Consider the following 54099-nt stretch of genomic DNA (forward strand, 5'->3'; position numbering starts at 1 on the left):
CGCTCCTACAGGGGCTGGCAGTGTAGAAGCCGCTAGGTTTCTGCTTCATTGCTTGTCCCTCGGCTTGATCAGACGATAAAGGAACCAGTCCTTTACAGTAGACAGGCCGAAGATTGCGAAGAACGAGACGATGTAGAGGATGAAGTAAGCGAATTCTGCCCAGCTACCTCGCTGGGCGTGTAGCCAGCCGTCAAGCCAATACACCAGCACTGCGAATGCGCCAAAAACCAAAAAAGCAAGTGTCCAGGCGTGCTTTTCATGTGCCGCATAAATCTTGCGTTCTGTTTCGTTCAATATCAGCCCTCCTTGCAACTTCCTTTCAGTTGTACTCGTCGCCAACCGGATAGCGGCTGGCGTTGAGGCTTTCCTTGATCTTGCGCAGGTGCGGCTGGAAGTCCACGCCGCGGCGCAGGGTCATGCCGGTGGCGAGGACGTCGAGCACGGTGAGCTGGATGATCCGCGAGGTCATCGGCATGTAGATGTCGGTGTCTTCCGGCAGCGGGATGTTCAGGCTCAGGGTGCTGGCCTTGGCCAATGGCGAACCGGCGGCGGTCAGGCCGAGTACCGAGGCGCCGTTTTCCCGGGCGATGCGCGCCACTTCCACCAGCTCGCGGGTGCGCCCGGTGTAGGAGATGATCACGAACAGCTCGCCGGTGTGCGCCACCGAGGCGATCATCCGCTGCATCAGCACATCGGCGTGGGCGGTCACCGCCAGGTTGAAGCGGAAGAACTTGTGCTGGGCATCGAGGGCTACCGGGGCCGAGGCGCCGAGGCCGAAGAAGTGGATCTGCCGGGCCTGGATCAACAGGTCGACGGCGCGGCTGATCAGGTTCGGGTCCAGGGCCTGGCAGGCGCTGTCCAGCGAGGCGATGGCGCTGCCGAAGATTTTCTGGGTGTAGGCTTCGGGGTTGTCGTCGGCTTCCACTGCGCGGCTGACGTAGGCCGCGCCGCTGGCCAGGCTCTGGGCCAGTTGCAGCTTGAGTTCGGGGTAGCCGCTGACACCGAACGAGCGGCAGAAACGGTTGACCGTCGGCTCGCTGACCGAAGCGGCCTGGGCGAGGGCGGCAATACTGAAGCGGGTCGCCTGCTGTGGGTTGAGCAGGATGACTTCGGCGACTTTACGTTCCGCCTTGTTCAATTCTTCAAGGCGATTCTGGATCTGTTCCAGAAGATTTCGCACGCGGTCCATTAGGGTTTTCCTGGTTCGGCAATGCAAAGGAAGCCGGTCTTAACCGGTCTTTGGCGGTGGCCTATCCTACTGATGGCTCCGACGGACCACCACTTCGAATCTGTATTTTGCTAAAATGTTGTGGTTATTACTACATTTTCCCTTGAGTGATGCCTTGAAAAAAGGTATTTGTAGCTTAACTTGATAAAAGAACAAACATCATGCCTTCGATAACGGTTGAACCGTGCACCTTCGCCTTGTTCGGCGCGCTGGGCGATCTGGCGCTTCGCAAATTGTTTCCTGCCCTGTACCAGCTCGATGGCGCCGGCCTGCTGCATGACGACACGCGCATTCTGGCCCTGGCCCGCGAGCCGGGCAGCGATCAGCAGCACCTGTCTTTCATTGAAGCGCAATTGCGCAAGTATGTAGGTGCCAAGGAGATCGACGCGGCAGTGCTGGAGCGCTTCCTGGCGCGCCTGACCTACCTGCACGTCGACTTCCTCAAGGCCGAGGATTACCTGGCCCTGGCCGAGCTGGCCGGGCGCGAGCAACGCCTGATCGCCTATTTCGCCACGCCGGCGGCGGTGTACGGGGCGATCTGCGAGAACCTGTCGAAGGCCGGACTGGCCGAAAACACCCGCGTGGTGCTGGAAAAGCCCATCGGTTCGGACCTGGAATCGTCGCGCAAGGTCAACGACGCGGTGGCGCAGTTCTTCCCGGAGAACCGCATCTATCGCATCGACCACTACCTGGGCAAGGAGACGGTGCAGAACCTGATCGCCCTGCGTTTCGCCAACAGCCTGTTCGAGACCCAGTGGAACCAGAACTACATCTCCCATGTGGAAATCACCGTGGCCGAGAAGGTCGGGATCGAAGGCCGCTGGGGCTACTTCGACAAGGCCGGCCAGCTGCGGGACATGATCCAGAACCACCTGCTGCAACTGCTCTGCCTGATTGCCATGGACCCGCCCGCCGACCTCTCGGCCGACAGCATCCGTGACGAGAAGGTCAAGGTGCTCAAGGCCCTGGCGCCGATCAGCCCGGAAGGCCTGACCACCCAGGTGGTGCGTGGCCAGTACATCGCCGGGCACAGCGAAGGCAAGGCCGTGCCGGGGTACCTGGAGGAAGAGAATTCCAACACCCAGAGCGACACCGAAACCTTCGTTGCCCTGCGGGCCGACATCCGCAACTGGCGTTGGGCCGGGGTGCCGTTCTACCTGCGTACCGGCAAGCGCATGCCGCAGAAGCTGTCGCAGATCGTCATCCACTTCAAGGAGCCGTCGCACTACATCTTCGCCCCCGAGCAGCGCCTGCAGATCAGCAACAAGCTGATCATCCGCCTGCAGCCGGACGAAGGTATCTCCCTGCGGGTGATGACCAAGGAACAAGGCCTGGACAAGGGCATGCAACTGCGCAGCGGCCCGTTGCAGCTGAATTTTTCCGATACCTATCGCAGCGCGCGGATTCCCGATGCCTACGAGCGGTTGTTGCTGGAAGTGATGCGTGGCAATCAGAACCTGTTTGTCCGCAAAGATGAAATCGAAGCCGCGTGGAAATGGTGTGACCAGCTGATCGCCGGGTGGAAGAAATCCGGCGATGCGCCCAAGCCGTATGCGGCCGGGTCGTGGGGGCCGATGAGCTCCATCGCACTGATCACGCGGGACGGGAGGTCGTGGTATGGCGATATCTAAATTGAAACTGCCCGCGGGCGTACACGCCCACGAGTTCCATAGCCCGGCGCTGTTGGCCGAAGGCCTGGCGCTGAAGGTGGCCGGGCAACTGAGCCAGGCGATCCAGGTTCGCGGCGAAGCCACCCTGGTGGTGTCCGGCGGGCGCAGCCCAGTGGCGTTTTTCCAGCACCTGGCCAAGCAGCACCTGGACTGGTCCAAGGTCCTGGTTACCCTGGCGGACGAGCGCTGGGTACCGGTGGAGCATGCCGACAGCAACGCCGGCCTGCTCAAGCGCTACCTGCTGCAAGGGGCGGCGGCCAAGGCGAAGTTCCTCAGCCTGTACAACGCCGCGGCGAACCTTGAGCAGGCCGCGGAGCAAGCCGATCGTCTGCTGGCCGAGTTGTCGGCCATCGATGTGCTGATCCTGGGCATGGGCGACGACGGTCATACCGCCTCGCTGTTCCCCAACAGCCCGAACCTGGGCGAAGCCCTGCAGGCCGACGGTCAGCGGCGCTGCTGGCCGATGCTGGCGCCGAGCGTGCCGCATCAGCGCCTGAGCATGAGCCGCGCCTTGCTGGCTTCGGCCACCTACAGCGTGCTGTCGATTTCCGGTCAATCCAAATTGACCACCCTGAGTGCCGCACTGGCCGGTGACGATGTCGCCGCGATGCCGATTCGTGCCTTCCTGCAACCTCCGTTAGAGATTTACTGGTGCCCATGAGCCAAGGATCAGCCGCTATGACAAACCCACAACCGACCGTTTCCATGGCGGACAAAGTTGCCCTGATCGACAGCCTCTGCGCCAAGGCGCGGATTCTGCCGGTGATCACCATCGCCCGCGAACAGGACGTGCTGCCCCTGGCCGACGCCCTGGCCGCCGGTGGCCTGACCGCGCTGGAAGTGACCCTGCGTTCGCAGTTCGGCCTCAAGGCCATCCAGATCCTGCGCGAGCAGCGTCCGGAGTTGGTGACCGGCGCCGGCACCGTGCTCGATCGGCAGATGCTGGCCGCCGCCGAAGCCGCCGGTTCGCAGTTCATCGTCACCCCGGGCATTACCCGTGACCTGCTGGAAGCCAGCGTCGCCAGCCCGATCCCGCTGTTGCCGGGGATCAGCAATGCCTCCGGGATCATGGAGGGTTACAGCCTGGGCTATCGCCGCTTCAAGCTGTTCCCGGCGGAAGTCAGTGGCGGCGTGGCCGCGATCAAGGCCCTGGGCGGCCCGTTCGGCGAGGTGAAGTTCTGCCCGACCGGCGGTGTCGGCCCGGCCAATATCAAGAGCTACATGGCGTTGAAGAACGTGATGTGCGTCGGCGGTAGCTGGATGCTCGATCCCGAGTGGATCAAGAACGGCGACTGGGCGCGGATCCAGGAGTGCACGGCCGAGGCCCTGGCGCTGCTGGACTGACAGGTTTCCTGCTTTTTTCAAAGATTCGTTGGTGTGTTCTACGGCTTTACGGTGCGCTTGGTCGGTGCACCGTTTTTTTTTGCCTGGAGAAAAGTTGCCTGGCTATTGCCGGGTCTTCTGTAGGAGCGCAGCTTGCGCGCGATGACGCCGGGGCGGACAACGCGATCTGAATGGTCGCCACTGTCTGTAGCCGCTGCCGCAGGCTGCGATCGGCCGAAAGGCCGTAGCGTTCTCAGGATCGCAGAAGGTCCTTCGGACCTGTCGCAGCCTGCGGCAGCGGCTACAGGTTACTGGGCCGCCAGTTCAGTCAATGCCTCGACCAGCAGCTGGATATCCGAGGCTGGCGTGGTAAAGCCCGGAGTCACGCGGATACAGGGCCCGCAACGCGAACCGCTGCGCGCCACGGTGAACAGGTTGTATTCCTGAAGCAGCCGTTCGGCCATCGCCTGCTGGTCCGGCTGGCGGGTGAAGCGAAACGAGGTGATGCCGCAATACAGCCGTGGATCGTCCGGGGTCATGACTTCAATCCCGGGCAGCTCGCGCACCTGGCTCACCCACAGGTCGCGCAGGTAATTCAGGCGCGCGCCCTTGAGGGCCGAGCCGCCCATGCTGCGGTGTTCCTCGAACACCCGGGGCAAGGTCAGCCAGGCCGGGATGTTCGGCGTGCCATAAGGCGCCCGTGAGCGGATATCGTCCAGGGCATAACGTTGCTCGCCCATGTCCGGGTCGATATCGGCCAGGCGTTGCGGGTCGATGTAGACAAACCCCAGGCTCAGCGGTGCGCCAATCCATTTCTGCAGGTTGTAGCCGGCGAACGCCACGCCGAGTTCGCTGAGCTGGAAATCGACCTGGGCCAGGGCGTGGGCGCCGTCGAGGATGACGTCGATTCCCCGTTCGCGGGCCTCCAGGGCAATGGCCTGGACTGGCAGCACCAGCCCGGTGCGGTGGGTGACGTGGGTCAGGGCCATCAGCTTCAGCCTTGGGTAGCGCTCGAAGGCCTCGCGGTAGCTGGCCAGCAGGCTGTCGAAACTCGCCGGGTGGGCATGCTCGATTTCGATGACCTCGACCCCGCGATGGCGCGCCAGCCAGCGCATGGCGCCCTTGACGCTGTCGTATTCCAGGTCGCTGAACAGCACCTGGTCGCCCGGCTGCAGGCGGTTGTAGTTGCGGATCAGCGACTGCAATGCCTCTGAAGCACTGCGGGTGAGGGCGATGGCCAGGCGGTCGACGCCGAGCAGTTCGGCCAATTGCTGTCGAATCTGCAAATTGCCGATCTGTTCGAAATGCTGGCGCACATGCACCGAGTTGCTGCGGTTCACGAAGTCGATCTGGCGCTGGTATTCCTCGACCACGGCGCGGCTCATGCGCCCGAAATAGCCGTTTTCCAGGTTGATCGGCCCGGGTTCGACGTCATAGCGCTGGGCAATGGTCAGCCAGTAATCTTCGTCGCGGGCGAGTTGGGCATTGCTGGGCATGGCGGGCTTCTTAATGACGGGGTTTGGGTTTGCCGTGTTTGGCGCGCAGCGGGTCCAGTAGATCGGAAAGACCGTTGTGATCGATTTCTTGCATCAATGCCAACAGGCCGCCCAGCTCGCCGTGGGGAAAACCTTCGCGGGCGAACCAGTTCAGGTAGGGGCCGGGCAGGTCGGCGAGGATGCGGCCCTTGTACTTGCCGTAGGGCATTTCGCGGGTGACCAGAAGTTCAAGTTTTTCGGGATTCATGGCGGCTGTCTGTAGAGGTGACGAACACCTTGGAAAATACAGGCATTCTGCATGCAGGCCAAATGACAGATCATGCAAATAACGCGGATACAGAAAGCGGTAAAAAACTTAACTTTTTGAAAAGTAATGGAAAAATTTTCATTCCAGGGCTGGCACGCAGGGTGCAACACCTATCACAACTCCCTCAACCTGGAAGGAATGGAAAATGACTGGCATCAACAAAGAAGCGATTTCGATCCTCAACGACCTGATCGAAACCAGTAAGGACGGTCAGGAGGGGTTCAAGACCTGCGCAGAAGACATCAAGCATCCTGAGTTGAAAGCGCTGTTCGTCAAGCGCTCCGCCGATTGCGCCACCGCCGCGGCCGAATTGCAGGCCAGCGTACGTTCGTTGGGCGGCGATCCGGAAACCTCCACCAGCATCAGTGGCGACCTGCACCGCCGTTGGGTCGACCTCAAGTCCCTGGTGACCGGCAAGGATGAAGAAGCGGTGCTCAACGAGGCCGAGCGCGGTGAAGACCATGCGCTGAAAGCCTACAAAAACGCGCTGGAGAAAATCAGCAAACACAACCTGGTCGGCATCCGCGACCTGGTGGAGCGTCAGTACCATGGCGTACAGCGCAACCACGATCAGGTCAAAGCCCTGCGCAACCAGGCCCGTGCCCGTTCATAACGGGTCAAACCTGTCAAAAACGCCAGCCTGTCTGGCGTTTTTTTATGCCTGAAAATTAATACTGGACGACTGATAGTTAGCTAGCTAATAATTTGCGGGTGTCATTTCTCGCTTCAGTACATCTATCGTTGTTTTGTCCTTCCCAGGGTTCTTTCCGTGCGTATCACTTTGCAGGCGCTGTTCGCCCCCAATCTCCCGGCCGTGCAGTTCGCGATCAAGACCGTGCTCGGCGCCGGCCTGGCGCTGTGGCTGGCCATGCGCTGGGGGCTGCAGCAGCCGTCCTGGGCGCTGATGACGGCGATCATCGTCGCCCAGCCGCTGTCCGGGATGGTCCTGCAAAAGGGCATGGCACGGCTGGTGGGGACGTTGGTGGGCACCTGCATGTCGGTGCTGTTCATGGGGCTGTTCGCCCAGACGCCCTGGCTGTTCCTGCTGGCCCTGGCGCTGTGGCTGGGGCTGTGCACCGCCAGTTCGACCCTGTTGCGCAGCGCCTGGTCCTATTCGTTCGTGCTGGCCGGCTACACCGTGGCGATCATCGCCTTGCCGGCGATCTCCCACCCGTTGTCGATATTCGACCAGGCCGTGGCGCGTTGTACGGAAATTTCCCTGGGCATTATCTGCGCCACCGCCAGCAGTGCCTTGCTCTGGCCGATGCGGGTCGAGCGGCAGTTGACCGCCCAGGCGCGCAGCGCCTGGCAAAGCGGCATGCAAGCGGCGCGGGCGACCCTGGCCGGTGATGCCCAGGCGCGCAAGGGGCTGCTGGAAATCCTCGGGCGCATTGTCGCCGTGGACTCGCAGCGCGAACATGCCTGGTTCGAAGGCCCGCTGGGCCGGCAACGGGCGCGGGCGATCAGCGCCTTGAGCCAGAAGCTGCTGATGCTGCTGCGGATCTCCCGTTCGGTGCGCCGGCAATGGAAACAATTGGACCAGGCCGAGGCGGACCAGCTGGCACCCTGGATGGAACAGGTGCAGCAGGCCCTGGCGGCCATGGACAAGCCGACCTTGCAGGCGTTGCGGCCGCAGTTGCTGGACGCTTCCCACGACGCGGCCATCAGCTCGGCGCAAAGCTATTGCCTGGCCCGCTTCACCCTGTTGCTGGATACCGCCCTGGCCGCCGGCGCGGCGCTGCAGGCGGTGGAGGAGGGCACGGCGCCGGTCGAGCAGCCGGCGACCCTGAGCCCCCATCGCGATCTGTCGCTGGCGCTGTTGTTTGGCGCGCGCAGTGCCCTGGCCTTCCTCACTGTGGCCTGCTTCTGGCTGGCCACCGCCTGGCCGGCGGCCTCGGGGGCGATGCTGCTGACCTGTGTGGTGTGCGGCCTGTTCGCCAGTCGGGAAAACGGTGCGCAGATCGGCATGAGTTTCATGCGCGGCATCTTCCTGGCGATCCCGGTGGCCTTCGTGGTCGGGCAGATCCTGCTGCCGCAGTGGAGCAGTTTTGCCTTGCTGGCGATGGCCATGGGCGTGCCGCTGTTTTTCGGCGCGCTGGGCATGGCCAAACCCCAGATCGGCGCCACGGCCACCTCGTTCTGCCTGCACTTCGTGGTGCTGATTTCGCCGCAGAACCAGATGACGTTCGACGTCGCGAACTTCTTCAACAGCGCCCAGGCGATGGTGCTCGGCGTGGGCGCCGCGGTGCTGGCGTTTCAGCTGCTGATCCTGCGCGACCCGGCCTGGCATGGGCGGCGCCTGTTGGCGGCGACCCTGCAGGATCTGGTGCGCCTGACCCGGCGCAACCTGCGCGGCGCGGAAAGCTGGTTCGGCGGGCGCATGGCCGATCGCCTGCTGCAACTGGCGCGGCATTACCCGGAATTGCCGGAGCAGGCGCGCAGCCGCTGGGACGATGGCCTGCTGGGCCTGGATATCGGCGACGAACTGATGCACCTGCGCTTGAGCCTGGCGGTGGCCCAGGTGCCCGCGGATGCTTCGCAGCGACGTTATTTCGAGTATCTGGAGCAAGTGCTGGAGCGCGGGCCGGGCGCCGGTCGTGGCGACGCGCTGGCCGACGCCAGCACCGCCTTGCTCGAGGCCCTGGACAGCCAACCGCCCAGCGATGCATTGAAGCTGGCCCAGGGCGCGGTGGTGCAGTTGCAGAAGAGCTGGCGCACCTGGTGCCGGCAGCAGGAGGAAAACCATGGGGCTGCGTGAGTGGTCGCTGGGCGGAGTATTGCTCAGCCCGTTTCTGATTTATGTGGTGCTGGCACTGGTGTTGACCGGGGCGTTGCGCATGCTGTTGCGCGCAACGCCGCTGGGACGCTGGATCTGGCACGAAGCACTGTTCGATGTGGCCTTGTACGTCTGTGTCCTGACGTTGGTCACTGTCGTACTCGGACCTTTATAAGGAGTTGTTCATGCGTGCTTCCGTACGTATCGCTTTTACCCTGTGCCTGGTGGCGGCGGCGCTGTTTGCCGGCTTTCACCTGTGGCAGTACTACATGCTCACGCCCTGGACCCGGGATGCGCGGATTCGCGCCGACGTGGTGATAGTCGCCCCCGACGTCTCGGGCTGGGTGCGTGAGCTCAAGGCTCATGACAACCAGGCGGTGAAGGCCGGCGACCTGTTGCTGAGCATCGACCGCGATCGCTTCGAGGCGGCGCTGGAAAAGGCCCAGGCAGTGGTGCAGACCCGCCAGCAGCAACTCAACCTGAAAGAGCGCGAAGCCAGCCGCCGGGCCAGCCTCGGCCCGCAGGCGATCAGCGCCGAACTGCGGGAAAACGCGCAGATCAATGCCGGGGTGGCCCGTGGCGAGCTGCGCCAGGCCCAGGCCGACGCCAAGGTCGCCGAACTCAACCTGGCGCGCAGCCAGGTCCGCGCGCCGCGCAGCGGGCACATCACCAACCTGCGCCTGGCCGAAGGCAACTATGTGAATGCCGGGCAATCGGTGATGGCGCTGATCGACGATTCGACCTTCTACGTGCAGGCCTATTTCGAGGAAACCAAACTGCCGCGGATCAAGGTCGGCGACCCGGTCAAGGTGTGGCTGATGAGCGCAGGGGAAGCCTTGCAGGGGCATGTGGAAAGCATCAGCCGCGGCATCACCGACCGCAACGCCACGCCGGACGGGCAATTGCTGGCCGAGGTGGAGCCGACGTTCAACTGGGTGCGCCTGGCGCAGCGGATTCCGGTGCGCATCAGGCTCGACAAGGTGCCCGAAGGCGTCAACCTGAGCGCCGGGATGACGGCGAGCGTGCAGGTGGAGGAGGGGAGTCGCTAATCCCGCCTGTAGCCGCTGCCGAGCCTGCGAGGCTGCGATCGGTTTGGGCGGCACTCCGACGTAGCAATCGCAAGCCTCGAGTCCCGGATCTGCCCGGGAAACGCAGTGGCTGATTTTGCGATTGCTACGCAATCGATCGCAGGCTGCGCCAGCGGCTACAGGGCGGCTTAGCCGATATTGATGGCCGGCAAGGTCGGCAGGGTAACGGTCTGTTGTTTGCGCGGGGCGAGGATTTCGGCTTCGCCGTCCACCACCAGCTCATCGCGCTGGTTGAACACACGGGTGGCGATACGCACACGGAACTTCGGCAGTTTTTCGAGGATCTCCAGGCGCACGGTCAGGGTGTCGCCGATCTTCACCGGCTTCTGGAAGCTCATCTTCTGGCCGATATAGATGGTGCCCGGCCCAGGCAGCTCGCAGGCCACCGCGGCGCTGATCAGCGCACCGCTGAACATGCCGTGGGCGATACGCTCCTTGAACATGCTGGCGGCAGCGAATTCGGCGTCCAGGTGCACCGGGTTGTGGTCGCCGGACATGGCGGCGAACAGTTGGATGTCACGCTCTTCCACGTGCTTGCTGTAGCTGGCGGTCTGGCCGACTTCGAGGGCTTCGTACGGGGTGTTGGTAACTTGGGTCATCTCTCTCAAGTCCTGTGCTGAGCGTTGATTGGCGTATTGATTGGAAACAGGGTCATTCAGTCTTCGGCGGTCGGCGATGCTGCAGGGCCTGGTCGAGCCAGGCCAGTACATCGGCCGTCACTTCGTCGCGGTTGCTTTCATTGAATAGTTCGTGCCGCGCCTGCGGGTAGATATTGAGCTGCAGGCACTGGCTGCCGGCCTCGCGCAAAGCACCGGCCAGATCCTTCAGACGTATGCCATTGCTCACCGGATCACATTCTCCGCCCAGTATCAGCAATGGCAGGCCCGGATCGATCTGGGCCAGGTTGGAGGCCTTGCTGATTTGCTGCAGGCCGCCCAGCAGGTCGATCCACAGCTGATTGCTGCAGCGAAAGCCGCAGAGCGGGTCCTGGGCGTATTTGTCGACTTCGTCGGGGTCGCGGCTGAGCCAGTCGAAGGCCGTGCGGTTGGGCTTGAAGGCTTTGTTGAACGAGCCGAAGGACAGCCATTCGATCAACGCGCTGCGGCCCAGGGCGCCCTGGCGCCAGCGTTCGAAGCGGGCGATCTGGCGGGCGGCGCGGTACAGCGCCACCGGCTGGAAATTCGAGCCGCTGAGGATGGCCCCGTACAGGCTGGCGCTGTGGTGCAGCAGGTAGGCCTGGGCGATGTAGCTGCCCATGCTGTGGCCCAGCAGCACGATCGGGGTTCCCGGGTGCTGCTGGCCGATGTGCTGGTTGAGGCTGGCCAGGTCGCCGACCACCTTGCACCAGCCGTCATCGTCGGCGAAGTGCCCGAGTACCCCGTGCTCGGCGGTCTTGCCATGGCCGCGCAGGTCCAGCGCATAGACGCCGTAGCCTTCATTGCACAGCGCCTCAGCCAGCCTGGCGTAGCGCCCGCTGTGTTCGGCCATGCCGTGGGCCAGCAGGATCACGGCCTTGAGCGGGGCCGCCGGGAGCCACTGGTTCACGTAGAGCTGGCTGTGGTCGCTCGCGGTCAGCCAGAAAGAGTGGTGGATCATGGCGATTCCTTTGCACGGGGTCGTTGCATTGTATAGCTCATCGTCGCGGCCCCGTCCGATCTGCGCGCGCCATGGCGGCAAGATTCACGTTGTCAATGACGCCGCCGCCCGTATTTGCCCTATTCGCCATAGCTGCTAACGTCCGCAGAGCCCCGCCTTTCGTAGCGTCAGAGAAGCGGTCCGGACAGCTCAGGTAAAGAGGACAAGAACAATGCAGCCTGATTTCTGGAATGACAAACGCCCGGCCGGAGTGCCCGTCGATATCGACCTGGGTGCCTATAAGTCGGTGATCGAGGTGTTCGAGCGTTCCTGCAAGAAATTCGCCGACCGCCCGGCCTTCAGCAACATGGGCGTGACCCTGACCTACGCCGAGCTGGAGCGCTACAGCGCGGCCTTTGCCGGTTATCTGCAGAGCAGCACCGACCTGGTGCCGGGCGATCGCATCGCGGTGCAGATGCCCAACGTCCTGCATTACCCGATCGCCGTGTTCGGCGCCCTGCGCGCCGGGCTGATCGTGGTCAACACCAACCCGCTGTACACCACCCGGGAAATGCGCCACCAGTTCAAGGATTCCGGGGCGCGGGCCCTGGTGTACATGAACCTGTTCGGGCAGAAGGTCGAGGAGGTGCTGCCCGAGACCGACATCCAGTTCCTGATCGAGGCGAAGATGGGCGACCTGATGCCGTCCGCCAAGGGCTGGCTGGTCAATACCCTGGTCGACAAGGTCAAGAAGATGGTGCCGGCCTATCGCTTGCCCCAGGCCGTTTCCTTCAAGAGCGCGTTGCGCCTGGGCCGTGGCCAGCCGATCAAGCCTTTGAACGCCCGCCTGGACGACGTCGCCGTGCTGCAATACACCGGCGGCACCACGGGGCTGGCCAAGGGCGCGATGCTGACCCACGGCAACCTGGTGGCCAACATGCAGCAGGCCCGTGCCTGCCTCGGGCAACTGGGGCCGGACGGCCACCCGCTGCTGCGCGAGGGCCAGGAGGTGATGATCGCGCCGCTGCCGCTGTACCACATCTATGCCTTCACCGCGAACTGCATGTGCATGATGGTCACCGGCAACCACAACGTGCTGATCACCAACCCGCGGGACATCGGCGGTTTCATCAAGGAGCTGAAAAAGTGGCGCTTCTCGGCGCTGCTGGGGCTGAACACGCTGTTCATGGCGCTGATGGATCATCCCGAGTTCAAGACCCTCGACTTCTCCAATCTCAAGCTCACCAACTCCGGGGGCACGGCGCTGGTCAAGGCCACCGCCGAGCGCTGGGCACAGTTGACCGGCTGCCGCATCACCGAAGGCTACGGCCTGACCGAAACCTCGCCCGTGGCCTGCACCAACCCTTACGGCGACCAGTCGCGCCTGGGCACGGTGGGACTGCCGGTGCCGGGCACGACCCTCAAGGTCATTGATGACCAGGGCGTCGAGCAGCCGCTGGGTGAGCGCGGCGAGCTGTGCATCAAGGGGCCGCAGATCATGAAGGGCTACTGGCAGAAGCCGGAAGCCACCGAGGAGGTGCTGGATGCCGAGGGCTGGTTCAAGTCCGGCGATATCGCAGTGATCGATCCGGATGGCTTCGTGCGCATCGTCGATCGCAAGAAGGACATGATCATCGTCTCGGGTTTCAACGTGTACCCCAACGAAATCGAGGACGTGGTGATGGCCCATCCGAAAGTCGCCAACTGTGCGGTGATCGGTGTGCCGGACGAGCGTTCGGGGGAGGCGGTGAAGCTGTTCGTGGTGGCCCGCGAGTCGGGGGTCAGCCTCGAAGAGCTGAAGGCCTACTGCAAGGAAAACTTCACTGGCTACAAGGTGCCGAAGCACATCGTGTTGCGTGAGTCGTTGCCGATGACGCCGGTAGGCAAGATCCTGCGTCGGGAGCTGCGCGACATCGCCTGATGTTTCACCGGATGTAACAGTCCCGCGCCAGGGCGCGACCGTCGCGAGCAAGCCTCGCTTTTACCGGAACCCAGGGTTTCTGTAGGAGCGAAGCTTGCTCGCGATGCTTTTTGGGGGGCGCAAAAGCCCGTTCCAGAGCCCTGCATGGTTGTATAGAATTTTTACTCTAAAAATGACTATTTAATATTCTTGAGTCACTAAAGTGACTGTTTAGGCCGATTTTGGCTCTAGGCGGCCTTTGGCAAAGCTGCTACTCTCGGCGCGCTTTGTGACTTCTCGGCCTATGTAGACAGCCAGACTCACCAACAATAGACATCAATAAAAAACACACACAAATAATAATCGCATCAAGTGCGCTGACGAATTCGCGTTGCTGAGGAGTGGGCTTCCATGATCCAAGACTTTTGGAAGGATAAGTACCCAGCTGGGATTGCTGCCGATATCAATCCAGACGAGTATCCGAATATTCAGGCGGTGTTGAAGCAGTCCTGCCAACGTTTTGCCGACAAACCGGCCTTTAGCAACCTCGGCAAGACACTCACCTACGGTGAGCTGTACGAACTGTCCGGTGCTTTTGCCGCGTACCTGCAACAGCATACCGATTTGCAACCCGGCGATCGAATCGCCGTGCAACTGCCCAACGTGCTGCAGTACCCGGTCGCAGTATTCGGCGCCATCCGCGCCGGCCTGATCGTGGTCAACACCAACCCGCTGTACACCGCGCGGGAAATGGAACACCAGTTCAACGACTCCGGCGCCAAGGCCCTGGTGTGCCTGGCCAACATGGCGCACCTGGCCGAAGCCGTGGTGCCCAAGACCAGCGTCAAGCATGTGATCGTCACCGAAGTGGCGGACCTGCTGCCACCGCTCAAGCGCCTGCTGATCAACAGCGTCATCAAGTACGTGAAGAAGATGGTGCCGGCCTATCACCTGCCCAAGGCCGTCAAGTTCAACGACGTGCTGAGCCAGGGCCATGGCCAGCCGGTCAAGGACGCCAACCCGGCCAGCAGCGATGTGGCCGTGCTGCAATACACCGGCGGCACCACCGGCGTGGCCAAGGGCGCGATGCTGACCCACCGCAACCTGGTGGCGAACATGCTGCAATGCCGGGCGCTGATGGCCTCCAACCTCAATGAGGGTTGCGAGATCCTGATCACCCCGCTGCCGCTGTACCACATCTATGCCTTCACCTTTCATTGCATGGCGATGATGCTGAGCGGCAACCACAACATCCTGATCAGCAACCCGCGCGACCTGCCGGCGATGGTCAAGGAACTGTCGAAGTGGAAGTTCAGCGGCTTCGTCGGCCTCAACACCCTGTTCGTCGCCCTGTGCAACAACGAAGCCTTCCGCAAGCTGGATTTCTCGGCGCTGAAAGTCACCCTGTCCGGCGGCATGGCGCTGCAACTGGCGGCGGCCGAGCGGTGGAAGGAGGTGACCGGTTGCCCGATCTGCGAAGGTTACGGCATGACCGAGACAAGTCCGGTGGCCACCGTCAACCCGGGCCAGAATATCCAGATCGGCACCATCGGCATCCCGGTGCCGTCGACCCTGTGCCGGATCGTCGACGATGCCGGCAACGAGCTGCCCCTGGGCGAAGTCGGCGAGCTGTGCGTCAAGGGCCCGCAGGTGATGAAGGGCTACTGGCAGCGCCAGGACGCTACCGATGAAGTGATGAGCGACGGCTGGCTGAAGACCGGCGATATCGCGTTGATCCAGCCCGATGGCTATATCCGCATTGTCGATCGCAAGAAAGACATGATCCTGGTCTCCGGCTTCAACGTGTATCCGAACGAACTGGAAGACGTGCTGACGGCCCTGCCGGGCGTGTTGCAGTGCGCGGCGATCGGCGTGCCGGACGAGAAGTCGGGCGAGTCGATCAAGATCTTCATCGTCGCCAAGCCGGGCGTGACCCTGACCAAGGAACAGGTGATGGAGCACATGCGCGCCAACGTCACCGGCTACAAGGTGCCCAAGGCCGTCGAGTTCCGCGATGCGCTGCCGACCACCAACGTCGGCAAGATCCTGCGTCGCGAACTGCGCGACGAAGAGCTGAAGAAGCTGGGCGTGAAGAAGTAAAACGCCAGGCAAACAAAAAGCCCCGCATTCGCGGGGCTTTTTGTTGGGCGCTTGTGTAGCCGCTGCCGAAGGCTGCGATCGACCTCGCAGAGGGCGTCGTTTTTGCCGGCGCGGGAGGTCCTGCGGACCTTGCGCAGCCCGCGGCAGCGGCTACAGGTGGATCACTGCTGGAACTGCGCGAAGTTCACGCCGGTGCCGGCGGGGCGTACGTCCTTGAGGAAGGAGTCCTTGTCGGCGCTCAGCTCCAGGCTCAGGGCCGCCTTGCGCTTGCCGGCGTTGCGGACCACCAGGCCTTCGAGCTTTTCCCGCAGGAACACCGTCGGCACCTTCAGGTGCAGCAACTGGTCGGTGTTCGGGGTGTACAGCAGCAGGTGGACCCATTCGTACTGCCCGATGGCCAGGCGGCTGACCGGCAGATCGAACCACCAGATATTCCGGCTGCGGCTCAGTTCCGCGAAGTGGCAGTTGTTGACGCCCAGCACCGCACCGCCCAGTTCCTGGTTCCGGCGGGCGATGGCCAGCTTTTTATCGAGTTTCATAACATTCCTACGGGATTGGATCTTCAGCGCAGCGCCTGAATACGTTGCGCATTCTCGTGGGTTGGTCGCCAAACATAAAGCGCAACCTGCGTGCAGCGGGCAAATAAGGCGATGAAATACCCCGCTGAAAATAATTGAAACTCCGCGCGACGGCCTCGGGTCAACCTCAGGGCAGGACCCCAAACCCTCGATTGTTCTACGGAGAAATACCATGGGCAGCACAGCGGACAAGGCAAAAGGCCTGGCCAACGAGGCCGTTGGCAATATCAAGCAAGGTGTCGGCAAAGCGACCGATAACGATCGGTTGGAAACCGAAGGCAAGATTCAGGAAAAGAAAGGTGAAGCGCAGCAAGCCCTCGGCAAGGCCAAGGATGCGCTGAAAAAGACCATCGACAAGGCCTGATTCACCGGCTCGCACTGCACCATGACGGCCATCCGCGGATGGCCGTTTTTACATCGGCCATGGCACCAAATGAGACGAAACGGTTCAAAATCGCCAAACTAGGCTAGTTTGTTGTACAAAACGGCCCCTGAGTCGCCACCGACCCTGAATGCTTGCGGCGAAAGGAGACGCTATGTTCTTGCCGAATTTGAAAGGCCTGCCCCTGCATCGTGTGCTGGTGCGCACGGTCACTGAGTTCATCGACGATGAAATGTCGACCTATGCTTCGGCACTGGCCTATCAGATGCTGTTTTCGTTGTTCCCCTTCATTCTGTTCCTGATCGCCTTGATCGGTTTCCTGCACCTGCCGGACTTCTTCTCCTGGTTGCGCCTGCAATCGGAACTGGTGTTGCCGCCCCAGGCGCTGGAGCAGGTCAACCCGGTGATCGACCAGTTGCAGCAGTCCAAGGGCGGCCTGCTGTCGGTGGGTATCGTGATTGCCCTGTATACCGCCTCGGCCGGCGTGCGGCTGATGATGAGCGCGATGAACGCCGCTTATGACGTGGTCGAGAAGCGCCCGTTGTGGAAACGTTTTCCGCTGTCGATTTTCTACACCATCGGCATCGCCGGCATGCTCCTGGCGGCCGCGGCCCTGATGGTGCTCGGGCCGCAGGTGATGGGCTGGATCGCCGCGCAGGTCGGCCTGGAAGATTTCATCGTCACCGTCTGGACCATCCTGCGCTGGCCGGTGATCGTGATCCTGATGATGGTCGCCGTGGCGCTGATCTACTACGTGATGCCCGACGTGAAGCAGGAGTTCCGCTTCATCACTCCAGGCTCGGTGCTGGCGGTGGTGGTGTGGATCATCGCCTCGTTGGGCTTCGCGTTCTACGTGAAGACCTTTGCCAACTACAACGCCATGTATGGCAGTATCGGGGCGATCATCGTCCTGCTGCTGTACTTCTATATTTCCTCGGCGGTGCTGTTGCTGGGGGCCGAGATGAATGCGGCGATCGAGCACATGTCGTCCGACGGCAAGAACCCTGGAGAAAGGGTTCCCGGCGAGCACGACGAACCCAAACAACACGTATCGGGACTGGGCCGGGACCACTCGCTCAAGCCGACCACTGACGAAGTCTGATCATGATCCGTGAAATCCTCAAAATGGGCGACGAGCGCCTGCTGCGCATCGCGCCACCGGTGCCGCCCGAGATGTTCGACAGCCCCGAGTTGTGGCAACTGATCGATGACATGTTCCAGACCATGGAAAGCGTCGGCGGGGTCGGCCTGGCCGCGCCGCAGATCGGCGTCGACCTGCAACTGGTGATCTTCGGTTTCGAGCACAGCGAGCGTTACCCGCAAGCCGAGGCCGTGCCGCAGACCATCCTGATCAACCCGCTGATCACGCCCTTGAGCCCGGTGCTGGAAGAGGGCTGGGAAGGCTGCCTGTCGGTGCCGGGGCTGCGGGGCGCGGTCGAGCGCTATCAGCACATTCGCTACGAAGGCGTCGACCCCAAGGGCGAGCCGATCGTGCGGATCGCCTCGGGTTTCCATGCGCGGGTGGTGCAGCATGAATGCGATCACCTGATCGGCCGCCTGTACCCGTCGCGGATCAGCGACTTCAGCAAGTTCGGTTTTACCGAGGTGATGTTCCCCGACCTCGATCCCCACGCCGACGATTGAAGGATAAGGATCGCAGCCTGCCCGCAGTCTGCGATCCGCGCGGTTATTTCGCCGGCTTGACGAAGCGCAGCGTCATCCGGTCCGACTCGCCGATCGCCAGGTACTTGGCCTTGTCCTCGTCCCCCAGCTTGAGCGCTGGCGGCAGGGTCCAGACGCCTTGGGCGTAGTCCTTGGTGTCTTGCGGGTTGGCGTTGATCTCGCTTTGCCCCTCCAGCGCAAACCCGGCGTCGGTCGCCAGTTTCACCACGTAGGCGGTGGTCAGGTAGCCGCTGTGCTTGATGTCTTCCAGGGAGGCGCCGTCCTTGGCGCGATGGTCCACCACGCCCAGCACGCCCCCCGGTTTCAGCACCTTGAAGTACGCCTGGAACATCGCCGGCGCGGTGTCGGCCAGCACCCAGTTATGTACGTTGCGAAAGGTCAGCACGGCGTCAGCCGAACCGGCCGGGCCGAGCACCGGCGCCTTGGGGTCGAACTCGACGAACCGGGCCTTGGCATAGCGGGCCGGGTCGGCGCTGAATTTCTGCTTCAGGCTGTCCGCAGATTTCTGGAAATACTCGCCGCTGGACGGGGCCTGGAGGGCGGCGATGTACTGCCCGTGGTCCTTGAGCAGTGGCGCGAGGAGCTCGCTGTACCAGCCGCCACCGGGAGTGATCTCGATCAGCTTCTGGTCGGCCTTGAGGCCGAAGAACTGCAGGGTCTGCTGCGGATGGCGATAACGGTCGCGGGCACTGTTCTGCGGCGCTCGCCAGTCGCCGGCCAGGACCTTGGCGTATTGCTGGGGCGAGACCGCGGCGTCGGCGGCATGGGTCAATACGGGTAGCAGCAGGGCACTGAGGGAGACAGCCAGAAGCGTCGGTTTCATGGATCATCCTGATGGAGGCCGGTTTGCCGCCGAGGCTAGCACGCGCTCCCGGGCCCGCGATCACACATTATCGCTGGTCGACCTAACCAAAGGATCTATGCCCATGGCGATCAGGCTCTTGCTCCTGCGATAACGCTCCAGGCGATCCGCCAGGGCCTGAGGCAGGGCGGGGGCCGTGGCAAAGCCCATACGTTCGTACAGGGCTTGCAGGTCCGGGTGACAGAACAGCCACAGCGGCCCCGGCAGCTGCGCGCGTGCCCGTTCGACCAGCATTGCGGCAATGCCCTGGCCGCGATGGGCCGGGTCGACGAACAGCCCGGTCAGCCAGTGGCCCTGAGCTATGGGCGTGAGGCTCAGCCCGGCAATGATCGCTCCGCGTTTCGCCACCCAGGATTGCCCTTCGCCGGCGGCGCGCATCGGCGAATTGTGGGCGCGATAGAACTTGTTCAGCAGCGGTCGCAGGGTGTCGGCAAGCAGCAGGTATTCGGTGTCGGGCATGGGATTTCGCAGGTGGGCCGGGGCGGTGGATTATAAAAGTACGGAGCGCTCGGGATAGGTGTATACCTGATGAACGATCCCCTGCGAGTGGAGTGTGCATCATGTCCAAAGGTATGAATGCCAAAAAGACGGCGAAGAAAAAACCCAGCCGGACCGCCGATGAAAAGCGTGCGGACAAGAAAGCCAAGAAGACCGAACACAATATTTTCGGTCATTGACCCTCCCAGGAAGCCCGCCCCGCGGGCTTCCTGTTTTTTGCTTCTAAGTAAATAACCCATCGATCTGCAAGTTTCCCCTTCTCGTTGCACAGAACAGCAAGACGCCGAAGGTTCGCCCTTCGGCCAGCCCCTGTCCTGAGTAGCGCCATGGCCCATTACTTCGATCCGCTGCATCGCGAACAAATCGACACCCTGCGCCAGACCTTCACCGCCCGCACCGAATGGCCCACCTGGCTGTTGCCTCTCAACCTGCACCGGGAGCATCAAGATTTGCCAGGACCATCCTGTTTTTACTCGTCGCGATCCTATCGGGATTGCTGCGAGCGGGATAAGGCAGAGGTTGCTGCGGCATCTCTGCTTCGATCCTTACGCCGCTTCGGCCGCCAGCGCCGCTTGCACCGCTTCGCGCTGGGCGATGCGTGCCTGGAAGCGGGCCAGCGCCGGCCACTGTTCCAGGTCGATGGCAAAGCCGGCGGTCCAGCGCAGCACGGTGAACAGGTAGGCGTCGGCGATGCCGAAGGCTTCGCCCAGCAGGTAGCTGTGCTGCTGCAGCGTGCGGTCCAGCAACGCCAGGCGCTTGAACAGTTTTTGCCGGATCAGCGCCTGGGTCGCTTCGGGAAACTCGGGGTTGAACAGCCAGCCGAGGCTGCCATGGATCTCGCTGGAGACGAAGTTGAGCATCTCCTGCAGCCGTACCCGTTGCCAGCTGCCGTTGGCCGGCGCCAGGCCTGCTTGCGGCTTGAGGTCGGCCAGGTATTGCAGGATCGCCGGTCCTTCGGTCAGCACCTGGCCGTCCTCCAGTTCCAGCGCCGCCACATACCCCTTGGGATTGATCGCCAGGAAGTCGGCGCCGTCGGCCGTGGTCTTGTTGCGGTTGTCGACCCGCACCAGGTTGAACGGCAGGGCCAGTTCGCGCAGCACGATATGCGGGGCCAGCGAGCAGGCGTTGGGCGAGAAATACAGGTTCATCGAGGGCTCTCCAAAGGGGGGAGATCAGTGTCATAGTCCGCGCTGTTCTCAGTAAAATTAATCTTTCAGAAAAATCCCATAAGGACAGCTACTGCCATGATGAACCTGATGCACTGGCGGATGCTGGTGGCCGTGGCGGATACCGGCAACATCACCCGTGCCGCCGAGCGGGTCGGCATGACCCAGTCCGGCGCCAGCCAGGCCCTGGCGCTGCTCGAAGACAACCTGGGCGTGCAGCTGTTCACCCGGGAGAACCGCCAGACCCTGCCCACCGCCGTCGGTGAGCAGGTGGTCGAACAGGCGCGGCTGATGCTCGCGGCGTTGCAGAACATCCGCGACACCGCGGACGCCTGCCGGGACATCCAGCGCGGCACCATTCGCCTGGCGAGTTTCCCCATGGTGCTGGCGACTTTCCTGCCGCCGCTGCTGCGGCGCTTCAAGCAGTTGTATCCGGGTATCCAGGTGGTGGCGCTGGAGGTCAGCGACGACGAGGTCGAGGCCTTGCTCGAAGCGCGATTGATCGATGTCGGGGTGCTGCTCAATCCTGCGCCCGAGCGCAGCGTCGGCCTGCTGGGGCGCGATGCCTGGGTGGCGGTGCTGCCGGCTGGGCATGCCCTGGCGCGCCGCGCTCAGGAGCAGGGGGTGACCTTGCAGGAACTGGTGGGCCAACCCTTCGTACTGGCCACCGGCGGCTGTTCGGTGAATGCCCGCAGCCTGGCGGCGGATGCCGGCCTGGAGCTGGCGGATGTGCGGGTCGAGGTGCGGGAGTGGAGCAGCGCCTTTACCCTGGTTCGCGAGCAGGTGGGGGTGACGCTGGTGCCGCAGATGACCTTGCCGGAGCAACGCCACGGGTTGTGCGTACTGCCGTTGGACGTGCCGATCCCGCGCACCTTTGCCCTGGTGCTGGCCGAGGGCAGCGAGCCGTCGCCGGCGCTGCGGGCCTTGCTCGACATGCTGGCCCAGGGCTGAGCGCAGCCGCTCAAGCCGACCCATGAAAAAGGGTTCCCATGGGGAACCCTGTTTCGACTGACTGCTTTTAAAGCGCCGCGAGGAACTTGTCGGTGACTTGCTTATCGACGCCGCTGGCGTCCTTCTCGACTTGCGCCAGCTTCAGCTTGTCCTGGACCCGCTGGGCAATTTCCTGAGCCACCGCCTGCTGTTTCTCCGGCGGCATGTTTTTCAGGTCTTCCTCGGTAATGCCCATCTCCTCGAGGATGCGGTCGCGCATACGCTGCTCAGGGGACTTGCTCATGTAGTCCTTGAACTCGTCCAGGGCCGAGCTCTGGGTCGCGCTATTGGCCTGCGCGGTGCTGGCGGTCGGCGGGGTGGCCTGGAGCAGCACGCGGGTCTTGGCGAAGGCCGCCGCGACATTGTCGTTGACCGTGTTGCTGGCCTGCTGCACGGCCTGGGATGTCTGGAAGCTTGCCGCGTTCTGCACGTTCTGCATCAAACCGCTGTACAGCGCGCTGGCGGCCGCGGTGCTCGGGTCCATGTCGGACCGCTGGGTGGGCTGGATCGCCGAGGTTTTCTGGGCACTGACCAACATGATTGGGTACCTGTGTGTAAGGGCTATCGCAGGCTGAGCAGCAAGTTGCATGCCGCCGTGCTGGAGCGCTCTGCAGGGCCCTGGAACAGGGCTCTGCATTGGGGCTCTGCGCCGGTTGCCCGGCAAGGCTGGCGGCACGCGGCGGACAAGCCTTGCCGCTTGCGGCCAGCGGCGACCGGTCAACGGTGGGCGATATTCTCCAGGGCCAGGTTGCGGGTACGCGGGCCGAAACGGCCGATGGTGAACATCACGATCAGCATGCTGCTGACGATGAACGTCAGGACCCCGGGCGTGCCGAAGCGGTCTAGGAAAAAGCCGATCAACAGGCTGCTGAACACCGTCGACAGGCGGCTGAACGAATAGCAGAAACCTACCGCCCGGGCGCGGATATTGGTGGGGAACAACTCGCTTTGATAGGAGTGGTAACTGAAGCTCAGCCAGGCGTTGCAGAAGGTGATCATCACCCCGCAGACGATCAGCCCCAGGGCCGTGCTCTGCCAGGCGAACAGGGTGCCGAAGGTCATGGCGCCAAGGGCCGAGCCGACGATCTGCCACTTGTTCTCGAAGCGGTTGGCGAACTTGACGAACAGCAGCGGCCCCAGTGGATAGGCGAGGGTGATGATGAAGGCGTACATCAGGCTGTGGGTGACGCTTACGCCCTGGCCCGAGAGCAGCGCCGGCAGCCAGTTGCCGAAACCGAAGAAGCCGATGGCCTGGAACACATGGAACACGATCAGCATCAGCGCCCGGCGCCGATAGGGCGGTTGCCAGATATCGGCGAAGCGCCCCGAACCCTGGACGCCGAGGGCCTCGGGCTGCGGGGTGTCCAGCGGCTTGCCATGGTCCTTGGCGCAGCGTGCCTCGATGCCGTCCATGATCCGCTCGGCCTCGGCGAAGCGCCCATGCTGGGCCAGCCAGCGCGGCGACTCCGGCAGGCGTGAACGCAACCACCAGATAAACAGCGCGAACACCGCGCTGGCCAGCACCACCCAGCGCCAGCCGGCGATGCCGAACGGGTCTTGCGGCACCAGCCACCAGGACATCAGCGCCACCGCCGGCACCGAAAGAAACTGCACGAAAAAGGCAAAGGCGAAGGCCGAACTGCGCATGTGCTTGGGCACCAGTTCAGAGAGGTAGGCGTCGATGGTCACCAGCTCGATACCCAGGCCGATGCCCACCAGAAAGCGCATGCCGATGACCCCCAGGGCCGAGGTCTGCACGCCCATCAGCACCGTGGCCACGGTGTACCAGATCAGGGCGAAGGTGAAGATCGCCCGGCGCCCGAAGCGGTCGGCGATCGGGCTCAGCAGGCTGGCGCCGAGGAACAGGCCGAGAAAGGTCGCCGAGGCGAAGGCCGCCTGGTCGGAGAAACCGAACACGCCCTGGCTGCCGGTGGCGAAGATCCCGTCGCGGATCAGGCCGGGGCTGATATAGGCAGTCTGGAACAGGTCATACAGCTCGAAGAAACCGCCAATGGACAGCAGCGCCACCAGGCGCCAGACCGTGGCGACGGCGGGCAGGCGATCGATGCGGGCGGAGATATCGGCGGCGCGGAGCGGGTCGAGGCCGTCGGTAGCGACAGTGGGGATGAGGGACGACATGGGCGGGATTCCAGGTTTCGATGAAGAGGAATCTTAGCTGGCTAACGGAAATCAATGATTGTGAATGCCGGCCCGGAAGATGGGCCATGCGCTGATTTATTGTCGTATTTCGTTACATTTTGCTGGTTTATGCCGCTGCATCAACCGAAGCGGCATCCAGCGTCTGTAGGAGCGAGGCTTGCCCGCGAAAGCGCCCGTAATCGCAACACCGGTTCAGGGATCGAGTTGGGTGGTGTCTGGGACGGCCTTATCGCGGGCAAGCCTCGCTCCTACAGAAGAAAAAGACGATTCAGGGAATGCCATTGCGTCCATGCAGCAGGAAGGCCGGACGCTCGCTGAGGCGTTGGTAGTAGGCGGCGACGGCGGGGAAGTCGGGGCGCTCCATGGGCGTCATCATCCAGCGATGCACCGACAGCCCGAGGACGATATCGGCCAGGCTGAACTGCTCGCCGAGCACATAGGCCCCGGTGCTCGCCAGTTGCTGTTCGAGCATGGCCATCTTGGCGTTCCAGCCGCGAAGGCCGGCGGCGATCCGCTGCGGGTCCTGAAAGTCCGGGTTCTGCCGGACCAGGGCGACGAAGGCGTAACTCCACGCGGGGTTGAGTTCCGTGGCCTGCCAGTCCATCCATTGCTCCACCAGCGCCCGGGCCCGGGGCTCGCCGGGTAGCAGTCGTTGCCCGGCGACCTTGCTGGTCAGGTAACGGCAGATGCTGTTGGATTCCCAGAGCGCGCCGGCGTCATCGATCAGCACCGGCACCTGGGCGTTGGGGTTGAGCTTGAGAAACTCCGGCGTGTGGGTCGACTGGAAGCCGCTGCCCCAATCCTCGCGTTCGTAGGGCAGACCCAATTCCTCGCAGGTCCACAGCACTTTTCTGACGTTGATCGACGAGGCTTTACCGAGAATTCTCAGGGTTCCCATGGGAGCTTTCCTTGGCGGGTGGAGGGCCCTGGAAATCTAACAGCGTCGCCGACTCTCGGCGATGCCGATTTGCGCCGGGATGCTCAGGCCGGGTCCGGCAGCGCCGACGCCGGCAGGCCGAAGACCCGGTCGAACAGCCAGTTGAAGACGAAGGTGTAGCAAGGAATGAACAGGATCAGCGCCAGGTCCAGCAGGAAGGCCTGCACCAGGCTGATGTGCATCCACCAGGCGATCAACGGAATCAGGAACAGGATCAACGTCAGCTGGAAACCCACGGCGTGGGCGATCCGCCGCTTGACCGTGCGGGTCCGCGAGACCTGGCGGCTTTCCCAGCGCTCGAACAGGCTGGTGTAGATGAAGTTCCAGGTCACCGCGATGCTGGTGATCACCACCGCCAGCGGACCGGTGCTGCTCGGCGAGGTGCCGGACAGCAAGGCCAGGCCCAGGGCCGAGAAAGTCATGCCGAACACCTCGAACAGTGACACGTAAACCAGTTTGCGCTTGATGCCTTGCATGCTTTTTCCTCCGCGTTCGTTGGCCCGGGCCGCTCCTTTTACAGGAATGGCTGGCGAATGCGGCGCAAGATAGCTTCAATATGCCTGACAGAAAAAGTCAGAAGCTTTCAGGTTTTCTGATAGATCGGCATCCTAGACAGGCGTCCCCATGAATTTCTCCAGCGACAGCATCCAGTTGTTTCTCGCCGTGCTCGAGCGCGGTTCGTTTTCCGCGGCGGCGCGGGCCCTGGGCAAGGTGCCGTCGGCGGTGAGCATGGGTATCGCCAACCTCGAGGCGGAGCTGGGTTATCCCTTGTTCGATCGCAGCCATCGCGAGCCGGTGCCCACCGCCATGGCCAACGCCCTGGCGCCCCACGCGCGGCTGATCGCCGAGCAGCTCAAGCACTTGCAGGTGCATGCGGTGGAGCTGTCCCTGGGGTTGGAAAGCCGGCTGTCCATCGGCGTGGTCGAGGACATCGACAAGTCCCGGGTGCTGGCGGCGATCAAGCTGATCGCCGAGCGCCATCCGTTGCTCGACATCGAGGTGCTGAGTGCGCCCCAGGACGATGTGTTGCAGCTGCTGCACACTGGCCGGATCGCGGTCGGCGTGGCTTTCGCCGGGCTCAGCCTGAACGTGCTGGAGTATTTCCAGTACGTCGGCAGCGAACGGATGATCGCCTGCATTTCCGCGCGCCATCCGTTACCCGAGGCGCCGGACGCCACCCTCTATCTGGAAGAGCTGGTCAACGTCCGCCAGGTGGTGGTCGCCAGCCGCGACCTGCCGATCCGCGACACCCGGCCGCTGATCGCCGAGTCCTACTGGCGCACCGACAGCCTGGCCATGGCCCTGGATATGGTCGAGTCCGGTATCGGCTGGGGCAACTTCCCGCAGTCGGTGATCGCCCCCTTGCTCGAGGCCGGAAGGCTCAAGCGCCTGACCTTCAAGAACATCGACAACGGCCTGCTGCTGCCGGTACACGCGGTCTGGCTGAAGAACCAGCCCCTGCAAAAGGCTGCTCAGGCGTTTGTGCAGTTGTTGGGTGGGCAGGATCCGGCACTGACCTCGGAGGCTCATGCAGAGATGAGGCTGTAGGAGCTTCCGCTCATGTGCCTGGGCGGGTGGCGTCGTGCGGCTCGCTGCCCGGCAGCGCCTGGTGGCGCAGCCATTCGAGCAAGCGGGCGACGGCTGAGTTGGGTTCGATCGTCTCGGGTGACAACAGGTAGTAAGCGCTGCCGTCGGCGATAAAGCCGAAAGGCGCGACCAGCAGGCCCGACTCCAGGTCGTCGCGCACCAGTTGCCAGGGCGCGATCGCCAGTCCCAACCCGGCGACTGCTGCTTGCAGGCTGAAGTAGAAATGCTCGAAGACCTGCTCCTTGCCCGGCGCCTGTTCCATTCCCTTGAGGGTCAACCATTGCTCCCAGGCCTGCGCCCGGGTCGCACTGTGCAGGCGCGGCGCAGTGCTCGATAACTGGGCCGTGCCTGCTGCATTGCGTGCCCAGTGGGCGGCCTGTTCCGGGCGGCATACCGGGCCGATGGCTTCATCGAACAGCCACTGCGCATGGGTGTGCGGCGGCCAGGGAAAGTCGTTGCGGCGGATTGCCAGGTCGATGCCTTGAGCAAAAGCGAAGGGCCCGCCGCCGGCCACCAGTTGCAGGGGGATATCCGGATGAGCGGCGAAGAATGCCGGGATCCGGGGAATCAGCCAGCGCATCAGCAGGGTCGGTTCGCAGGACAGCACCAGGGTCGCGGCCTTGTCCGGCGTTCGCAGTTTGCGTGCGGCGGCGTCGATCAGGTCGAAGGCATGCTCCACGCTGTGCAGCAATTCGCGGCCGGCCTCGGTGAGAAATACCCGGTGGCTGCGACGCTCGAACAACCGCGTGCCGAGGTCTTCTTCCAGGGCGCGCACGGCACGGCTGATGGCGCCGTGGGTCAGGTGCAGGGCTTCGCCGGCGCGGGTGAAGCTCTCCAGGCGAGCGGCGGCCTCGAAACAGCGCAGGGCGCTCAGGGGCGGCAGGCGGCGATTGATTGTCTGTGATTTTTTATCACCGAAAATGTCAGTTTTCATCGTTCGCTCTGTGAGGGTTCGTGCTCATAAAGTATGGGCCGGATTCTATAGCGAAGGCGTTTGAAAATGACTGAACTGTTAGTGGTAATCACCATCACTGTGCTGGCGGTGCTGAGCCCGGGGCCGGATTTTGCCATGGTCACGCGCAACAGCCTGGTGCTGTCGCGTCGGCATGGGGTGTTCACGGCACTGGGGATCGGGCTCGGGGTGATGCTGCATATCGGCTACACGCTGTTTGGCGTCGGCCTGCTGGTCAAGGAGTCGCTGCTGTTGTTCGGCGCGTTAAAGATCGCCGGGGCGCTGTACCTGGTTTATCTCGGTATCCGGATGCTGCGTACTCGCGCAGTCGAGGAGGAGGTGGCGATGGATACGCCGCGGGTTTCGGCATGGACGGCGCTGCGCACCGGCTTTTTGACCAATGCGCTGAACCCCAAGACCATGATTTTTGTGGTCAGCCTGTTCATGCAGGTGATGCAGCCGGGGACCGCGCCGGGTGTGCGGATCGGCTATGGCGCGATCATTGTCCTGGCCCATGTGCTGTGGTTCGTGGCGGTGGCGCTGTTCTTCTCGACGCCGGGCATCCGGGCCCGGCTCATGGCTTACAAGCGGCGTATCGACCAGCTGTTCGGCGTTCTGCTGGTGGGCTTCGGTGTGCTGCTCAGCGCCCTGAGCCTGCGTTCCTGAACGCGGCTCAGGTGCTCTCGCGCACCTTCAATTCGAAGCCCATGTCCACCACCGGCTTGGCCACGCTGTTACCGGCCATCAGGGTCAGCAGCTGCTCCGCGGCGCGGCGGCCGATGGCTTCGCGCGGGGTGCTGATGCTGCTCAGGCGCGGCACCATGTGCGCGGAGGCGGGCAGGTCGTTGAAGCCCATCACCGCCACTTGCTCGGGGATCCTGATGCCGCAGCGCATGGCTTCCAGCAGGGCGCCGTGGGCCAGGTCGTCGTTGCCGAAGAAGATTGCGTCGACGTCCGGGTGGCTGTGCAGCAGTTGCAGGAAGAGTTCACCACCCAGGCCCACCGACGACGGGCGCGGGGTGAGGACTTCCAGTTTCGGGTCGTACAGGCCGGCTTTCTCCAGGCCACGGCGGAAACCTTCGCCGCGCATCAGGGTGCGCTGGTCGAGCTGGGCGCCGATGTAGGCCAGGCGCTTGCGGCCGCGGGAGATCAGGTGCTCGGCGGCGGTTTCCCCGGCGTTGTGCTGGGAGAAGCCCACGCAGTTCAGGCCGGCCTCGGGGTTGAGGTCCATCATGTAGACGCAGGGGACGTTGCTGGTTTCGACCATCCGTCGGGCACTTTCGGTCCGGTCGAAGCCGGTCAGCAGCAAACCTCGTGGCTGGTAGGCCATGTAGTTGCGCAGCAGGTTTTCTTCTTCGTCGGGGGAATAGTGGAAGTTGCCGATCAGCACTTCGAAGCCCTTGGGCCGCAGAACCTGATGAATGGCTTCCAGGGTGTCGATGAACAGCAGGTTGGACAGCGACGGCACCAGCACCACCACCGAATGGCTCTGGGCCGAGGCCAGGGCGCGCGCGGCGGGGTTGACCACGTAGTTGAGTTCGCTGGCGGCCTTGCGCACCTTTTCCACCAGTTCGGTGGCCACCGTGTCGATGCCGCGCAGCGCTCGCGAGGCGGTGATCGGGCTGACGCCGGCCAGGCGCGCGACTTCGTTGAGGGTAGGGCGCCCCGTGGTGCGGGTATTTTTATCGTTCTTGGAGGAGGTCATCAGACGGCTTGCCAAACAAAATTCAAGTCACTAAGGTAGCGCTGTCTCGAAACAGCTGCAATGCGTGAGCGCGGTCGGCCTGACCCGCACTCTTTGGTTTCGCGGCCTATATACGCGGCAACCCACAAAAATGACAAGAAGGCGTCGGCAGAAACTATTTTTGCACTAGCATTTTCAAGAGCGAAGGTAGCGCTGTCTGCGCGCTGAGGTGTTACATGAGTCAACCCATCACCGCCCTGGTCATCATGGGCGTTGCCGGCTGCGGCAAGTCCAGCGTCAGTGAAGCGCTGTGCCAGCGCAGCGGCGCCACGGCCATTGAAGGCGATACGTTCCACCCTGCCGCCAATATCGCCAAGATGAGTGCCGGTATTCCCCTGAACGACGACGACCGTGCCGGCTGGCTCGACAGCCTGTGCGACGAGTTGCGTCGTGCCCTGGCCGCCGGACAGCGTCCGGTGCTGACCTGCTCGGCGCTCAAGCGCAAGTACCGCGACCGCCTGCGCAGCGCCACGCCCGGCCTGGGCTTCGTTTTCCTGCAATTGACACCACAGGTGGCCGCCGATCGCGTGGCCCACCGTCCGGGGCATTTCATGCCTTCGACCCTGATCGACAGTCAGTTCGCTACCCTCGAATCTCCCGTGGGCGAACCCCTGACCCTGGCATTGGACGCCACCATCCACAGCGTTGACCGGCTGGCCGAACAGGCCCATGGCTGGTGGCTGGAGCACGGGCTGGATTCATCCCGATAAGCTTCGGTTCACACAGATAGCGCTATCCCACTCGGCTCACGTTTTTAACGCTTGAATAAAAACAACAAACCGGAGGCAACCCCATGTTTGGCATGTCCCAAGAGACCTATCTGCTGGTAGACGCAGTGGTCACCATTATCGGGCTGATCGTGCTGATCACCCGATTCAAGCTGCATCCCTTCATCGCCCTGACCATCGCCGCGGGTTTCCTCGGCCTGACTTCGGGCATGCCGGTGGACAAGATCATCAAGGCGTTCCAGGACGGCTTCGGTGGTGTACTCGGTTTCGTCGGGATCATCCTCGCGCTGGGCACCATGCTCGGCAAAATGATGGCCGAATCCGGTGGCGCGGATCAGATCGCCCAGACCCTGATCCGCTCGTTCGGCAAGGAGCGGGTGCAGTGGGCGATGATGTTCGCCGCCTTCCTGGTGGGCATCCCGCTGTTCTTCGAGATCGGCTTCGTGCTGCTGATCCCGCTGGTGTTCATCGTCGCCCGGCGCACCGGCGTGTCGATCATCAAGATCGGCATCCCGCTGCTGGCCGGCCTGTCCGCGGTGCACGGCCTGGTGCCGCCGCATCCGGGCCCGCTGCTGGCCATCGGCGTGTTCGGCGCCGACATCGGCAAGACCATTCTCTACGGCCTGATCGTTGCCCTGCCGACCGCGATCATCGCCGGTCCGATCTACGGCACCTTCATCGCCAAGCACATCCCGGGTCATCCGTCCCAGGAACTGGTGGACCAGCTGGCACGCGAAAACACCTCGGCCAACCTGCCGAGCTTCAGCGTGACCCTGCTGACCGTGCTGCTGCCGGTGTTCCTGATGCTGCTCAAGACCTTCGCCGACGTGGCCTTCCCGGACGGGCATTTCTTCCGCATCTGGATGGACATGATCGGTCACCCGATCAGCGCGCTGCTGCTGGCTTTGCTGCTGTCGCTCTACACCTTCGGTTCGCGCCAGGGCATCGGCTCCAAGCAGATTCTCAAGTTGCTCGACGCCAGCCTGGCGCCGACCGCGGCGATCATCCTGATCATCGGTGCCGGCGGTGGCTTCAAGCAGATGCTGGTGACCAGCGGCGTGGGTGACGTGATCGGCCATATGGCGGTCAACGCACAGATCTCGCCGATCCTCCTGGCGTGGCTGGTGGCGGCGGTGATTCGCATCGCCACCGGTTCGGCAACCGTGGCGACCATCACTGGCGCGGGCATCGTGGTACCGGTGGTCGGCATGATCCCCGGGGTCAACCGTGAGCTGCTGGTGCTGGCCACCGGTGCCGGTTCGCTGATCCTGTCCCACGTCAACGACGCCGGTTTCTGGCTGGTGAAGCAGTACTTCAACATGACCGTGGCGGAAACCTTCAAGACCTGGACCGCGATGGAAACCATCCTCTCGGTGGTCGGCCTGATCTTTATCCTGCTGCTGTCGCTGGTGGTGTAAGCCGAGCCCTGTAGCCGCTGCCGAAGGCTGCGATCGGCCGGTATGGCCGGAAGGCCCTTCGGTCCTTATCGCAGCCTGCGGCAGCGGCTACAGGGTCGGCAGACAGGCACAAAAAAACCGCAGCGATGCGGTTTTTTTGTGCCTGCTTGTTTGTCGGTGGGTATCAGCCTTTCTGCACCAGGCCATCGGCGCGGAACATGCCGCGGATACCACGCACGGCCTGGCGGATGCGGTCCTGGTTTTCGATCAGGGCGAAACGCACATGGTCGTCGCCGTACTCGCCGAAACCCACCCCTGGCGAGACGCAGACCTTGGCCTCGGCCAGCAGCTTCTTGGCGAACTCCAGCGAGCCCAGGTGCGCGTAGGCCTCGGGAATCTTTGCCCAGACGTACATCGAAGCCTTGGGATTCTCGACCATCCAGCCCAGCTCGTGCAGGCCCTTGACCAGCACATTGCGGCGCTGGCGGTACTGCTCGGCGATGTCTTTCACGCACTGCTGGTCGCCTTCCAGCGCAGCGATGGCCGCCACCTGCAGCGGGGTGAAGGTGCCGTAGTCGTGGTAGCTCTTGATCCGCGCCAGGGCGCTGACCAGCTCCGGGTTACCGACCATGAAGCCGATGCGCCAGCCGGCCATGTTGTAGCTCTTGGACAGGGTGAAGAACTCCACCGCGATGTCCTTGGCGCCCGGCACCTGCATGATCGACGGGGCTTTCCAGCCGTCGTAGACGATGTCGGCGTAGGCCAGGTCGTGGATCACCAGCACGTCGTACTGCTTGGCCAGGGCGATCACCCGTTCGAAGAAGTCCAGCTCGACGCACTGCGCGGTAGGGTTGGAGGGGAAGCCGAGGATCATCATCTTCGGTTTCGGGATCGAGCCGCGGATGGCCCGTTCCAGCTCGTCGAAGAAATCCACGCCCGGCACCAGCGGCACCGAACGCACCTGGGCGCCGGCGATCACCGCGCCGTAGATATGGATCGGGTAGCTCGGGTTGGGCACCAGCACGGTGTCGCCCTGGTCCAGGGTGGCGAGCATCAGGTGCGCCAGGCCTTCCTTGGAACCGATGGTGACGATGGCTTCGCTTTCCGGGTCGATATCGACCTCGTAGCGATCCTTGTACCAGCGCGAAATGGCCCGGCGCAGACGCGGGATACCTTTGGAGGTGGAGTAGCCGTGGGTGTCTTCGCGCTGGGCGACGGTGACCAGTTTCTCGACAATGTGCGGAGGAGTCGCACCGTCGGGGTTACCCATGCTCAAGTCGATGATGTCTTCGCCGCGCCGACGCGCAGCCATCTTCAGCTCGGCAGTGATATTGAATACGTAGGGGGGGAGTCGATCTATGCGCGCAAAGCGGCGCGGCGAACCTTGTTCGGCCATTGTTGCCTCGAGTACGTGAGCGCCCGGAACCGTCCGAGCGACGTCGGCCACTGCGGTGGCCTGGGGGCAGACGATAAGGGCTGTGGCGCCAGGCTGTCCAGAGGGGGGCGACAACTATTTTTTCGCCGGCAGCGGCGCTGCCTGGACAGGGATTTGCATCGTCGTGGCGGGATTCGCAGCCTGCGCATTGTGTTTGCCGGGCCCGCCCGCGTTAAATACCCCCACTCGAACAACCGCATCGAACAGGATGAATGATGGAGTTTACCAGCGGCTTTCTGCTGAGCCTTTCGCTGTGCCTGGACATAGGCGTGGCCAATATCGCGATGATTACCCTGGCCATGCAGCGTGGCTACTTCCAGGGTTTCTGCCTGGGCCTGGGCACCTGTGTCGGTGACCTGGTCTACGCGGTGCTGGCGCTGGCCGGCATGACCGTGCTGCTGCAGTACGAGGCGGTGCGCTGGGTGTTGTGGATCGGCGGGTCGGCGCTGCTGGTGTATTTCGCGGCGAAGATGATCTATTCGGCGATCCACCACAGCGCGGTGTTGGCCGAGACCGGCGAGGTCGACAACGGTTCGCCGCGCAAGGAGTTTTTCCGCGGTATTTTCCTGGCCATGTCGTCCCCCAGCGCGATCCTCTGGTTCGCCGCGGTGGGCGGGACCCTGATTGCCCGTTCCGGTGGCGGCGACCTGCTCAGCTCCGGGCTGTTCCTCAGCGGTTTCTTCTGCGCCGGGCTGGCCTGGGTCGTGGGCCTGTGCTTTGCCGCGACCCAGGGCGGCAAGCTGCTGGGGGACAAGTTGTTGCGTTACTCCTACCTGGCATCTGCGGCGATCTTCTGCTATTTCGCGGTCTACGTGATCCTGTCCGGTTACCAGGAGTTCATTGTCGGCGCGGCGGTCGCGGAACTTCCCGCGCTCTGATGCAGGCGATTCGGGTTTGGCCTCTATACTCCCTGCCGAACCCATTTTTCAGGCAGGAGTCGCATCATGGATGAGCAAAAACAAGTCAGCGGGCCGGTGCCGCGTTTCGAGAAGGGGCGCTTTCTGCTGATCGCCGGTCTTGGCGGGCGTTTCACTCCCGAGACGACGCAGCGCATTCCTGAACTCTGGGAACGCTTCATTCCCCATCTCGGCAAGATCCCCGGCCAGGTGGGGGAGGTGACCTACGGCCTCTGCTGCAACCCCGACGGCAAGGGCGGCTTCGAATACATCGCCGGGGTCGAGATCAGCAAGCTCGACGACCTGCCCGAGCTGTACCGCTGGGTCGAGGTGCCGCCGCAGCACTACGCGGTGTTCGAGCACCAGGGGCCGCTGGCGAGCCTGTCGCAGACCTTCCAGTACATCTGGAAAACCTGGCTGCCGCAGTCCGGGCGCGAAGCCGCCGATGCGCCGGAATTCGAACGCTACAGCGCCGACTTCAACCCCGACACCGGCCAGGGCGTGCTGGAAATCTGGCTACCGCTCAAGGAACAGTGAGCCACGGACCGGGCCTGCGACGGGCCCGGTCATTTACCCTTGCCCGGCCGGCGGGCGCGCCACAGGTCGATGGACAGGGTGACAAAACCGAACGCACTGATGCCGAACAGCACCAGCAAACCGATCTGAACATTGCTCATGGCGACTTCCGTACTCGACCAGGATGGGATTGATTGAGCCCTGATAAATAACCCGGTCGGCGTGCGGATGACAGCGACTATATGCAGGTTTTACGGGCTTGCCGCCGTTCGATATGCAAGCCTTATTACTTTATGATCGGCGGCATTTCCCATAGCCGATCTGTTCCCCATGACCTTATCCAGCCTGTTGATCCGTCAGGTCGCCGCCGCTGACCTGGACCGCTGCTTCGCCATCGAAACCCTGGCCTACGAAGGCGACGAAGCCGCCACCCGGGAGAAGATCGCCACCCGCATCGCCACCTGGCCCGAGGGTTTCATCGTCGCCGAAGTGGAGGGCGTGGTGGCCGGCTTCATCAATTCCGGCGCGGCCTTCGAGGTCGAGATGGCCGACGAGGCCTTCAAGGAGCTGATCGGCCACGACCCGGCCGGGCCCCATGTGGTGATCATGTCGGTGGTGGTGCATCCGGACTATCAGGGCCAGGGTGTTTCCCGGCGTTTGCTGGAGGCCTTTATCGAGCGCATGCGCGGCCTGGGCAAGGCGAGCATCAACCTGATGTGCAAGGAACGGCATGTGCCGCTGTACGAGCGTTTTGGCTTCGTCTACCTCAAGGCCTCGGCGTCGGACCATGGCGGCATGGCCTGGCATGAGATGGTGCTGAATCTTCCTCGGTAACACATGTCATTTGCTGCTGGTTCTTTTGTAGTCTAAATTCAGACCAGCTTCTGCGCTGGATTCACCGCTGCGCAAAGCGCAGGAGATAAACCATGCGCATTAAAACCATCAGTTTTGTCAAAAAGAACGCTGCTGATCTCGACCTCTCCGAGCCCATGCTGGTCACGCAGAACGGGGTTCCGGCTTATGTGATCGAGTCCTACGAAGAGCGTAAGCGCCGAGATGAGGCGATAGCCTTGATCAAGCTGCTTTCGTTCGCCGGGCGCGACAAAGAGCAAGGCAAGCTGATCAGCGGCGATACGCTGCTGGAGCGCCTGGCCCAGCGCCGTCAAGCGCAACAAGAAGACGAAGATGCAGAAAACCTGCAGGGTTGAGTTCGCCACTGCGGCCGAACACGGTGTGATTGCCCTGGAGCAGTACCTGATTCAGCAGTGCGGCGCCCGCAAGGCTGGGCAATTCGTTGACCAGTTGGTTATGCAAATCATCTCGACCCTGAGTGAGCAGGCCCATACTTATGCTGTTTGCCAGCAAGCGGCCTCCCTGGGGGTGACGCATTTCCATGAGTTTCTGCCCATGGGCCAGCGGGTTCTGTATGAAATCTATCCGGCAGAAAACCTGGTTGTGGTAGCGCTGGTGCTCGGCCAACGACAGAGCGTTGAAAAGCAGTTGATCGACTACTGCTTGCAGCTGTGATCAATACAAATGCCCAAGGGCTGCAGCGATGCAGCCCTTTTTTCTGCCTGCCATTCCACGACACCCCCCTGTAGGAGCGAGGCTTGCCCGCGATAGGGACGCCGCGGTCTGGCTGATGTACCGCGTTAACCTTCATCGCGAGCAAGCTTCGCTCCTACAAGAACCCCTCAATACAGGCTGTTGCGCACCCGCTCCGGCATTTCCCGGTCGTAGCGGTCGGCGTCGAACTGGCCGTCGCAGAGGCGCTTGAGGATGGCGCCGGCCGAGGGCAGGGCCGAGCGTTCCAGGTAGTGCTCGGGGTTCCACAGGTCGGAACGCACGATGGCCTTGGAACAATGGAAGTAGGCCGCCTCGACGTCCACCAGGATCACCGTGCGCGCCGGTTTGCCATTCACCGCGAAGCTGTCCAGTAGCGCCGGCTCGGCCGAGATCCGCGCCCGGCCGTTGACCCGCAGGGTCTCGCCGATGCCCGGGATGATGAACAGCAGGGCCACCCGCGGGTCGCTGACGATATTGCGCAGGCTGTCGATGCGGTTGTTGCCCGGGCGGTCGGGCAGGGCCAGGGTGCGCTCGTCGATGATCCGCACGAAACCCGGGACATCGCCGCGGGGCGAGCCGTCCATGCCGTCGGGGCCGCTGGTGCTCAGGATCACCAGCGGCGAGGCGTGCACCATGGCCTGGTAGTCCGGGTTGAGGAAGGGGATTTCCTTGCGCACGGCCCGTTCGAGGGGTTGGCCGTAGATCGCTTCCAGTTGCTCGAGGGTGGTCAGCATCATGCTTCTCCTGGGTAACGTCAGAAAATCAGGGCCAGGCGGCGTTCGTAGCCGATGCGGCCCCGGTAGGCCTCGCCGCTGTCGACCCAGCCTTGCTTCAGGTAGAGGTTGAAGGCCGCTGCGTTGTCCGCGTCCACCGACAGCATCAGCCCCTTGATCTCCGGCCAGGCCTGGCGAGCGGCGGCGGGCAGGGCTTGCAGGCAGGCGCGGCCATAGCCCTGGCCCTGGACCCGGTGATCGACCTGCAAGGCATGCAGGGTGGCGGTGTCGGGGTCGGCCCAATGGGGCAGGAACGGCGGGCGCTTGAGCAGCAGGAACGCCACCGGAACTTCGTCGGCCAATAGGGCGAAGCCCTTGATCCCGGGCTCCGGCGCCTTGAGCAGGGTATGCAGCGCGGTGTAGATATCGCCGGAATAACTCTTCTGCTGCGGGTGCACCTCGAGCGCGTCGAGCTGCTGCAATTGCGTGGCGTCGAGCTGTTCGTAGGGCACGAGTCGGGTGGTCGTTGGGCTATCCATATCCGGGCACTGAGGGTGGGCTGCGGGAGTGGCGATTCTAGCGATTTTGCCCGGGGTCCCGGTTTTTTTTCCTGGCCTTGTCGATTTGCCGGGCGGCCAGACGACTAAGGGTGTCTTCACGATTTAACGGTCGCCCTGCGGCGGCCACCTTGAGCCCGTGTCACTCAATCGCAAGGAGAACTGCCATGAACGCCCAAACCACCGAAAGCGAAATCCGCAGCCTGATCGACGCCTGGCGCCAGGCCGTGATGGTCAAGGACATCGACCGCATCGTCAGCTACTACGCCGACGACATCACCTCGTTCGACGCGGTGACCGCGTTGCAATTCAAGGGCAAGGAAGCCTACCGCGCGCACTGGAAGGCCTGCATGGAAGTCTGCCCCGGCCCTGGCATCTTCGACTTCGAGCAACTGCACATAGTCGGCGCCAACGACATCGCCTTCGCCCACTGGCTGGCCCACTGTGGCGGCACCGACGACAAGGGCGAGACCAAGGCCTGCTGGATGCGCGTGACCGCGGGTTACCAGCGTATTGGTGGGCAGTGGAAAGTGGTCCACGAACACTGGTCGGCACCCTTCGACATGATGAGCGGCACCGTGCTGTTCGACCTGCAACCCTGATCGTCGGGTTTTTCGCCAAAACCTGAAACTGCAGCCATAGTTGATCAGCTCGATCGAGGAGAGCCCCATGAAATACCTATGCCTGGTCTACAGCGACGAACAGCTGTTGCACAGCCTGCCGGAGAGCCCGAAGGACGCCGAGTGCATGGCCTACGCCGAGTCGGTGCAGGGCAGCGGCCGGATGCTCGCCGCCGAGGCCCTGGAGTCGGTGCAGACCGCGACCACGGTGCGCATGCGCGGCGGCCGGTTGTCGATCACCGACGGCCCGTTCGCCGAAACCAAGGAACAGTTGGCCGGGTTCTACCTGATCGATGCCAAGGACCTCAACGAAGCCATCCAGGTCGCCGGCAACATCCCGGCGGCCCGGGTCGGCAGCGTCGAGGTGCGCCCGGTGCGCGAGTTGAATCCCTGATCGCCACCTTGGAAAACGAGCCCTGAAAACAATCATAAGCAGGAGTTTCGCAATGACCGACCGCAGCCTGGGCCCTGCGCCCGCCCAATATGAGCTGTCCATCAGTCGCCTGATCGATGCGCCGCCCGGCAAGCTGTTCCGCGCCTGGACCGAACCGCAGTTGCTGGTGCAATGGTGGGGGCCCCACGGCATGACCACCCCCGAGTGTGAAATGGACCTGTGGGTCGGCGGCCAGTTTCGCACCCTGATGCGCGCCCCGGACGGCAATGAGTACCCGACCATGGGCGTGTTCCTGGAGATAGATGCGCCGCGGCGGCTGGTGTTCACCGACGCCTTCCTGCCGGGCTGGATTCCTTCGGGCAAGGCCTTCATGAGCGCCGAGGTGACCTTCGACGACCTGGATGGCAAGACCCTCTACACCGCCCGCGCCATGCACTGGAGCGAAGAGGACCGGCAGGCCCATGAAGCCATGGGTTTCCACGAGGGCTGGGGGCAGAGCCTGGATCGCCTGGAAAGCCTGGTGACCCGAGGCATGCCGGACTGATGCCGGCGGCCGCGCAAGACAGCGTCAAGACGCTGGTAGAGACGGTCTATCGCAACGAGTCGCGGCGGATCCTGGCGACCCTGATCCGCCTGCTGGGGGATTTCGACCTCGCCGAAGAAGCCTTGCACGAGGCGTTCTTCGTCGCGGTCGAGCGCTGGCAGCGCGACGGCGTGCCGGACAATCCGCGGGCCTGGCTGGTGTCGGCCGGGCGTTTCAAGGCCATCGACGGTTTGCGCCGGCGGGCGCGGTTCGCCGCGTCCCAGGCGACGCTGGTCAGCCAGCTCGAAGAGCTGGAGCAGGCTGACTGGAGCGAGGAGGACCTGGAAGACGACCGCTTGCGCCTGATCTTCACCTGCTGCCACCCGGCGCTGGCGGCGGACGCCCAGGTGCCGCTGACTCTGCGGGAAATCTGCGACCTGACCACCGAGGAAATCGCCCGCGCCTTTCTCTCGACGCCGGCCACCATCGCCCAGCGCATCGTGCGCGCCAAGGCCAAGATCCGCGATGCGCACATCCCTTATCAGGTGCCGTCCCTGGGTGAGCTGCCCGAGCGCCTGGACAGCGTGTTGCGGGTGATTTACCTGGTGTTCAACGAAGGCTATTCGGCATCGATGGGCGCCGAGTTGACCCGCGAGGACCTGACCCACGAGGCAATCCGCCTCGGGCGCTTGTTGCTGGAACTGCTGCCGGAACCGGAAGTGATGGGCTTGCTGGCCTTGATGCTGCTGCATGAGTCGCGGCGCCGGGCACGGACCTCGGCCACCGGGGAGCTGGTGCTGCTGGACGAACAGGACCGCTCGCTGTGGGACCGCGAACTGATCGCCGAGGGCTGTGCCCTGGTGGAGCACGCCCTGGGCACCCGGCGTTTCGGCCCGTACTGCCTGCAAGCGGCAATCGCGGCGGTGCATGTCGAGGCGGCGACGGCTGGGGAAACCGACTGGCAGCAGATCATTGGCCTGTATGACGTGTTGTTGCGTGCCATGCCCTCGCCAGTGATCGAATTGAACCGCGCGGCCGCCATCGCTCAGCGGGACGGGCCGCTGGCCGGCCTGGAGCGGGTCGAGGCGATCCTGGCCCGGGGCGAATTGCAGGATTACCACCTGGCCCATTCGGCGCGGGCCGAGTTCTGCCGGCAGTTGGGGCGGGTGGAGCCGGCGCGGCAAGCCTATCTGCGGGCCCTGGAACTGACCCGCCAGGAACCGGAACGGCGCTTTATCGAGAACAGACTCGAAGCACTGAAAACCCTCTGAGTTGAATCCTGGCGAACCCTGTAGCCGCTGCCGCAGGCTGCGATAAGGCCGAAGGCCTTCGGCGATTTCGAATACGCCGCAGCCGTTCCGGCCGATCGTCGCGACTATTCCAGCATCCGCCCCAGCAACCAGCCGCCCGCCGGGCCAGGTGGGTGCAGGCGCGACCACAGGGCATCGACCGCCACGTTACGCGGCCAGCCACGGGCATCGATTTCCACCAGGCTGTCGGCGCCGAAACGCTCCACCAGCCAGCGCGGCAGGGGCGCCCAGCCAAAACCGCCCTGGGCCATTTCCAGCAGCATCAGGTAGCTCGGCGCCGACCATACCCGGCCCTTGGCCCGGCTGTCGTAGGGGTTGACGATGGTCGCCAGGCGCAGTTCGCGGTGCTGTTGCAGCCGGGCCTGGTCGATATGTTTCAGCGCCGCCAAGGGGTGATTGCGCGACACGAACAGGGCGATTTCCGTGCGCTCGTCCACCGTCGCATGGTCCAGGTCCGCCGGGTAGTCGGGCTGCATTTCGGCGAAGGCGATCTGCGCCCGGCCGCGCTGGACCAGCTCAATCAGGTCGTCGCATTCGGCGATCAGGCATTCCAGTTCCAGGTCCGGGTAGCGCTGTTCGAAGGCGCTCAGCGAGGTTTCGAAACGATCCGACTGATAGGTGTCGGACAGGGCCACCGTGAGCTTGGCTTCCACGCCCTGGGCCAGCTGGCTGGCGGCCATTTCCAGGCGGCTGGTGGCGGCCAGGATGTCTTCGGCCCGTTGCAGCATGACGCGGCCTTGCGGGGTGAGGGTGGGCTTGCGGCTGCTGCGGTCGAACAGTTGCAGGTCGAGGTCGATCTCCAGGCTCGCCACCGCCGCGCTGATGGTCGACTGGCTCTTGCCGAGCTTGCGCGCGGCGGCGGAAAACGAGCCTTGGGTGGCCGCCTGGACAAAGGCCAGCAGTACTTCGTGTGAGGCCATAAACTATCGCCTTGATCGATGGTTACTGATTATGAAGTATCGGGAAGGGAGGTGATCATGGCAACCACATTCACTGGCGGGAGCCGGATCATGAGCAGCACCAAATCCTTGACCGAACGCGTTTTCCAGGCCGTGGGCTTCGAGTTGCTGGCGTTCGCGCTGTGTACGCCGCTGCTGGCCTGGATCATGGACAAGCCGTTTGTCGACATGGGCGTGGCGACCATCGCCATCGGCCTGATCGCCCTGGCCTGGAACGTGGTCTTCAATGGCCTGTTCGACCGCCTGCTCAAGCGCCTGGCCCTGGCACCCAGCGGCTGGAACCGGGTCGCCCATGCGCTGCTGTTCGAGGGTGGCCTGGTGGCGGTGAGCGTGCCGCTGATTGCCTGGTGGCTGCAGGTCAGCCTGATGCAGGCGCTGATTCTCGACCTCGGCGTGCTGCTGTTCTTCCTGCCGTACACCTATGTCTATCACTGGGGTTACGACCTGGTGCGGGAGCGGTTGATGCTGCGTCGCCCGCTCGATCGCGCCAGTTGAAAACAGCAGGGGTCAGCGGGCGGCGTGGTGCCGTTCGATGGCCTCGAGGTAGGCCTTCATCGCCCTGGGCACTTCCTGCAGCAGCAGAATGCTCTTGAGCTGACTATTCTCCAGAGCAACCTGGAACAGGCCGATGGGCAATCCGCGCATGGCCGTCACGTAGGCGTCGCGTTCCGTGGCGCTGGCGGTGGGCAGGCGCAGGGCGAGCATGCGGTCGTAGGTTTCCTGGATCCGCGCATGAACGTCCGGGGCCTGGAGCTGGCCGGGGGCGAAGGTGGGGCTGATCATCTGCAGCAGGTCGGGGTGGGTCTCGAGGTATTCCATGATCGGCATGATCATCCGGTCGATCACCTCCTGGCTGTTCAACTCGACCCAGGTGGCCGGGTCGATGGCCAGGAGGTTGGCGGTGATCTGGTCGATGGCGTCGATATGGCGCTGGCCCAGGGCGTCGAGCACGCTCTGCTTGTCGCTGAAGAAGTGGTACAGCGAACCGATGGAGGTGCCGGCTTCGCGCGCGATGCCATGCATGGTCAGGCTGGCCACTCCCTGGCTGACCAGCAGGTGGGCGCAGGCGTCGAGAATCGCCGTGACCCGTTCATGGCCACGAGTCTGTTTCGGCGAGCGCGGGTTTTTGGCCGGGAGCATTTTTGAATCGTTCATGGTCTGAGAGGCGGCAAGGAGCATACATTATGGCGCACCAGAGCGTTTGCAGTCCTCAGGTAAAACTAGACACCATCCTCTACTTTTGCAGAGAATACGCGCCATGGATCAGCGCCCTCCGCTGTCCCACCTGACTCGAAGACCATGACACTCTCTCCCAACTGGATCATCTGCGAGCATTGCGATTCGCTGTACGAATCCGTGCCGCTTGCAAAAGGCCAGACCTCCCAGTGCTCGCGCTGCGGGGCGGTGCTGGAGCGCGCCCAACATCTGAACGTGCAGCAGTTGCTGGCCCTGTCGATCACCGCAGCGCTGCTGTTCGTGTTTGCCAACGCCTTCCCGGTGATCGGCATCAGCCTCGAAGGCCTGAGCAACGAAGCCACCCTCTGGCAGTCGGTCGAAGCCCTGGCCCAGGGCCGCATCAGCCTGATCGCCGCCGTCACCGGCCTGGCCATCATCCTTGCGCCCGGCCTGCAGATCGCCTTGCTCTGCTGGGTGCTGGGGTTCGCCAACATCGGGCGCGCGGCGCCGGGCTTCAAGGCCTGCATGCGTGCCCTGGAGCACCTGCGGCCGTGGAGCATGCTGGAGGTGTGCCTGCTGGGCATCCTGGTGGCCATCGTCAAGCTGGCCGGCATGCTCGACGTGCACCCGGGCCTGGGGTTGTGGTCGCTGGCGATGCTGACGGTGCTGATCATCCTGATCTCCGGCAAGGGCATCCGCCGCCTCTGGACCGACCTGGAGGGCCGCTACTGATGAGCCAGCCTCCCTACGCCCGCGACCTGGGCCTGATGCTGTGCCACACCTGCGGCCAGACCTGCCCGCAGGACGTTCACTACTGCCCGCGCTGCGAGGCCGTGGTGCATGCGCGCAAACCCAACAGCCTGAGCCGCACCTGGGCCTTCCTGGTGGCCAGCCTGATTTTCTACATCCCGGCCAATGTGCTGCCGGTGATGTATACCCAGATCTTCGGCAGCGGCAGCGAAAACACTATTCTCAGTGGCGTGCTGGAGTTCTGGCAGCACGGCTCCTGGGACATTGCCCTGCTGATCTTCATCGCCAGCGTGGTGGTGCCGTGCATCAAGTTCTTCGTCCTGGGGATGCTGCTGATCACCTGTCAGCGCCGCAGCCACTGGGCGATGCGCGAGCGCGCCAAGCTGTACCGTTTTATCGAGGTGATCGGCTACTGGTCGATGCTCGATGTGCTGGTGGTCGCCCTGGTGGCGGCGCTGGTGCAATTCCACGCCCTGAGCTCGATCGAGCCACGCATGGGCATCCTGTTCTTTGGTTTGGTCGTGGTCCTGACGATGTTCGCGGCCATGAGTTTCGATCCCCGGCTCATCTGGGATGTAGAGGTTGAAGATGTCTGATCATCCAGGTTCCAACGCTTCAAGCGCGCCAGCGAGGCCGGGCACCCCCGCGGTCAGGACGCGCCGGTTCAATGTTTCGCTGGTGTGGATCGTGCCCATAGTCGCGGCCCTGGTCGGCCTGTCGATGCTGGTGCACAAGTCGCTGTCGGCCGGGCCCGAGATCTCCATCAGCTTCCAGACCGCCGAAGGCCTGGAAGCCAACAAGACCCAGGTCAAATACAAGAACGTGGTGATCGGCAAGGTCACCTCCATCGCCCTGAGCAAGAACCGCAGCAAGGTGATCGCCAAGGTCGAGCTGGACCAGTCGGCGGAGTCCTTCACCGCCGCCGACTCGATGTTCTGGGTGGTGCGTCCGCGCATTGGCGCCGGCGGTGTATCCGGGGTCGACACCCTGCTGTCGGGGGCCTTTATCGGCGCCGACGCCGGCCGGGAAGAGAAGCGCAAGAAAAGCTTCGTCGGCCTGGAAACGCCACCACCGGTGACCTACGGGCAAAAGGGCAAGCGCTTTACCCTGCGCACCGATGACCTGGGTTCGCTGGACGTCGGTTCGCCGGTCTATTACCGGCGCATCGAAGTGGGCCAGGTGATTTCCTACAAACTGTCGGAAAACGGCAAGGGCGTGGACGTGCGGATCTTCGTCAACGCGCCCAACGACCAGTTCGTCACCACCGACTCACGCTTCTGGAACGCCAGCGGCGTGGACGTGACCCTGGGCGCCAACGGCCTGAAGGTCAACACCGAATCCATCTCGTCGATCCTCGCCGGCGGCATTGCCTTCGTCGAACCCAAGTACAGCCCCAACGCCAAGCCGGCCGAGGAAAACGCCAGCTACCAGCTGTTCGCCGACCCGGACACCGCACTGGCGCCGCCCGATGGCGACCCGTATTACATGCGCATGCGTTTCGACCAGACCCTGCGCGGGCTGGCGCTCAATGCGCCGGTGGAGTTCCTCGGGGTGAACATCGGCCGGGTGGTGTCGATGGACCTGGATTACGACGAGCAGAAAAAGAGTTTCTCGACCCTGGTCGGCGTGGTGATCTACCCGGCGCGGCTGGGCAAGGTCCATCAGCAACTGGAGAAGCTCAGCGGTGCCGACGAAAGCCGCGCCGGCTACCTGATCAGTACCTTTGTCCAGCATGGCCTGCGGGCCCAGGCGCGCAGCGGCAACCTGCTGACCGGGCAACTGCTCATTTCCATGGACTTCATCCCCAACGCCAAGCCGGTGGCTTTCGATCCGACCGCGCGGCCGTTGGAGATCCCTACCGTACCGGGCGGGCTCGACAAGCTGCAGGAGCAGTTGCAGCGAGTGGTGGAGAAGATCAGCAAATTGCCGATCGATGCCATCGCCAACAACCTCAATGGCAGCCTGACCGAGATGCAGAAGACCCTGGAGAACGTCAACGGCAAGGTGCTGCCAGAAATGCGCAACACCCTGGAACAGACCAAGAAAACCCTGACCACGGCCAACGACAGCTTCGCCGAGGACTCGCCGCAGCGCCTGCAACTGGGCCAGGCGATGGACGAAGTGCAGCGCACCGCCCGTTCGGTACGGGTGCTCACCGATTTCCTCAGCCGGCATCCCGAAGCACTGATCCGCGGGCGGCTCAAGGACAATCAGCCGGACGCCTACAAATCCTCGACCTCGTCTTCTCGTGAGCCTGAATCGGAAGTCCAGCCATGAAAAAAACTCTCGCGTTGCTGATCGCGTCCCTGGGCCTGGCGGCCTGCAGCTCGGCGCCGACCCACTACTACACCCTGATGCCGCCGGCGCCCGAGCCGGCGCCCGCTGGCGTCGCGGCGCCGGCCCTGCAGTTCGAGATGGCCGGGGTGCGCATTCCGATGCAGGTCGACCAGCCGCAAGTCGTGGTACGCCAGGACGGCGGTACCCTGGCGATCCTGGAAACCGCGCGCTGGAGCGCGCCGCTGGTGGACGAGTTCCACGATGCCCTGGCCAGCCAGATGGAGCAGCAACTGGGCACACGCAACCTGGAAGGCCTGCCCAAGTCGGCGGGGCAGCCAATCCTGTCGCTGCAGACCGATGTGCGCCGCTTCGAATCGGTGCCGGGGCGTTATGCGCTGATCGACGTGGTGTGGAACCTGCGCCTGCGCGGTGACGGCGTCGAGCGTCGCAGCCTGACCTGCAGCAGCCGCATCAGCCAGCCGGCCAGCGTCGAGCTGTCGAGCCTGGTCCAGGCCCATCAGCGGGCCATCGACGAACTGGCCAAACGCATTGCCGGCACCGCCAAACGCTGGGCGCAGAACCCGGCCACGCGCTGTTCCTGACACCCATCCCCTGTAGGAGCGAGCGGGCTCGCGATGCACGTAACGCGGTCGATCGAATGTACCGCGTACCTCATCGCGATCCCGCTCGCTCCTGGCGTTTTGGCGCGGCTTAACGCCGTGCCGACAGCTGCTGCGGCGCAAGGAAGGCGTCGTGGAAGTAGTCGCGAAACGCCTGCATCGCCGGGGTGAACGCCCGTTCGCGATGCCAGGCCAGGCCGACGCTCATGGGTGTCACCGGGTCGCTCACGCTCAGGGTTTCGATGCGTTTGCCTTCCAGCGACCAGGGGCGGTGCACCAGGTCCGAGAGGATCGCCACGCCGCTGCCGTTGGCCACCATGCTGCGCACCGCCTCCACCGAACTGGTGCGCACCCGCACCCGGGGTTTCTGCCGGGCGTTTTCCCAATAGCGCATGGCGCTCTGTTCGGCTTCGTCGACGGTCAGCAGGATGTAGGGTTCCTGCGCCACGTCGGCGAGGCTGACGGTGGCGCGCTCGCACAGTGGGTGATGGCTGGGCAGCCACAGGCGGCGTTCGGAGTTGAATAGGGTTTCGGAGACGATGTCCGGGTGGGTGAGGTTGGCGGTCAGCACCACGGCCATGTCGAAGCGGCCTTCCAGCAGGCCCTGTTCGATGGCCTGGCGTTCCTGTTCGTGGACCTCGATGGTCACGTCCGGATGCCAGTGTTCCAGGCGTTGCAGGTGGTGCGGCAGGAAGTAGCCGATCACCGTGTAGCTGGCCGCCAGGTGCAGCACGCCGCTGGCGCGGTAGTCTGGCAGCGGGCTGTTCAGCGCATCGTCGACACTGCGCAGGATCACATAGGCGCGGTTGAGAAAATGCCGTCCGGCGTCGGTCAGGTTCATGCCCTGGGCCGAACGCAGGAACAGCTGCACGCCGAGCATGGCTTCCAGTTCCTTGATTGCCGTGGTCACCGCCGACTGGGAGATGTTCAGGTGGATCGCCGCCTGGGAAATCTGCCCAATCTCGGCGGTGGCGACGAAGTAGCGGACCTGGCGCAGGGTGAGGGACATCACGAATTCCTCAAGGCTTCTGTAGGAGCGAGGCTTGCCCGCGATGAGATCATGACAAACGCCACCGGACCAGACTCCTGAACCGGTGGTGTGATTACTGACGCCATCGCGGGCAAGCCTCGTTCCTACATGAGTGTCGGTATCTGTTTTTCAGAAGATGCCGTATCTGATAATAGATCTTCCCAAGGGGTCAAGGGCGGCCGTAATTTCCACTGCACGAAGTCACGAGCAGTTGGAGCAACAGCGATGCAGGCAGTGGATTTCAATTCGGACATGGGCGAGAGCTTTGGCCCCTGGACCATCGGCGATGGCGTCGACAACGAGCTGATGGGCTTCATCAGCTCGGCCAATATCGCCACCGGCTTTCATGCCGGCGACCCCGGCACCATGCGGCGTACCGTCGAGCAGGCCAAGCGTCTGGGCGTGGCCATCGGTGCCCATCCGGGGTTCCGCGACCTGGTGGGGTTCGGCCGCCGGCACATCAATGCCCCGGCCCAGGAACTGGTGGACGACATGCTCTATCAGCTCGGCGCCCTGCGCGAACTGGCGCGGGTCCAGGGCGTGGCGCTGCAACACATCAAGCCCCATGGCGCGCTCTACATGCACCTGGCGCGGGATGAAGAAGCCGCCCGCTTGTTGGTTGAACACCTGCAAGTCCTGGAGCCCGGGCTGCTGCTGTATTGCATGCCCGGTTCGGTGATTTGGCGGGTGGCCAGGGAGCTGGGCCAGCCAGTGGTCCGCGAGTTCTACGCCGACCGCGAATACGACCTCAGCGGCTCCATCGTCTTCACCCGCAACGTGCGCGCCCTTGATCCGGCCACAGTCGCCGCCCGTGTGGTGCGCGCTTGCCAGCAAGGCCTGGTGCGCACCGTGGAGGGCGAGGACCTGGAGATCGAGTTCGACTCCATCTGCCTGCACAGCGACACCCCTGGCGCCCTGTGCCTGGTGGAGGCCACCCGCGCCGCCCTGGACCAGGCCGGGATCGAGGTGCGTGCGCCGCGTTGAGTCCATCCGCGATCCTCATCCATAACACCAGGCGCGAAGACGCCGGGGTTCGCCGAAGATTTTTTGCCTGCCTTTCTACAACTATTCCAAGAGGAACAGACATGGCCGAACATTCCGTTATCACCCCCTTGCCGGGCACCTTCTATCGCAAGGCCACGCCCGAGTCGGCGCCCTTCGTCGAGGTTGGCGAGCGCGTCGACGCCGACACCGTGATTGGCCTGATCGAAGTCATGAAGCAGTTTTCCGAACTGACCGCCGGGACGGCTGGTCGCCTCACGGCCTTCGCGATAGAGGACGGTGATCCGGTGGAACCGGGTCAGGTCGTTGCCACGCTTGATGACCAGTGAGGGCAGGCCCATGACTCGAACCATCAGTACTCAAGCCATCAGCAAACTGCTGGTGGCCAACCGTGGCGAAATCGCCGTGCGCATCATTCGCGCGGCCAAGGCCCTGGGTATCCCCACCGTGGCTGCGTGCAGCGAAGCGGACGTCGACTCCATGGCTGCGCGCCTGGCCGATGAGGTGCAGGTGCTGGGCCCCGCCCGCGCCGACCAGAGCTACCTGAACGTGCAGGCGTTGCTGGGTGCCTTGCAGGCCAGCGGCGCCAATGCGGTGCACCCCGGCTACGGGTTTCTCTCGGAGAACGCCGAGTTCGCCGCAGCTGTGGAAGCGACGGGGGCGATCTTCGTCGGGCCCAGCCCGGACACCATTCGCCGCATGGGCGACAAGGCCGAAGCCCGGCGCACTGCCCAGGCCGCCGGGGTGCCGGTGGTGCCGGGTTCGCCCGGGGAACTGTTCGAACTCGACATGGCCCTGCAAGCCGCCGAGGCCGTGGGGTTTCCGCTGCTGATCAAGGCCTCGGCCGGTGGCGGTGGACGAGGTATTCGCCTGGCGGAAAACGCCAGCCAACTGGCGGAAGAATTCCCCCGTGCCCAGCGCGAGGCGCAGACCGCCTTCGGCAATGGCGCGCTGTACCTGGAGCGTTTTATCGGCAAGGCCCGGCATATCGAAGTGCAGGTGCTGGGTGATGGCAAGCACGCGGTGCACCTGTTCGAGCGTGAGTGTTCGCTGCAACGGCGGCGGCAGAAAATCTTCGAGGAAGCGCCATCGCCGGTCCTCAACAACCTGCAGCGGGAAACCCTGTGCGCCAGCGCCGTGCGCCTCAGCGAAGCTCTCGGTTACAGGGGCGCGGGTACCCTGGAATACCTGTATGACGAGGCCAGCGGCGAGTTCTTTTTCATCGAGATGAACACGCGGATCCAGGTCGAGCATCCGGTCAGCGAGCTGGTGACCGGCATCGACCTGGTCCAGGCCCAGTTGCGCATTGCCGGCGGCGAACCGCTGGGGTTGCGGCAAAGCGATATCCGCCTCAATGGCGCGGCCTTGCAGATGCGCATCAACGCCGAAGACCCGGCCCGGGACTTCTTCCCCAGCCCCGGCGTGGTGCAAGAGTTGATCTGGCCGCAGGAGTCGGGTGTACGGGTCGACAGTCATTTGTACCCGGGCTACCGCGTGCCGCCGTACTATGACTCGCTGCTGGCCAAGCTGATCGTCCATGGTCGCGACCGTGGCGAGGCCCTGGCCCGGGCGCGCATCGCCCTGGAACACTGCACATTGACTGGCATGGCCAGCACCCTGGGCCTGCATCGGGAACTGCTCGCCGAGCCCTGGCTGCACCACGCCGACTTCCACACCGGCACCCTGGAAACCTGGCTGGCCGCACGCCGTATGGGAGGTGCCGCATGAACACCGCGATCCGCTACAGCTTCGGCGCTGACGAGCACCTGTTCGCCGAGGTCAGCGACAGCATGTCCCTGGAAGCCTTCTTCAAGGGCATGGCGGTGACCCGCGCCGTGGAGCGGCTGGAGCTCGATGGCGTACTCGATGTGTGCCTGGCCAACGCCTCGTTCCAGATCCGTTTCGACCCCGACCGCATTGCCCCCCACGCACTGCTCGAAGCCGTGCAAGGGGCCGAGGCCGAGGCGGTGGCCGAGCGCACCCTGCACACCCGGATCATCGAGATCCCGGTGCTGTACAACGACCCCTGGACCCATGAAACCCTGATGCGTTTTCGCGACCGGCACCAGGACCCGAGCGCCACCGACCTGGAGTACGCGGCGCGGATCAATGGCCTGGTGGACGTCGAGGCGTTTATCGCTGCCCACAGTGGCGCGCCCTGGTTCGTGTCGATGGTGGGTTTCGTCGCCGGCCTGCCGTTCATGTTCCAGATGGTCGAGCGCGAGCGCCAGTTGCAGGTGCCCAAGTACCTGCGGCCGCGCACCGACACGCCAAAGCTGACCCTCGGCCACGGTGGCTGTTTCGGCTGCATCTACTCGGTGCGCGGCGCCGGCGGCTACCAGATGTTCGGCGTCACCCCGGCGCCGATCTACGACCCTCGGCAGAACCTGGCGTACCTCAAGGAACACATGGTGTTCTTCCGTCCGGGCGACATCGTGCAGTTCAAGCCCATGGACCGCGAGGCCTATGATCGGGCGGTGGCCGAGGTCGAGGCCGGGCGGTTCGACCTGCGCATCCGTCCGGTGGAGTTCTCCCTGGATGCGTTCCTCGCCGACCCGGTCGGTTATCCCAAGTCGTTGCAGGAGGTGCTGGCATGATCAAGGTCATCAAACCCGGCCTGGCTACCTCGGTGCAGGACCTGGGCCGCGAAGGTTACTACCACCTGGGCATTCCGCCGTCCGGGGCCCTGGACCAGTACGCCCTGAGCGCGGCCAACCAGCTGGTGGGCAACCCGGCTGGCGCGGCGGGGCTGGAGTGCACATTGCTCGGCCCGGAACTGGTATTCACCCGCGATGCGTTGGTGGCGGTCTGTGGCGCCCACATGACACCCAGGGTCGATGGCGTGGACATGCACCTGGACACCGCCTTTGCGGTCAAGGCCGGGCAAGTGCTGCGCTTCGATTTTCCCAAGGCTGGCGCCCGGGCCTACCTGGCGGTCGCCGGTGGCATCGATGTGCCGCTGGTGTTGGGCAGTCGCTCGACCTATGCCCTGGGCGGCCTCGGTGGTTTCCAGGGGCGGCGGCTGGTGGCGGGGGACGAGTTGCCGGTGGGTATCGACAGCGCGAAGAGCCGGCCGGGAGCCAGCCTGCCCATGGCCCTGCGCCAGGCGCTGGGCGGCGAGATCAGCCTGCGGGTGGTGCCCGGTCTGTACTACGAGCGCCTGACCGGCGCGGCCAAGGCCAGCTTCTTTGCCGAGCCCTGGACCGTGGGTTCGGAAGCCGACCGCATCGGCTATCGCTTCAAGGGCGGCAGCGCCTTGGGCTTCCAGCCACGGGAGCAGCCGTTCGGCGCCGGTTCCGATCCGTCGAACATCGTCGACAGCTGTTACCCCATAGGTTCGATCCAGGTGCCCGCCGGGCTCGAACCCATAGTGCTGCACCGCGATGCTGTGTCCGGTGGCGGCTACGCCATGATCGGCACGGTGATCAGCGCCGACCTCGACCTGATCGGGCAGATGCAACCCAACCAGAAGGCCCGTTTCGTCGCGGTGACCCTGGAAGAAGCGCTGGAGGCCCGGCGCTCCTACAAGAAAAAGCTCGCCTGTCTGAGCAAGCTGTTCCCTTCCTGATTCTGCCCGCCGCCTGGCGCGGGTAAATGCCAAAAGGTTGGTCGCCACCGCGCTTCGGTGCGGTGGCGGCTGCCCGCGCTTCAACCCTTGACTGGTCCTGGAGTTCACGCATATGGCTGCTTTATCGCAAGCGAATCAAACCGGGCAGGACCCGGCCAATCTCCCTGTCGCCGCGGATGCGCGCATGGGCAAGCTGTCGCTGACCATGGCCTGGTGGGCCGTGTGCAGCGCCATGTTCTACATCGTGGTCGGTGCGTCCCTGGCGTTGGCCCACGGCACCCGCAATGCGCTGATCGGCATGCTGCTGTCGGTGCTCTGCTATGGCCTGGTCAACAGCGTGCTCAGCCGTTTTGCCATGCGCAGCGGGTTGTCGGTGGCGCTGTTTTCCCGGCTGCTGTTCGGCAGCAGCGGGGCCTGCCTGGCGACACTGATCTTCTTCTCCACGGCGATCTACTACGCGGTGTTCGAAGGTTCGGTGATCGCCGTGGCGCTCAATCACCTGTATCCGCAGCTGGTGTATCCGCTGGCCGTCCTGCTGGTGGTGCTGTACAGCGTGCCGCTGGTTCTGGGCAGCGTGCAGCACTGGCTGGACAAGCTCAACGGGGTGCTGCTGCCGGTGTACCTGGGCGGGCTGCTGGTGGCGGTGGGGCTGTCGATCGCGCGTTATGGCTACCAGCCGCAGTGGCTGGATTTCGGCCCGGCCAGCCCCGGTGCCTTTGCCTGGTGGGACTGTTTCGTGGCGTACATGGGGGTGTGGATCCTGATGCTGTTCACCTTCGACTACGCGCGCTTCGGCAAGCCTGAAGACGCCGGCTACCACGGGCGCTGGAACTTCGGCATGCCGTTCTACGCGGTGACTTTCCTGCTCAACGGCGCGGCGGGCATCTACCTGGTCAGCAGCATTCCCCACGAAGGCGCGCTCAACGAAGTCTCGGTGGTGATGGCGATCCTGCAACTCATGGGGTTGTGGGGGCTGTTGTTCGTCTGGGCCACGCAAACCCGCATCAACACCGCCAATTACTACCTGGCGACCCTGAACATGCAGGCGTTCTTCGGCCGCTTCGGCGTGCGTGGTTCATACATGGTGTGGGCGCTGGCGGTGGGGGTGATCGTCTATGTGCTGATGCTGGCGGACGTGTTCGCCTATCTGCTCAAGGCGCTGGCCTACCAGGGCATCTTCGTTGTCGCCTGGGTTGGTGTGGCGCTGGCGCAGATCCTGTCCGGGCGCACCGAGGTGGCGGCCATCGAGCGTGTCGCAGCGTTCAACGGCGCGGGGCTGGGCGCCTGGTTCGGCGGGACCGCCCTGGGTCTGTTGCTGATGTGGGCCGGCGGTGGGCTGGCGAGTTTTTCCGCACCGCTGACCGGGGTGCTGGCGTTTGTCTTGCAAGTGGGCCTGTCCAGCCGCAGCCGCGGCAGATTGCCTGCCATCAGCTGAGATCCGATCTGTAGGAGCGAGGCTTGCCCGCGATAAGGCTGCGACAGACACCACCCGCTTCGAATCCTTGAACGGTGTAGTGACCACTGACGCTATCGCGGGCAATCGAGCGTCGACCGGCCGCTCCTACCAGGAGAGGTAGTGTTCAGAACAATTGGGTGAACAGCCAGTACAGGCTGCCGGACAGCAGGATCGCCGCCGGCAGGGTCAGCACCCAGGCCATCAGCAGGTTGCGGATGGTCTGCATCTGCAGGCCGGCGCCGTTGGCGACCATGGTCCCGGCCACACCTGAAGACAGCACGTGGGTGGTGGACACCGGCAGGCCGAACATGTCGGCGGCGCCGATGGTCAGCATTGCCACGGTTTCCGCCGAAGCGCCCTGGGCGTAGGTCAGGTGGGTCTTGCCGATCTTCTCGCCGACGGTGACCACGATGCGTTTCCAGCCGACCATGGTGCCCAGGCCGAGGGCGATGGCCACGGCGATCTTCACCCACAGCGGAATGAAGCGCGTGGCGTTGTCGATCTGCTGCTTGAACAGTTGCAGCTTGCCCTGGGTGTCGGCGTCGAAATCGCCGACCTGGTTCTTGTCCATCAGGCGGATGGTTTCGCTGCTCAGGTACATGTCGTTGCGCACGTTGCCCATGGCTTCGGCCGGCACCTTGGCCAGGGAGCCGTAGCCCTTCACTTCGTCACCGATATGGCCGGTCAGGGCGGCCAGGGCCGGGACCAGCTGCGGCGTGGCTTCCTTGCTGCGCACATAGTCGGAAAGCACCGCGCGCGGGTCGGTGGGGGCCGGTTGCGGGGCGCTTTTCACCAGGGCTTGCTGGGTGACTTGCGCCACGGCGGCGAATTGCAGGGCCTGGTCGGCCGGCATGGTGCGGTTCAGCGCGTAGGCCATGGGCAGGGTGCCGACCAGGATCAGCATGATCAGGCCCATGCCTTTCTGGCCGTCGTTGGAGCCGTGGGCGAAGGACACGCCGGTGCAGGTGACGATCAGCATGCCGCGAATCCACCACGGCGGCGGGGTGTTGCCCTTGGGCGCCTTGTACAACGCGCGGTTCTTCACGAACAGGCGCAGGGCCAGGAGCAGCAGGGCGGCGAAGGCGAAGCCGATCAGCGGCGAGAACAACAGGGCATAGCCGACCTTGGTGGCCTGGCTCCAGTCCACGCCGCTGGTGCCGTCGCGGCCGTGCATCAGGGCGTTGGCCACGCCGACGCCGATGATCGAGCCGATCAGGGTGTGGGACGACGAGGCCGGCAGGCCCAGCCACCAGGTGCCGAGGTTCCACAGGATGGCGGCGATCAGCAGGGCGAAGATCATCGCGAAGCCGGCCGACGAGCCGACCTGCAGGATCAGCTCCACCGGCAGCAGGGCGATGATGCCGAAGGCCACCGCGCCGCTGGACAGCAGCACGCCGAGGAAGTTGAAGAAACCCGACCAGACCACCGCGAAATGCGGCGGCAGCGAGTGGGTGTAGATCACCGTGGCCACGGCGTTGGCGGTGTCGTGGAAACCGTTGACGAACTCGAAGCCCAGGGCGATCAGCAGTGCCACGCCGAGCAGCAGGAACGGGGTCCAGGTGGTGACTGTGGTGCCCAGCTCGTGCATGTCGTGCATCAGGCTG

At 63.8% G+C, this 54099-nt stretch carries 60 protein-coding genes and 1 pseudogene (1 of these 61 running past the window's edge); 38 read left to right on the forward strand and 23 right to left on the reverse strand.

Translation table 11 applies throughout. The features are described 5' to 3' along the window. Window positions 1–45: 45 nt before the first annotated feature. Entirely contained in the window at window positions 46–294 is a 249-nt protein-coding gene (locus DK261_RS04260; RefSeq protein WP_063432756.1) for a hypothetical protein, read from the reverse strand. 25 nt (window positions 295–319) lie between these two features. After that, on the reverse strand, window positions 320–1180 hold the full coding sequence (locus tag DK261_RS04265) for a MurR/RpiR family transcriptional regulator (RefSeq protein ID WP_169914959.1): 861 nt from the start codon (window positions 1178–1180) through the stop codon (window positions 320–322). A 209-nt stretch (window positions 1181–1389) separates the two neighbouring features. Between DK261_RS04265 and zwf the strand changes: the two genes are divergently transcribed. From zwf to DK261_RS04280, 3 genes are read left to right on the forward strand one after another with little or no spacing between them, the layout of a single operon-like run. Beyond that, window positions 1390–2859: a glucose-6-phosphate dehydrogenase gene (zwf, locus tag DK261_RS04270; RefSeq protein ID WP_009050401.1), complete on the forward strand. Its 1470-nt coding sequence runs from the start codon at window positions 1390–1392 to the stop codon at window positions 2857–2859. Next, the gene (pgl, locus tag DK261_RS04275; protein ID WP_110175325.1) at window positions 2846–3559 is read left to right on the forward strand and encodes a 6-phosphogluconolactonase; all 714 of its coding nucleotides are present in this window, start codon (window positions 2846–2848) and stop codon (window positions 3557–3559) included. Before zwf ends, pgl begins: the two co-directional genes overlap by 14 nt. Before the next feature lie 17 nt (window positions 3560–3576). Beyond that, entirely contained in the window at window positions 3577–4242 is a 666-nt protein-coding gene (locus DK261_RS04280) for a bifunctional 4-hydroxy-2-oxoglutarate aldolase/2-dehydro-3-deoxy-phosphogluconate aldolase (RefSeq protein ID WP_023966782.1), read from the forward strand. A 287-nt stretch (window positions 4243–4529) separates the two neighbouring features. Here the strand turns inward: DK261_RS04280 and DK261_RS04285 are convergent, their stop codons facing one another. Further along, complete coding sequence (locus DK261_RS04285) at window positions 4530–5717, reverse strand: aminotransferase class V-fold PLP-dependent enzyme (protein ID WP_110175326.1); 1188 nt, start codon at window positions 5715–5717, stop codon at window positions 4530–4532. A 10-nt stretch (window positions 5718–5727) separates the two neighbouring features. Further along, complete coding sequence (locus DK261_RS04290; protein WP_007925076.1) at window positions 5728–5964, reverse strand: DUF3820 family protein; 237 nt, start codon at window positions 5962–5964, stop codon at window positions 5728–5730. Window positions 5965–6169: 205 nt separating this feature from the next. On the opposite strand from DK261_RS04290, the gene DK261_RS04295 reads away from it, so the two are divergent. From DK261_RS04295 to DK261_RS04310, 4 genes are all read left to right on the forward strand, one after another. After that, window positions 6170–6637, forward strand: a complete 468-nt coding sequence (locus DK261_RS04295; RefSeq protein WP_016703860.1) for a PA2169 family four-helix-bundle protein — start codon at window positions 6170–6172, stop codon at window positions 6635–6637. Between the two features lie 156 nt (window positions 6638–6793). Then, window positions 6794–8782: an FUSC family protein gene (locus DK261_RS04300; RefSeq protein ID WP_110175327.1), complete on the forward strand. Its 1989-nt coding sequence runs from the start codon at window positions 6794–6796 to the stop codon at window positions 8780–8782. Next, entirely contained in the window at window positions 8769–8975 is a 207-nt protein-coding gene (locus DK261_RS04305; protein ID WP_023966774.1) for a DUF1656 domain-containing protein, read from the forward strand. Before DK261_RS04300 ends, DK261_RS04305 begins: the two co-directional genes overlap by 14 nt. Window positions 8976–8985: 10 nt before the next feature. Further along, a complete protein-coding gene (locus DK261_RS04310; RefSeq protein ID WP_016703861.1) occupies window positions 8986–9849 on the forward strand; it encodes an HlyD family secretion protein in 864 nt (287 codons plus the stop codon). Between the two features lie 167 nt (window positions 9850–10016). On the opposite strand, the gene DK261_RS04315 is transcribed toward DK261_RS04310, so the two are convergent. Then, entirely contained in the window at window positions 10017–10487 is a 471-nt protein-coding gene (locus DK261_RS04315; protein WP_009050394.1) for a MaoC family dehydratase, read from the reverse strand. A gap of 52 nt (window positions 10488–10539) precedes the next feature. Continuing rightward, window positions 10540–11484 carry an alpha/beta hydrolase gene (locus tag DK261_RS04320; protein WP_016703862.1) on the reverse strand — a complete coding sequence of 315 codons (945 nt, stop codon included), beginning with the start codon at window positions 11482–11484 and terminating at the stop codon, window positions 10540–10542. A 211-nt stretch (window positions 11485–11695) separates the two neighbouring features. Between DK261_RS04320 and fadD2 the strand changes: the two genes are divergently transcribed. Both fadD2 and fadD1 read left to right on the forward strand, forming a co-directional pair. Then, a complete protein-coding gene (gene fadD2 / locus DK261_RS04325; protein WP_110175328.1) occupies window positions 11696–13384 on the forward strand; it encodes a long-chain-fatty-acid--CoA ligase FadD2 in 1689 nt (562 codons plus the stop codon). A 390-nt stretch (window positions 13385–13774) separates the two neighbouring features. Beyond that, on the forward strand, window positions 13775–15463 hold the full coding sequence (fadD1, locus tag DK261_RS04330) for a long-chain-fatty-acid--CoA ligase FadD1 (RefSeq protein WP_009050391.1): 1689 nt from the start codon (window positions 13775–13777) through the stop codon (window positions 15461–15463). A 161-nt stretch (window positions 15464–15624) separates the two neighbouring features. On the opposite strand, the gene DK261_RS04335 is transcribed toward fadD1, so the two are convergent. Next, window positions 15625–16002: a hypothetical protein gene (locus DK261_RS04335; RefSeq protein WP_009050390.1), complete on the reverse strand. Its 378-nt coding sequence runs from the start codon at window positions 16000–16002 to the stop codon at window positions 15625–15627. A 211-nt stretch (window positions 16003–16213) separates the two neighbouring features. On the opposite strand from DK261_RS04335, the gene DK261_RS04340 reads away from it, so the two are divergent. From DK261_RS04340 to def, 3 genes are all read left to right on the forward strand, one after another. After that, on the forward strand, window positions 16214–16405 hold the full coding sequence (locus tag DK261_RS04340) for a CsbD family protein (RefSeq protein ID WP_009050389.1): 192 nt from the start codon (window positions 16214–16216) through the stop codon (window positions 16403–16405). A gap of 172 nt (window positions 16406–16577) precedes the next feature. Continuing rightward, window positions 16578–17525, forward strand: a complete 948-nt coding sequence (locus DK261_RS04345) for a YihY/virulence factor BrkB family protein (RefSeq protein ID WP_007925094.1) — start codon at window positions 16578–16580, stop codon at window positions 17523–17525. 2 nt (window positions 17526–17527) lie between these two features. After that, entirely contained in the window at window positions 17528–18067 is a 540-nt protein-coding gene (gene def / locus DK261_RS04350) for a peptide deformylase (RefSeq protein ID WP_009050388.1), read from the forward strand. 43 nt (window positions 18068–18110) lie between these two features. On the opposite strand, the gene DK261_RS04355 is transcribed toward def, so the two are convergent. Both DK261_RS04355 and DK261_RS04360 read right to left on the reverse strand, forming a co-directional pair. Continuing rightward, on the reverse strand, window positions 18111–18929 hold the full coding sequence (locus DK261_RS04355) for a class I SAM-dependent methyltransferase (RefSeq protein ID WP_110175329.1): 819 nt from the start codon (window positions 18927–18929) through the stop codon (window positions 18111–18113). 60 nt (window positions 18930–18989) lie between these two features. After that, window positions 18990–19427 carry a GNAT family N-acetyltransferase gene (locus tag DK261_RS04360; protein WP_016703865.1) on the reverse strand — a complete coding sequence of 146 codons (438 nt, stop codon included), beginning with the start codon at window positions 19425–19427 and terminating at the stop codon, window positions 18990–18992. 365 nt (window positions 19428–19792) lie between these two features. On the opposite strand from DK261_RS04360, the pseudogene DK261_RS33455 reads away from it, so the two are divergent. Beyond that, window positions 19793–19900: pseudogene (locus DK261_RS33455) on the forward strand (fatty acid desaturase); the annotation flags it as partial. A gap of 111 nt (window positions 19901–20011) precedes the next feature. Here DK261_RS33455 and gstA read toward each other — a convergent pair. After that, window positions 20012–20614 carry a glutathione transferase GstA gene (gstA, locus tag DK261_RS04370; RefSeq protein WP_009050383.1) on the reverse strand — a complete coding sequence of 201 codons (603 nt, stop codon included), beginning with the start codon at window positions 20612–20614 and terminating at the stop codon, window positions 20012–20014. 96 nt (window positions 20615–20710) lie between these two features. Between gstA and DK261_RS04375 the strand changes: the two genes are divergently transcribed. Further along, entirely contained in the window at window positions 20711–21583 is an 873-nt protein-coding gene (locus DK261_RS04375) for a LysR family transcriptional regulator (RefSeq protein ID WP_028683202.1), read from the forward strand. A gap of 67 nt (window positions 21584–21650) precedes the next feature. On the opposite strand, the gene DK261_RS04380 is transcribed toward DK261_RS04375, so the two are convergent. The 4 genes from DK261_RS04380 to DK261_RS04395 form a co-directional block, all read right to left on the reverse strand. After that, complete coding sequence (locus DK261_RS04380) at window positions 21651–22160, reverse strand: hypothetical protein (RefSeq protein ID WP_009050381.1); 510 nt, start codon at window positions 22158–22160, stop codon at window positions 21651–21653. A 179-nt stretch (window positions 22161–22339) separates the two neighbouring features. Beyond that, window positions 22340–23761, reverse strand: a complete 1422-nt coding sequence (locus DK261_RS04385; protein WP_038634407.1) for an MFS transporter — start codon at window positions 23759–23761, stop codon at window positions 22340–22342. Between the two features lie 289 nt (window positions 23762–24050). Next, the gene (locus DK261_RS04390) at window positions 24051–24680 is read right to left on the reverse strand and encodes a glutathione S-transferase family protein (protein ID WP_053269746.1); all 630 of its coding nucleotides are present in this window, start codon (window positions 24678–24680) and stop codon (window positions 24051–24053) included. 83 nt (window positions 24681–24763) lie between these two features. Further along, window positions 24764–25195, reverse strand: a complete 432-nt coding sequence (locus DK261_RS04395) for a PACE efflux transporter (RefSeq protein WP_009050378.1) — start codon at window positions 25193–25195, stop codon at window positions 24764–24766. A gap of 148 nt (window positions 25196–25343) precedes the next feature. Between DK261_RS04395 and DK261_RS04400 the strand changes: the two genes are divergently transcribed. Further along, the gene (locus tag DK261_RS04400) at window positions 25344–26267 is read left to right on the forward strand and encodes a LysR family transcriptional regulator (RefSeq protein ID WP_041984547.1); all 924 of its coding nucleotides are present in this window, start codon (window positions 25344–25346) and stop codon (window positions 26265–26267) included. Window positions 26268–26277: 10 nt separating this feature from the next. Here the strand turns inward: DK261_RS04400 and DK261_RS04405 are convergent, their stop codons facing one another. Further along, entirely contained in the window at window positions 26278–27240 is a 963-nt protein-coding gene (locus tag DK261_RS04405; RefSeq protein ID WP_110175330.1) for a LysR substrate-binding domain-containing protein, read from the reverse strand. A gap of 66 nt (window positions 27241–27306) precedes the next feature. On the opposite strand from DK261_RS04405, the gene DK261_RS04410 reads away from it, so the two are divergent. After that, window positions 27307–27924, forward strand: coding sequence for a LysE family transporter (locus tag DK261_RS04410; RefSeq protein ID WP_009050375.1), 618 nt, complete (start codon window positions 27307–27309; stop codon window positions 27922–27924). A gap of 7 nt (window positions 27925–27931) precedes the next feature. On the opposite strand, the gene DK261_RS04415 is transcribed toward DK261_RS04410, so the two are convergent. After that, on the reverse strand, window positions 27932–28963 hold the full coding sequence (locus DK261_RS04415; RefSeq protein ID WP_110175331.1) for a LacI family DNA-binding transcriptional regulator: 1032 nt from the start codon (window positions 28961–28963) through the stop codon (window positions 27932–27934). Window positions 28964–29178: 215 nt separating this feature from the next. On the opposite strand from DK261_RS04415, the gene DK261_RS04420 reads away from it, so the two are divergent. Beyond that, complete coding sequence (locus DK261_RS04420) at window positions 29179–29712, forward strand: gluconokinase (RefSeq protein ID WP_007925131.1); 534 nt, start codon at window positions 29179–29181, stop codon at window positions 29710–29712. A gap of 83 nt (window positions 29713–29795) precedes the next feature. Further along, window positions 29796–31148, forward strand: coding sequence for a GntP family permease (locus tag DK261_RS04425; RefSeq protein ID WP_009050373.1), 1353 nt, complete (start codon window positions 29796–29798; stop codon window positions 31146–31148). A gap of 163 nt (window positions 31149–31311) precedes the next feature. Here the strand turns inward: DK261_RS04425 and alaC are convergent, their stop codons facing one another. Next, the gene (gene alaC / locus DK261_RS04430) at window positions 31312–32523 is read right to left on the reverse strand and encodes an alanine transaminase (protein WP_007925133.1); all 1212 of its coding nucleotides are present in this window, start codon (window positions 32521–32523) and stop codon (window positions 31312–31314) included. A 254-nt stretch (window positions 32524–32777) separates the two neighbouring features. Between alaC and DK261_RS04435 the strand changes: the two genes are divergently transcribed. From DK261_RS04435 to DK261_RS04455, 5 genes are all read left to right on the forward strand, one after another. Beyond that, window positions 32778–33440, forward strand: a complete 663-nt coding sequence (locus DK261_RS04435; protein WP_009050372.1) for a LysE family translocator — start codon at window positions 32778–32780, stop codon at window positions 33438–33440. 66 nt (window positions 33441–33506) lie between these two features. Continuing rightward, window positions 33507–33995, forward strand: coding sequence for a GyrI-like domain-containing protein (locus tag DK261_RS04440; protein ID WP_009050371.1), 489 nt, complete (start codon window positions 33507–33509; stop codon window positions 33993–33995). Window positions 33996–34304: 309 nt separating this feature from the next. Further along, window positions 34305–34808, forward strand: coding sequence for a GNAT family N-acetyltransferase (locus DK261_RS04445; protein ID WP_009050370.1), 504 nt, complete (start codon window positions 34305–34307; stop codon window positions 34806–34808). A 92-nt stretch (window positions 34809–34900) separates the two neighbouring features. Then, window positions 34901–35182: a type II toxin-antitoxin system Phd/YefM family antitoxin gene (locus tag DK261_RS04450; RefSeq protein ID WP_009050369.1), complete on the forward strand. Its 282-nt coding sequence runs from the start codon at window positions 34901–34903 to the stop codon at window positions 35180–35182. Further along, window positions 35160–35501: a hypothetical protein gene (locus DK261_RS04455; protein WP_016703877.1), complete on the forward strand. Its 342-nt coding sequence runs from the start codon at window positions 35160–35162 to the stop codon at window positions 35499–35501. Before DK261_RS04450 ends, DK261_RS04455 begins: the two co-directional genes overlap by 23 nt. Before the next feature lie 167 nt (window positions 35502–35668). Here DK261_RS04455 and DK261_RS04460 read toward each other — a convergent pair whose 3' ends face one another. After that, window positions 35669–36274, reverse strand: a complete 606-nt coding sequence (locus tag DK261_RS04460) for a pyridoxamine 5'-phosphate oxidase family protein (protein WP_110175332.1) — start codon at window positions 36272–36274, stop codon at window positions 35669–35671. 20 nt (window positions 36275–36294) lie between these two features. Then, window positions 36295–36792 carry an N-acetyltransferase gene (locus tag DK261_RS04465; RefSeq protein ID WP_009050366.1) on the reverse strand — a complete coding sequence of 166 codons (498 nt, stop codon included), beginning with the start codon at window positions 36790–36792 and terminating at the stop codon, window positions 36295–36297. Between the two features lie 185 nt (window positions 36793–36977). On the opposite strand from DK261_RS04465, the gene DK261_RS04470 reads away from it, so the two are divergent. The 4 genes from DK261_RS04470 (at window position 36978) to DK261_RS04485 (ending at window position 39618) form a co-directional block, all read left to right on the forward strand. Further along, window positions 36978–37412, forward strand: a complete 435-nt coding sequence (locus DK261_RS04470) for a nuclear transport factor 2 family protein (RefSeq protein ID WP_063432714.1) — start codon at window positions 36978–36980, stop codon at window positions 37410–37412. A 67-nt stretch (window positions 37413–37479) separates the two neighbouring features. After that, a complete protein-coding gene (locus tag DK261_RS04475; RefSeq protein WP_007925146.1) occupies window positions 37480–37824 on the forward strand; it encodes a YciI family protein in 345 nt (114 codons plus the stop codon). A 52-nt stretch (window positions 37825–37876) separates the two neighbouring features. Continuing rightward, the gene (locus DK261_RS04480; RefSeq protein WP_009050364.1) at window positions 37877–38368 is read left to right on the forward strand and encodes an SRPBCC family protein; all 492 of its coding nucleotides are present in this window, start codon (window positions 37877–37879) and stop codon (window positions 38366–38368) included. Next, window positions 38368–39618 (forward strand): RNA polymerase sigma factor, encoded by a 1251-nt coding sequence (locus tag DK261_RS04485; RefSeq protein ID WP_110175333.1) that lies wholly within the window; start codon window positions 38368–38370, stop codon window positions 39616–39618. The genes DK261_RS04480 and DK261_RS04485 overlap by 1 nt, the downstream gene beginning before the upstream one ends. Before the next feature lie 104 nt (window positions 39619–39722). Here the strand turns inward: DK261_RS04485 and DK261_RS04490 are convergent, their stop codons facing one another. Further along, window positions 39723–40577: a LysR family transcriptional regulator gene (locus DK261_RS04490; RefSeq protein ID WP_110175334.1), complete on the reverse strand. Its 855-nt coding sequence runs from the start codon at window positions 40575–40577 to the stop codon at window positions 39723–39725. Between the two features lie 90 nt (window positions 40578–40667). Between DK261_RS04490 and DK261_RS04495 the strand changes: the two genes are divergently transcribed. Then, window positions 40668–41111, forward strand: coding sequence for a multidrug/biocide efflux PACE transporter (locus DK261_RS04495; RefSeq protein ID WP_009050361.1), 444 nt, complete (start codon window positions 40668–40670; stop codon window positions 41109–41111). A gap of 12 nt (window positions 41112–41123) precedes the next feature. Here DK261_RS04495 and DK261_RS04500 read toward each other — a convergent pair whose 3' ends face one another. Beyond that, on the reverse strand, window positions 41124–41771 hold the full coding sequence (locus DK261_RS04500) for a TetR/AcrR family transcriptional regulator (protein WP_009050360.1): 648 nt from the start codon (window positions 41769–41771) through the stop codon (window positions 41124–41126). A 144-nt stretch (window positions 41772–41915) separates the two neighbouring features. On the opposite strand from DK261_RS04500, the gene DK261_RS04505 reads away from it, so the two are divergent. The 4 genes from DK261_RS04505 to DK261_RS04520 are packed head-to-tail and all read left to right on the forward strand — an operon-like array spanning window position 41916 to window position 45421. Next, window positions 41916–42524 carry a paraquat-inducible protein A gene (locus tag DK261_RS04505; protein ID WP_009050359.1) on the forward strand — a complete coding sequence of 203 codons (609 nt, stop codon included), beginning with the start codon at window positions 41916–41918 and terminating at the stop codon, window positions 42522–42524. Then, window positions 42524–43138: a paraquat-inducible protein A gene (locus tag DK261_RS04510; protein WP_009050358.1), complete on the forward strand. Its 615-nt coding sequence runs from the start codon at window positions 42524–42526 to the stop codon at window positions 43136–43138. Before DK261_RS04505 ends, DK261_RS04510 begins: the two co-directional genes overlap by 1 nt. Beyond that, window positions 43131–44819: an intermembrane transport protein PqiB gene (locus tag DK261_RS04515; RefSeq protein WP_039968145.1), complete on the forward strand. Its 1689-nt coding sequence runs from the start codon at window positions 43131–43133 to the stop codon at window positions 44817–44819. The genes DK261_RS04510 and DK261_RS04515 overlap by 8 nt, the downstream gene beginning before the upstream one ends. Continuing rightward, window positions 44816–45421 carry a membrane integrity-associated transporter subunit PqiC gene (locus DK261_RS04520; protein WP_009050356.1) on the forward strand — a complete coding sequence of 202 codons (606 nt, stop codon included), beginning with the start codon at window positions 44816–44818 and terminating at the stop codon, window positions 45419–45421. The genes DK261_RS04515 and DK261_RS04520 overlap by 4 nt, the downstream gene beginning before the upstream one ends. 109 nt (window positions 45422–45530) lie before the next feature. Here DK261_RS04520 and DK261_RS04525 read toward each other — a convergent pair whose 3' ends face one another. Next, on the reverse strand, window positions 45531–46448 hold the full coding sequence (locus DK261_RS04525; protein WP_016703884.1) for a LysR family transcriptional regulator: 918 nt from the start codon (window positions 46446–46448) through the stop codon (window positions 45531–45533). Window positions 46449–46694: 246 nt separating this feature from the next. Between DK261_RS04525 and DK261_RS04530 the strand changes: the two genes are divergently transcribed. The 6 genes from DK261_RS04530 to DK261_RS04555 all read left to right on the forward strand — a co-directional run bounded on the left by DK261_RS04530 (window position 46695) and on the right by DK261_RS04555 (window position 52474). Further along, on the forward strand, window positions 46695–47453 hold the full coding sequence (locus tag DK261_RS04530) for a 5-oxoprolinase subunit PxpA (protein ID WP_110175335.1): 759 nt from the start codon (window positions 46695–46697) through the stop codon (window positions 47451–47453). A gap of 101 nt (window positions 47454–47554) precedes the next feature. Continuing rightward, window positions 47555–47800 carry an acetyl-CoA carboxylase gene (locus DK261_RS04535; protein ID WP_038634370.1) on the forward strand — a complete coding sequence of 82 codons (246 nt, stop codon included), beginning with the start codon at window positions 47555–47557 and terminating at the stop codon, window positions 47798–47800. 10 nt (window positions 47801–47810) lie between these two features. Continuing rightward, the gene (locus DK261_RS04540) at window positions 47811–49199 is read left to right on the forward strand and encodes an acetyl-CoA carboxylase biotin carboxylase subunit (RefSeq protein ID WP_041984577.1); all 1389 of its coding nucleotides are present in this window, start codon (window positions 47811–47813) and stop codon (window positions 49197–49199) included. Further along, window positions 49196–50068, forward strand: coding sequence for an allophanate hydrolase subunit 1 (locus tag DK261_RS04545; RefSeq protein WP_110175336.1), 873 nt, complete (start codon window positions 49196–49198; stop codon window positions 50066–50068). Before DK261_RS04540 ends, DK261_RS04545 begins: the two co-directional genes overlap by 4 nt. Further along, window positions 50065–51039 (forward strand): biotin-dependent carboxyltransferase family protein, encoded by a 975-nt coding sequence (locus DK261_RS04550; RefSeq protein WP_110175337.1) that lies wholly within the window; start codon window positions 50065–50067, stop codon window positions 51037–51039. Before DK261_RS04545 ends, DK261_RS04550 begins: the two co-directional genes overlap by 4 nt. Before the next feature lie 112 nt (window positions 51040–51151). Next, the gene (locus tag DK261_RS04555; RefSeq protein ID WP_110175338.1) at window positions 51152–52474 is read left to right on the forward strand and encodes a cytosine permease; all 1323 of its coding nucleotides are present in this window, start codon (window positions 51152–51154) and stop codon (window positions 52472–52474) included. A gap of 145 nt (window positions 52475–52619) precedes the next feature. Here DK261_RS04555 and DK261_RS04560 read toward each other — a convergent pair whose 3' ends face one another. Continuing rightward, window positions 52620–54099: the 3' portion of an inorganic phosphate transporter gene (locus DK261_RS04560; RefSeq protein ID WP_110175339.1), read on the reverse strand. Its footprint extends 137 nt past the window's final position; only the last 1480 of its 1617 coding nucleotides appear in the window; its start codon lies off the right edge, out of view — the gene reads right to left on this strand; it ends in the stop codon at window positions 52620–52622.

The organism is Pseudomonas sp. RW409, from assembly GCF_003184125.1.
Lineage (GTDB): Bacteria > Pseudomonadota > Gammaproteobacteria > Pseudomonadales > Pseudomonadaceae > Aquipseudomonas > Aquipseudomonas chlororaphis_I.

Coding starts and splice junctions, on each gene's coding strand:
- zwf (WP_009050401.1), top strand. CDS start 1,390: ATGCCTTCGATAACGGTTGAACCGTGCACCTTCGCCTTGTTCGGCGCG.
- pgl (WP_110175325.1), top strand. CDS start 2,846: ATGGCGATATCTAAATTGAAACTGCCCGCGGGCGTACACGCCCACGAG.
- DK261_RS04280 (WP_023966782.1), top strand. CDS start 3,577: ATGACAAACCCACAACCGACCGTTTCCATGGCGGACAAAGTTGCCCTG.
- DK261_RS04285 (WP_110175326.1), bottom strand. CDS start 5,717: ATGCCCAGCAATGCCCAACTCGCCCGCGACGAAGATTACTGGCTGACC.
- DK261_RS04290 (WP_007925076.1), bottom strand. CDS start 5,964: ATGAATCCCGAAAAACTTGAACTTCTGGTCACCCGCGAAATGCCCTAC.
- DK261_RS04295 (WP_016703860.1), top strand. CDS start 6,170: ATGACTGGCATCAACAAAGAAGCGATTTCGATCCTCAACGACCTGATC.
- DK261_RS04305 (WP_023966774.1), top strand. CDS start 8,769: ATGGGGCTGCGTGAGTGGTCGCTGGGCGGAGTATTGCTCAGCCCGTTT.
- DK261_RS04310 (WP_016703861.1), top strand. CDS start 8,986: ATGCGTGCTTCCGTACGTATCGCTTTTACCCTGTGCCTGGTGGCGGCG.
- DK261_RS04315 (WP_009050394.1), bottom strand. CDS start 10,487: ATGACCCAAGTTACCAACACCCCGTACGAAGCCCTCGAAGTCGGCCAG.
- DK261_RS04320 (WP_016703862.1), bottom strand. CDS start 11,484: ATGATCCACCACTCTTTCTGGCTGACCGCGAGCGACCACAGCCAGCTC.
- fadD2 (WP_110175328.1), top strand. CDS start 11,696: ATGCAGCCTGATTTCTGGAATGACAAACGCCCGGCCGGAGTGCCCGTC.
- fadD1 (WP_009050391.1), top strand. CDS start 13,775: ATGATCCAAGACTTTTGGAAGGATAAGTACCCAGCTGGGATTGCTGCC.
- DK261_RS04335 (WP_009050390.1), bottom strand. CDS start 16,002: ATGAAACTCGATAAAAAGCTGGCCATCGCCCGCCGGAACCAGGAACTG.
- DK261_RS04340 (WP_009050389.1), top strand. CDS start 16,214: ATGGGCAGCACAGCGGACAAGGCAAAAGGCCTGGCCAACGAGGCCGTT.
- DK261_RS04345 (WP_007925094.1), top strand. CDS start 16,578: ATGTTCTTGCCGAATTTGAAAGGCCTGCCCCTGCATCGTGTGCTGGTG.
- def (WP_009050388.1), top strand. CDS start 17,528: ATGATCCGTGAAATCCTCAAAATGGGCGACGAGCGCCTGCTGCGCATC.
- DK261_RS04355 (WP_110175329.1), bottom strand. CDS start 18,929: ATGAAACCGACGCTTCTGGCTGTCTCCCTCAGTGCCCTGCTGCTACCC.
- DK261_RS04360 (WP_016703865.1), bottom strand. CDS start 19,427: ATGCCCGACACCGAATACCTGCTGCTTGCCGACACCCTGCGACCGCTG.
- gstA (WP_009050383.1), bottom strand. CDS start 20,614: ATGAACCTGTATTTCTCGCCCAACGCCTGCTCGCTGGCCCCGCATATC.
- DK261_RS04375 (WP_028683202.1), top strand. CDS start 20,711: ATGATGAACCTGATGCACTGGCGGATGCTGGTGGCCGTGGCGGATACC.
- DK261_RS04380 (WP_009050381.1), bottom strand. CDS start 22,160: ATGTTGGTCAGTGCCCAGAAAACCTCGGCGATCCAGCCCACCCAGCGG.
- DK261_RS04385 (WP_038634407.1), bottom strand. CDS start 23,761: ATGTCGTCCCTCATCCCCACTGTCGCTACCGACGGCCTCGACCCGCTC.
- DK261_RS04390 (WP_053269746.1), bottom strand. CDS start 24,680: ATGGGAACCCTGAGAATTCTCGGTAAAGCCTCGTCGATCAACGTCAGA.
- DK261_RS04395 (WP_009050378.1), bottom strand. CDS start 25,195: ATGCAAGGCATCAAGCGCAAACTGGTTTACGTGTCACTGTTCGAGGTG.
- DK261_RS04400 (WP_041984547.1), top strand. CDS start 25,344: ATGAATTTCTCCAGCGACAGCATCCAGTTGTTTCTCGCCGTGCTCGAG.
- DK261_RS04405 (WP_110175330.1), bottom strand. CDS start 27,240: ATGAAAACTGACATTTTCGGTGATAAAAAATCACAGACAATCAATCGC.
- DK261_RS04410 (WP_009050375.1), top strand. CDS start 27,307: ATGACTGAACTGTTAGTGGTAATCACCATCACTGTGCTGGCGGTGCTG.
- DK261_RS04415 (WP_110175331.1), bottom strand. CDS start 28,963: ATGACCTCCTCCAAGAACGATAAAAATACCCGCACCACGGGGCGCCCT.
- DK261_RS04420 (WP_007925131.1), top strand. CDS start 29,179: ATGAGTCAACCCATCACCGCCCTGGTCATCATGGGCGTTGCCGGCTGC.
- DK261_RS04425 (WP_009050373.1), top strand. CDS start 29,796: ATGTTTGGCATGTCCCAAGAGACCTATCTGCTGGTAGACGCAGTGGTC.
- alaC (WP_007925133.1), bottom strand. CDS start 32,523: ATGGCCGAACAAGGTTCGCCGCGCCGCTTTGCGCGCATAGATCGACTC.
- DK261_RS04435 (WP_009050372.1), top strand. CDS start 32,778: ATGGAGTTTACCAGCGGCTTTCTGCTGAGCCTTTCGCTGTGCCTGGAC.
- DK261_RS04440 (WP_009050371.1), top strand. CDS start 33,507: ATGGATGAGCAAAAACAAGTCAGCGGGCCGGTGCCGCGTTTCGAGAAG.
- DK261_RS04445 (WP_009050370.1), top strand. CDS start 34,305: ATGACCTTATCCAGCCTGTTGATCCGTCAGGTCGCCGCCGCTGACCTG.
- DK261_RS04450 (WP_009050369.1), top strand. CDS start 34,901: ATGCGCATTAAAACCATCAGTTTTGTCAAAAAGAACGCTGCTGATCTC.
- DK261_RS04455 (WP_016703877.1), top strand. CDS start 35,160: ATGCAGAAAACCTGCAGGGTTGAGTTCGCCACTGCGGCCGAACACGGT.
- DK261_RS04460 (WP_110175332.1), bottom strand. CDS start 36,274: ATGCTGACCACCCTCGAGCAACTGGAAGCGATCTACGGCCAACCCCTC.
- DK261_RS04465 (WP_009050366.1), bottom strand. CDS start 36,792: ATGGATAGCCCAACGACCACCCGACTCGTGCCCTACGAACAGCTCGAC.
- DK261_RS04470 (WP_063432714.1), top strand. CDS start 36,978: ATGAACGCCCAAACCACCGAAAGCGAAATCCGCAGCCTGATCGACGCC.
- DK261_RS04475 (WP_007925146.1), top strand. CDS start 37,480: ATGAAATACCTATGCCTGGTCTACAGCGACGAACAGCTGTTGCACAGC.
- DK261_RS04480 (WP_009050364.1), top strand. CDS start 37,877: ATGACCGACCGCAGCCTGGGCCCTGCGCCCGCCCAATATGAGCTGTCC.
- DK261_RS04485 (WP_110175333.1), top strand. CDS start 38,368: ATGCCGGCGGCCGCGCAAGACAGCGTCAAGACGCTGGTAGAGACGGTC.
- DK261_RS04490 (WP_110175334.1), bottom strand. CDS start 40,577: ATGGCCTCACACGAAGTACTGCTGGCCTTTGTCCAGGCGGCCACCCAA.
- DK261_RS04495 (WP_009050361.1), top strand. CDS start 40,668: ATGAGCAGCACCAAATCCTTGACCGAACGCGTTTTCCAGGCCGTGGGC.
- DK261_RS04500 (WP_009050360.1), bottom strand. CDS start 41,771: ATGAACGATTCAAAAATGCTCCCGGCCAAAAACCCGCGCTCGCCGAAA.
- DK261_RS04505 (WP_009050359.1), top strand. CDS start 41,916: ATGACACTCTCTCCCAACTGGATCATCTGCGAGCATTGCGATTCGCTG.
- DK261_RS04510 (WP_009050358.1), top strand. CDS start 42,524: ATGAGCCAGCCTCCCTACGCCCGCGACCTGGGCCTGATGCTGTGCCAC.
- DK261_RS04515 (WP_039968145.1), top strand. CDS start 43,131: ATGTCTGATCATCCAGGTTCCAACGCTTCAAGCGCGCCAGCGAGGCCG.
- DK261_RS04520 (WP_009050356.1), top strand. CDS start 44,816: ATGAAAAAAACTCTCGCGTTGCTGATCGCGTCCCTGGGCCTGGCGGCC.
- DK261_RS04525 (WP_016703884.1), bottom strand. CDS start 46,448: ATGTCCCTCACCCTGCGCCAGGTCCGCTACTTCGTCGCCACCGCCGAG.
- DK261_RS04530 (WP_110175335.1), top strand. CDS start 46,695: ATGCAGGCAGTGGATTTCAATTCGGACATGGGCGAGAGCTTTGGCCCC.
- DK261_RS04535 (WP_038634370.1), top strand. CDS start 47,555: ATGGCCGAACATTCCGTTATCACCCCCTTGCCGGGCACCTTCTATCGC.
- DK261_RS04540 (WP_041984577.1), top strand. CDS start 47,811: ATGACTCGAACCATCAGTACTCAAGCCATCAGCAAACTGCTGGTGGCC.
- DK261_RS04545 (WP_110175336.1), top strand. CDS start 49,196: ATGAACACCGCGATCCGCTACAGCTTCGGCGCTGACGAGCACCTGTTC.
- DK261_RS04550 (WP_110175337.1), top strand. CDS start 50,065: ATGATCAAGGTCATCAAACCCGGCCTGGCTACCTCGGTGCAGGACCTG.
- DK261_RS04555 (WP_110175338.1), top strand. CDS start 51,152: ATGGCTGCTTTATCGCAAGCGAATCAAACCGGGCAGGACCCGGCCAAT.